At 60.7% G+C, this 55,974-nt stretch carries 48 protein-coding genes, 1 pseudogene and 1 riboswitch (1 of these 50 cut by a window edge); of the genes and pseudogenes, 14 read left to right on the top strand and 35 right to left on the bottom strand.

What is annotated here, in order from left to right:
- The first annotated feature begins 487 nt into the window (after window positions 1-487).
- Complete coding sequence (locus MRS74_RS24035; RefSeq protein WP_256557925.1) at window positions 488-610, top strand: hypothetical protein; 123 nt, start codon at window positions 488-490, stop codon at window positions 608-610.
- A 181-nt stretch (window positions 611-791) separates the two neighbouring features.
- Here the strand turns inward: MRS74_RS24035 and MRS74_RS12895 are convergent, their stop codons facing one another.
- The 9 genes from MRS74_RS12895 to MRS74_RS12855 all read right to left on the bottom strand — a co-directional run bounded on the left by MRS74_RS12895 (window position 792) and on the right by MRS74_RS12855 (window position 11,855).
- Complete coding sequence (locus tag MRS74_RS12895; protein WP_254580704.1) at window positions 792-1,328, bottom strand: universal stress protein; 537 nt, start codon at window positions 1,326-1,328, stop codon at window positions 792-794.
- 69 nt (window positions 1,329-1,397) lie between these two features.
- Window positions 1,398-2,741 (bottom strand): TRAP transporter large permease, encoded by a 1,344-nt coding sequence (locus tag MRS74_RS12890; RefSeq protein WP_254580703.1) that lies wholly within the window; start codon window positions 2,739-2,741, stop codon window positions 1,398-1,400.
- Between the two features lie 14 nt (window positions 2,742-2,755).
- Entirely contained in the window at window positions 2,756-3,310 is a 555-nt protein-coding gene (locus MRS74_RS12885; RefSeq protein WP_254580702.1) for a TRAP transporter small permease, read from the bottom strand.
- Window positions 3,311-3,499: 189 nt separating this feature from the next.
- Window positions 3,500-4,441, bottom strand: a complete 942-nt coding sequence (locus tag MRS74_RS12880; protein WP_254580701.1) for a TRAP transporter substrate-binding protein — start codon at window positions 4,439-4,441, stop codon at window positions 3,500-3,502.
- A gap of 619 nt (window positions 4,442-5,060) precedes the next feature.
- Window positions 5,061-5,363, bottom strand: a complete 303-nt coding sequence (locus tag MRS74_RS12875) for a hypothetical protein (RefSeq protein ID WP_254580700.1) — start codon at window positions 5,361-5,363, stop codon at window positions 5,061-5,063.
- Window positions 5,364-5,388: 25 nt separating this feature from the next.
- Window positions 5,389-6,360: a hypothetical protein gene (locus MRS74_RS12870; RefSeq protein WP_254580699.1), complete on the bottom strand. Its 972-nt coding sequence runs from the start codon at window positions 6,358-6,360 to the stop codon at window positions 5,389-5,391.
- A 347-nt stretch (window positions 6,361-6,707) separates the two neighbouring features.
- Window positions 6,708-6,782, bottom strand: a riboswitch (cyclic di-GMP riboswitch).
- 367 nt (window positions 6,783-7,149) lie between these two features.
- Window positions 7,150-8,964 carry a cobaltochelatase CobT-related protein gene (locus MRS74_RS12865; protein ID WP_254580698.1) on the bottom strand — a complete coding sequence of 605 codons (1,815 nt, stop codon included), beginning with the start codon at window positions 8,962-8,964 and terminating at the stop codon, window positions 7,150-7,152.
- Window positions 8,965-8,971: 7 nt separating this feature from the next.
- Window positions 8,972-9,952 (bottom strand): AAA family ATPase, encoded by a 981-nt coding sequence (locus tag MRS74_RS12860; RefSeq protein ID WP_254580697.1) that lies wholly within the window; start codon window positions 9,950-9,952, stop codon window positions 8,972-8,974.
- A 136-nt stretch (window positions 9,953-10,088) separates the two neighbouring features.
- Window positions 10,089-11,855, bottom strand: a complete 1,767-nt coding sequence (locus MRS74_RS12855; protein WP_254580696.1) for a SulP family inorganic anion transporter — start codon at window positions 11,853-11,855, stop codon at window positions 10,089-10,091.
- Between the two features lie 531 nt (window positions 11,856-12,386).
- Between MRS74_RS12855 and MRS74_RS12850 the strand changes: the two genes are divergently transcribed.
- The 5 genes from MRS74_RS12850 (at window position 12,387) to MRS74_RS12830 (ending at window position 19,399) form a co-directional block, all read left to right on the top strand.
- Window positions 12,387-15,335, top strand: coding sequence for a molybdopterin oxidoreductase family protein (locus MRS74_RS12850; protein WP_254580695.1), 2,949 nt, complete (start codon window positions 12,387-12,389; stop codon window positions 15,333-15,335).
- Window positions 15,336-15,347: 12 nt separating this feature from the next.
- The gene (locus MRS74_RS12845) at window positions 15,348-16,043 is read left to right on the top strand and encodes a 4Fe-4S dicluster domain-containing protein (RefSeq protein WP_306421998.1); all 696 of its coding nucleotides are present in this window, start codon (window positions 15,348-15,350) and stop codon (window positions 16,041-16,043) included.
- Window positions 16,044-16,099: 56 nt separating this feature from the next.
- Entirely contained in the window at window positions 16,100-17,029 is a 930-nt protein-coding gene (locus tag MRS74_RS12840; protein WP_254580694.1) for a dimethyl sulfoxide reductase anchor subunit family protein, read from the top strand.
- 118 nt (window positions 17,030-17,147) lie between these two features.
- Window positions 17,148-18,515: an NAD-dependent succinate-semialdehyde dehydrogenase gene (locus MRS74_RS12835; protein ID WP_254580693.1), complete on the top strand. Its 1,368-nt coding sequence runs from the start codon at window positions 17,148-17,150 to the stop codon at window positions 18,513-18,515.
- Window positions 18,516-18,640: 125 nt separating this feature from the next.
- Window positions 18,641-19,399, top strand: a complete 759-nt coding sequence (locus MRS74_RS12830) for a sulfite exporter TauE/SafE family protein (RefSeq protein WP_254580692.1) — start codon at window positions 18,641-18,643, stop codon at window positions 19,397-19,399.
- Window positions 19,400-19,489: 90 nt separating this feature from the next.
- On the opposite strand, the gene MRS74_RS12825 is transcribed toward MRS74_RS12830, so the two are convergent.
- The 5 genes from MRS74_RS12825 to MRS74_RS12805 all read right to left on the bottom strand — a co-directional run bounded on the left by MRS74_RS12825 (window position 19,490) and on the right by MRS74_RS12805 (window position 23,942).
- Entirely contained in the window at window positions 19,490-19,969 is a 480-nt protein-coding gene (locus MRS74_RS12825; RefSeq protein ID WP_254580691.1) for a YbhB/YbcL family Raf kinase inhibitor-like protein, read from the bottom strand.
- Between the two features lie 15 nt (window positions 19,970-19,984).
- The gene (locus tag MRS74_RS12820; RefSeq protein WP_254580690.1) at window positions 19,985-21,223 is read right to left on the bottom strand and encodes an ABC transporter substrate-binding protein; all 1,239 of its coding nucleotides are present in this window, start codon (window positions 21,221-21,223) and stop codon (window positions 19,985-19,987) included.
- Between the two features lie 286 nt (window positions 21,224-21,509).
- Window positions 21,510-21,908 carry a DUF3461 family protein gene (locus tag MRS74_RS12815; RefSeq protein WP_254580689.1) on the bottom strand — a complete coding sequence of 133 codons (399 nt, stop codon included), beginning with the start codon at window positions 21,906-21,908 and terminating at the stop codon, window positions 21,510-21,512.
- Between the two features lie 510 nt (window positions 21,909-22,418).
- Window positions 22,419-22,736, bottom strand: a complete 318-nt coding sequence (locus MRS74_RS12810) for an HPF/RaiA family ribosome-associated protein (protein ID WP_254580688.1) — start codon at window positions 22,734-22,736, stop codon at window positions 22,419-22,421.
- Between the two features lie 36 nt (window positions 22,737-22,772).
- Window positions 22,773-23,942 (bottom strand): baeRF3 domain-containing protein, encoded by a 1,170-nt coding sequence (locus MRS74_RS12805; RefSeq protein WP_254580687.1) that lies wholly within the window; start codon window positions 23,940-23,942, stop codon window positions 22,773-22,775.
- 176 nt (window positions 23,943-24,118) lie between these two features.
- Here MRS74_RS12805 and MRS74_RS12800 point away from each other — a divergent pair, with 176 nt between their 5' ends.
- Entirely contained in the window at window positions 24,119-24,328 is a 210-nt protein-coding gene (locus MRS74_RS12800; RefSeq protein ID WP_254580686.1) for a Na+/H+ antiporter NhaA, read from the top strand.
- 28 nt (window positions 24,329-24,356) lie between these two features.
- Here the strand turns inward: MRS74_RS12800 and MRS74_RS12795 are convergent, their stop codons facing one another.
- The 11 genes and pseudogenes from MRS74_RS12795 to MRS74_RS12745 all read right to left on the bottom strand — a co-directional run bounded on the left by MRS74_RS12795 (window position 24,357) and on the right by MRS74_RS12745 (window position 38,525).
- Window positions 24,357-25,694 carry a DUF2254 domain-containing protein gene (locus MRS74_RS12795; RefSeq protein ID WP_254580685.1) on the bottom strand — a complete coding sequence of 446 codons (1,338 nt, stop codon included), beginning with the start codon at window positions 25,692-25,694 and terminating at the stop codon, window positions 24,357-24,359.
- Between the two features lie 6 nt (window positions 25,695-25,700).
- Window positions 25,701-28,097: a membrane-bound PQQ-dependent dehydrogenase, glucose/quinate/shikimate family gene (locus MRS74_RS12790; RefSeq protein ID WP_254580684.1), complete on the bottom strand. Its 2,397-nt coding sequence runs from the start codon at window positions 28,095-28,097 to the stop codon at window positions 25,701-25,703.
- 328 nt (window positions 28,098-28,425) lie between these two features.
- Window positions 28,426-28,596, bottom strand: a pseudogene (locus MRS74_RS12785) (RNA-binding protein); the annotation flags it as partial.
- A 440-nt stretch (window positions 28,597-29,036) separates the two neighbouring features.
- Window positions 29,037-29,912: a YihY/virulence factor BrkB family protein gene (locus MRS74_RS12780; protein WP_254580683.1), complete on the bottom strand. Its 876-nt coding sequence runs from the start codon at window positions 29,910-29,912 to the stop codon at window positions 29,037-29,039.
- A 293-nt stretch (window positions 29,913-30,205) separates the two neighbouring features.
- Complete coding sequence (locus MRS74_RS12775; RefSeq protein ID WP_254580682.1) at window positions 30,206-30,508, bottom strand: fatty acid desaturase family protein; 303 nt, start codon at window positions 30,506-30,508, stop codon at window positions 30,206-30,208.
- 914 nt (window positions 30,509-31,422) lie between these two features.
- Window positions 31,423-32,070: a polyphosphate kinase 2 family protein gene (locus MRS74_RS12770; protein WP_254580681.1), complete on the bottom strand. Its 648-nt coding sequence runs from the start codon at window positions 32,068-32,070 to the stop codon at window positions 31,423-31,425.
- 457 nt (window positions 32,071-32,527) lie between these two features.
- Entirely contained in the window at window positions 32,528-33,922 is a 1,395-nt protein-coding gene (locus MRS74_RS12765) for a mechanosensitive ion channel family protein (RefSeq protein ID WP_254580680.1), read from the bottom strand.
- 649 nt (window positions 33,923-34,571) lie between these two features.
- Window positions 34,572-35,159, bottom strand: coding sequence for a TlpA family protein disulfide reductase (locus MRS74_RS12760; protein ID WP_254580679.1), 588 nt, complete (start codon window positions 35,157-35,159; stop codon window positions 34,572-34,574).
- A gap of 179 nt (window positions 35,160-35,338) precedes the next feature.
- The gene (locus MRS74_RS12755) at window positions 35,339-36,331 is read right to left on the bottom strand and encodes a class I SAM-dependent methyltransferase (protein WP_254580678.1); all 993 of its coding nucleotides are present in this window, start codon (window positions 36,329-36,331) and stop codon (window positions 35,339-35,341) included.
- A gap of 623 nt (window positions 36,332-36,954) precedes the next feature.
- Window positions 36,955-37,686, bottom strand: a complete 732-nt coding sequence (locus MRS74_RS12750) for an adenylate/guanylate cyclase domain-containing protein (RefSeq protein WP_254580677.1) — start codon at window positions 37,684-37,686, stop codon at window positions 36,955-36,957.
- A gap of 479 nt (window positions 37,687-38,165) precedes the next feature.
- The gene (locus MRS74_RS12745; protein WP_254580676.1) at window positions 38,166-38,525 is read right to left on the bottom strand and encodes a DUF3461 family protein; all 360 of its coding nucleotides are present in this window, start codon (window positions 38,523-38,525) and stop codon (window positions 38,166-38,168) included.
- Window positions 38,526-38,817: 292 nt separating this feature from the next.
- On the opposite strand from MRS74_RS12745, the gene MRS74_RS12740 reads away from it, so the two are divergent.
- Entirely contained in the window at window positions 38,818-39,081 is a 264-nt protein-coding gene (locus MRS74_RS12740; protein ID WP_254580675.1) for a hypothetical protein, read from the top strand.
- 100 nt (window positions 39,082-39,181) lie between these two features.
- Here MRS74_RS12740 and MRS74_RS12735 read toward each other — a convergent pair whose 3' ends face one another.
- A complete protein-coding gene (locus MRS74_RS12735; protein WP_254580674.1) occupies window positions 39,182-39,577 on the bottom strand; it encodes a DUF3461 family protein in 396 nt (131 codons plus the stop codon).
- Between the two features lie 202 nt (window positions 39,578-39,779).
- Complete coding sequence (locus MRS74_RS12730) at window positions 39,780-40,145, bottom strand: glutaredoxin family protein (RefSeq protein WP_254580673.1); 366 nt, start codon at window positions 40,143-40,145, stop codon at window positions 39,780-39,782.
- A gap of 237 nt (window positions 40,146-40,382) precedes the next feature.
- Here MRS74_RS12730 and MRS74_RS12725 point away from each other — a divergent pair, with 237 nt between their 5' ends.
- The 5 genes from MRS74_RS12725 to MRS74_RS12705 all read left to right on the top strand — a co-directional run bounded on the left by MRS74_RS12725 (window position 40,383) and on the right by MRS74_RS12705 (window position 49,210).
- Window positions 40,383-41,714, top strand: coding sequence for a vWA domain-containing protein (locus MRS74_RS12725; RefSeq protein ID WP_254580672.1), 1,332 nt, complete (start codon window positions 40,383-40,385; stop codon window positions 41,712-41,714).
- 24 nt (window positions 41,715-41,738) lie between these two features.
- Window positions 41,739-43,448 carry a sensor histidine kinase gene (locus MRS74_RS12720; protein WP_254580671.1) on the top strand — a complete coding sequence of 570 codons (1,710 nt, stop codon included), beginning with the start codon at window positions 41,739-41,741 and terminating at the stop codon, window positions 43,446-43,448.
- On the top strand, window positions 43,445-44,134 hold the full coding sequence (locus MRS74_RS12715) for a response regulator transcription factor (protein WP_254580670.1): 690 nt from the start codon (window positions 43,445-43,447) through the stop codon (window positions 44,132-44,134). The genes MRS74_RS12720 and MRS74_RS12715 overlap by 4 nt, the downstream gene beginning before the upstream one ends.
- A gap of 164 nt (window positions 44,135-44,298) precedes the next feature.
- The gene (locus MRS74_RS12710) at window positions 44,299-45,228 is read left to right on the top strand and encodes a ChaN family lipoprotein (protein WP_254580669.1); all 930 of its coding nucleotides are present in this window, start codon (window positions 44,299-44,301) and stop codon (window positions 45,226-45,228) included.
- 568 nt (window positions 45,229-45,796) lie between these two features.
- The gene (locus MRS74_RS12705; RefSeq protein ID WP_254580668.1) at window positions 45,797-49,210 is read left to right on the top strand and encodes an adenylate/guanylate cyclase domain-containing protein; all 3,414 of its coding nucleotides are present in this window, start codon (window positions 45,797-45,799) and stop codon (window positions 49,208-49,210) included.
- Between the two features lie 3 nt (window positions 49,211-49,213).
- On the opposite strand, the gene MRS74_RS12700 is transcribed toward MRS74_RS12705, so the two are convergent.
- The 7 genes from MRS74_RS12700 to MRS74_RS12670 all read right to left on the bottom strand — a co-directional run bounded on the left by MRS74_RS12700 (window position 49,214) and on the right by MRS74_RS12670 (window position 54,759).
- Window positions 49,214-50,236, bottom strand: a complete 1,023-nt coding sequence (locus MRS74_RS12700; RefSeq protein WP_254580667.1) for a YeiH family protein — start codon at window positions 50,234-50,236, stop codon at window positions 49,214-49,216.
- Between the two features lie 439 nt (window positions 50,237-50,675).
- Complete coding sequence (locus tag MRS74_RS12695; protein ID WP_254580666.1) at window positions 50,676-50,945, bottom strand: MoaD/ThiS family protein; 270 nt, start codon at window positions 50,943-50,945, stop codon at window positions 50,676-50,678.
- Between the two features lie 78 nt (window positions 50,946-51,023).
- Complete coding sequence (locus MRS74_RS12690) at window positions 51,024-51,275, bottom strand: hypothetical protein (protein WP_254580665.1); 252 nt, start codon at window positions 51,273-51,275, stop codon at window positions 51,024-51,026.
- Between the two features lie 277 nt (window positions 51,276-51,552).
- Window positions 51,553-51,690 carry a hypothetical protein gene (locus MRS74_RS12685; RefSeq protein ID WP_254580664.1) on the bottom strand — a complete coding sequence of 46 codons (138 nt, stop codon included), beginning with the start codon at window positions 51,688-51,690 and terminating at the stop codon, window positions 51,553-51,555.
- Window positions 51,691-51,854: 164 nt separating this feature from the next.
- On the bottom strand, window positions 51,855-52,859 hold the full coding sequence (locus tag MRS74_RS12680) for a nucleoside hydrolase (RefSeq protein ID WP_254580663.1): 1,005 nt from the start codon (window positions 52,857-52,859) through the stop codon (window positions 51,855-51,857).
- Window position 52,860: 1 nt separating this feature from the next.
- A complete protein-coding gene (rbsK, locus tag MRS74_RS12675) occupies window positions 52,861-53,841 on the bottom strand; it encodes a ribokinase (protein WP_254580662.1) in 981 nt (326 codons plus the stop codon).
- A 192-nt stretch (window positions 53,842-54,033) separates the two neighbouring features.
- Window positions 54,034-54,759, bottom strand: a complete 726-nt coding sequence (locus MRS74_RS12670; protein ID WP_254580661.1) for a sulfite exporter TauE/SafE family protein — start codon at window positions 54,757-54,759, stop codon at window positions 54,034-54,036.
- Window positions 54,760-54,891: 132 nt separating this feature from the next.
- Here MRS74_RS12670 and MRS74_RS12665 point away from each other — a divergent pair, with 132 nt between their 5' ends.
- Window positions 54,892-55,773, top strand: coding sequence for a LysR family transcriptional regulator (locus tag MRS74_RS12665; RefSeq protein ID WP_254580660.1), 882 nt, complete (start codon window positions 54,892-54,894; stop codon window positions 55,771-55,773).
- Between the two features lie 15 nt (window positions 55,774-55,788).
- On the opposite strand, the gene MRS74_RS12660 is transcribed toward MRS74_RS12665, so the two are convergent.
- Window positions 55,789-55,974: the 3' portion of a GreA/GreB family elongation factor gene (locus tag MRS74_RS12660; protein WP_254580659.1), read on the bottom strand. It continues 315 nt past the right edge of the window; 186 of the gene's 501 nt are visible here — the last part of the coding sequence; its start codon lies beyond the right edge, outside the window; it ends in the stop codon at window positions 55,789-55,791.

The raw sequence follows: 55,974 nt of genomic DNA, 5'->3' as shown, positions 1-55,974 counted from the left end.
CGGAAACCCCGGTCTCGTTGAGGCCGGGGTTTTTCCGTTATGGATCGATGCGGGTGATAACCCTCACATGGGGAAGGTACAGCGCGCCGCTTGCGGCCGCCCTGCCATGTGATAGTAGGGCGATATCGGAAAACGATGAAGCGCAGCTTCGGCCCGATATCGCGACCGCGGCGTGCATCGCCCGTTGGACGGCTCGCCTGCGAGGCGCAAAGGATGCCATCCGTTTACACTGTGCCGGCCGAACGCATTCGCTGCGAGGGCGCAGCTCCTACGGATAAAGCTGCACTGTAGCACCTGATCCCATCCGCTCTTTATCCGCCGCGGCGCCTAGTAGCGTATGCGGACGGCTAAACCCAACTCAAAAGATAAACCGGAGCCCTGCCGACAGCATCCGCATCGAGATCCTGCGCGCGGGTGGCAACCTGGTCGTGAGCTGGCCCGTGGCGCAGGCCGATCGCTGCCTACCCTGATTGCAGGAGCTGCTGCGATGATCCGCATTGATGAGGCCTGGCTGGCCACGGGGCCGCTGGATATGCGGGCCGGGCCCGATACCGCCCTGGCGCGGGTCTTTGCGGTGTGTGGCTCGGCGAAGCCGCTGCGTCTATCTTGATGACATGGGTGTCTGGCTGGCAGTGCGTCTTTTGCATCAGGGCACTGCACGGCACGTTCACGCGGCCCGAGTGGGCAATGTTAGAGGGGCTATTGAGGCGAGCTATCAAGAAGCTTTATTGTTCGGATATCAGGGATATACCCGGAGCTTTTGGCCCCGGGTATATAAGTTAGAAGATGTTTTAGGAGCGCTTCCTGGCGGCGGCCTTTTCCTTGGCGGCCTCTTCCTTGTCAGGCAGTGGCACGACCAGGGTGGGTATTTTGGAATGGCGCAGCACGCTTTTTGCCACACTGCCGAGGAAGGTATGCATGATGCGGCCTTTCTCATGGGCACCCATTACTATCAGGTCGCACTGCAGTTCCCGTGACTTCTTGAGGATATTTTCTGCCGGATAGTTTTCCACAATATCGACGGAGACTATTTTTGAGCGAAATTCTTTTTCTTCCGGCGCCAGTACATTCCAGAAATAATCCTGGCGTTCATTCAGCCGCTCGCGGGCATGCTGGATGCGGTGATGCAGAAAATCATCCCGGCTTTTGTCATTAAGCACGTAGGTCTGTAACGCGAAGTGGGCATCGTCCGAGAGCTTTTCAATTACATGCAGCACGTGAATATCCGCGCCCGTGGATTTGGCCAGATAAACCGCGTACTTGAACGCAAAGGAGGCGTTTTTCGACAGGTCGGTACAGTAAAGGATTGTTTTAAATTCTGGCAGCATGGTATTTACCTCAAGTTCTTCAATATGCCGCGTAACGGGCCCTTGCCTGGCTCGGGCCCGATTCAGTGACTAATACCCCAGCAGCCTGGGCAGGAAGAGCGTCAGATCGGGGAAGAAGGCGATGATGAACACGCCCACAATGGATGCAAACGCAAAGGGCAGAGCCCGCAGGGAAATCTCTTCGATCGAGGTGCCGGATATGCCGGAGGCGATAAACAGGTTTTCACCCAGCGGTGGCGTCTGAAAGCCAATTCCCAGGCAGCAGACCACAACAATACCGAAGTGGATCGGGTCTATCCCCAGGCTGTAGGCGATGGGCAGCAGTACCGGCGTCAGTATCATAATGGCGGCGAGGGTTTCCATGAACATGCCGACAAACAGCAGGAAGGCGATGATCATGGTCCAGATCAGATAGAGGTTGTCGGTAATGCTGAGCATGGACTCGGCCACGATGGCGGGAATCTGGTTTTCAACCAGCAAGCGCCCGAACACAGTGGCGGTGAACAGAATCAGCAGCACACGCCCGCTCAGCCAGGTGGTAGTTTCCAGGGAGTGGTAAATACTTTCGAGCTTGAGCTCCTTGTGGATGAACACTCCTACGAACAGGGTATAGAAGATGGCGACGATGGCGGATTCGGTCGGGGTAAAGAAGCCGGTATAAATACCTCCCAGAATTACCAGGGGAGCGAGTATTGACCAGAAACCCTCTTTGAATGCCTTTATGATCTGGTGGGATGACCAGCCGTCGCTGGTACCATGGTAACCGCGTTTTTTGCAGCTCACATAGTTCATTATCAGCAAGGTGATGGCAATAATCAGCCCGGGTGCAAAGCCTGCAATAAAGAGTTTGGGAATCGATACTGTCTGAAACTCGCCAAATCTGGCAATGGCTTCAGGTGGCGCGACCATGCCGATGGCTGAAATGCCGAATATCACCATGGGAATCGACGGAGGAATAATAATCCCCAGGCTACCAGCCGATGCCGTAATGGCCGACGCATAACCCTTGTCGTAGCCGCGCTTGATCATGGCCGGGATCATCAGCATGCCCACTGCTGCGGTGGTTGCGGGGCCGGAACCGGAAATGGCACCAAAGAACATGCATGCCAGTACCGCGGCGGCTGAAATGCCACCGGTCACGGGGCCGGCAAAGCTTTCCGCCAGATGCACCAGACGGCGCGAAATACCGGCGGCTTCCATCAGGGCGCCGGCGAGAATAAAGGCGGGCAGCGCCATGAGCGGGAAGGAGCCGACGGAGGTAAAGGCGATCTGAACAAACTTGATCGGGTTTTCGTCCAGATAGAGAAATGACACCAGTGCCGATACGCCCAGTGCGACGGTAATAGGTGCGCCCATCAGCAGCAGACCGATGAAGCTGCCAAACAATATGATGACGATGGATGATTCAACCATTACAAACTCCTGACCTAGACGGACTTGGTATTCTGATTGTCTGAGTCCATCAGCTTTTCGACTTCGAGCGACTCGGGATCTCGAATATCAATGCCTTTGATCAGCTTGTAATAATTAACCTGCAGAATGCGAATAGTCATCAGGGAAAATGCGATAGGCAGAATCAGGTATATATATTTCATCGGTACGCCGAGCGTCTGAGATTTCCAGAAAAGATTCATCTTGTGGAATACAAAGTCATAGCTCAGGTACACGAAATAGCAGTTAAAGCAGACCCAGATCAGGTCAGAAATGGCTTCCATGATGACACCTACCTTGGGAGGCAGGAGCTTGAACTGGAAGGTGACACGGTTGTGGGCCGACAGCTTGGCGGCATAGCTGGCGCCAAAGAATACGAACCAGACAAACATGTAGGTCGAAAGCTCTTCAGTCCATGAAAGCGAATGCTGGAACAACTCCCGTGAAATGATCTGCAGAAAAAGCAGTATGACGAATACGGAGAGGAGAGTTCGGCAGATGTAACTCTCGATATTACCGAGAATTCTGAATAGAACCGTGGCTTTTGCCATAGTGAGTTCTCCTGGAAATGCGGACAGGCCTGCCCGACGGGCAGCGTCTTGCATTTAACGTGCTGATATAAAGCCAGAAGGCTGTCGGAAGAGGGCTGATCAAGGTGCTCGGCCCCGCCTATCCAGACAGCCTTCTGGTGGAAACCGATGCACTGTGCGGCCACCGCAGGGGCGGCCGCTGACAAGGGATCAGATTTCGTCGCGGCCCAGCGATTTCAGTACGTTGTTCAGGACGTCCTTGCCGCCGATGCTGTCGACATACTTCGGCCAGACCTTGCTTGTGGCAAGGTCGATCCACTCTTTCTCGTTATCGGCGGGGTCCGCGATGACCATGCCTTTCTCGGTCAGCTCCGTCTTGATCTTGCTTTCCTGCTCACGCAGGAACTGAGCGCTGTGGGCCGTGGCAGCCTTGCCGGCTTCCAGGATGGCAGCCTGGTCTTCGGCGGACTGATCCTGAAACACGGATTCGCTGACGATCAGAGGTTCAATAGAGAACAGGTAGCGCAGGTTGGTGACGTACTTCTGCACTTCATCAAACTTCATCGCATACACGGTGATGTACGGGTTGTCCTGGCCATCCACAACGCCCTGCTGCAGCGCGGTGAAGGTTTCGGACCAGGCCATAGGTGTGGCGTTGATACCCCAGGCCTTGTAGGTATCGATCATGATTTCGTTTTTGGGCACACGCACGACAACGTCTTTCAGGTCCGCCGGGGTGGTGACCGGGTGCTTGGAGTTGGTCAGCACGCGAAAGCCGGAATAGGCCCAGCCGATGATACGTACGCCGGCATCACGCAGGGTGTTCTCGACCAGCTGCTCACCGACTGCGCCCTGGGTCAGGCTAATGGCATCGTCCAGGCTCTGGATCATGTATGGCAGGGTGAGGGCGCCGACGCTGGGGGAGAAGGGGGTTACGTTGTTGATGGCCAGGATGGAGAAATCCAGGGTGCCTATTGCTGCGTCGTTCACCGTGTCCTGTTCGCTGCCGAGCTGCCCATTCATGAACAGTTTGGCGTCATGCTTGCCGCCGGTTTTTTCCATCAGTACTTCATTGAATTTCTTGCCGAGCTCATGCTGGGTGCCGCCTGCGGCATCACCGACCGCAACCTTGAAGGTTTTGGCCTGTGCCATTGTGCTCACAACTGCGGAAACAGCGAGGCAGAGTGACAGGGATAGAACTTTCGTAGCCTTACTTGTGAATTTCATTTGTAGCTCCGATTCTGGGTCCATCAACGAGTTCTGGGTTGTTATTATTCTGGTCAGCACTGCCGGACACGAGGTCTGGCAATGCCTTTCAGGGCATCAGTCCGTGCCCCGAACGCTCACCCTGCTGGCAGTCTGTCGGACTTAACACTGATCTACTGCGGAAAAGCCGAATTGGATTATTTTGTGTACTCTTTTTTGTTAAATAGAACCACTATTTGCCTCTAAAGAGCTCAAAAACTAATTCAAATCGTTCTTTCCCTCGCTACGACCGGCCAAGCCCGACAGGCTGCTAGGGTAGGCGGTCGTTTTATATTCAACTTTGCCAGTGGGAATGTTTAGGGCCACTTCATATCCATGGCTGGGGCCAAGGGAAAAGGCGCTGAATCGGCCAGCATCAAGGCAGATGAACTGTGGTGGGAGCAGTCATGTACAGGCTGTTTTTCAGACGGATACGGCGAGCAGGATGAAGAGAGGATAAAAGGGCTGGCGCCAGCCCTTTTGGGGGTGTTTTGAAATGCAGGCGGCAGGCCGCCTGCGTCTGGTTCTAGTTGCCGCTGGCCAGCTGCGTCGCGTTGATCAGCATCGACTGGCCTACGGTCACATAGTCCGGGTCGACCATCGGTGAATCAGGCTCCGCGGTTGCCAGCTGGTCTTCTTCGTACTCGCATACGCTGATCGATTGTTCGATCAGGGCATCCGCCGCGTCCAACGCATTGGCTTCAACCGCGATGGTCGCCGCGCCTAGCGCCAGTTCTGCATCGGCCAGATCGGCGTCGCAGTGATTCGCCTGGGCGCCACCGGCCATCAGCATGGCAAGGGCAGCGCAAACAGCAATAGTGCTCTTCATGACATGTCTCCTGAGCATCTCGGTGCTAGTTAGTGTTCGCGCACAGGGCGTAGACGGATGCATCGGCACCGGTGCTCCCGCTCGAACGGGTCAAGGAGGCGGTCCAGCTTGTATCCGTCATGGGGTAAGTATTTTTTACCTCCCAGACAGAGTTGCGATTATCTACTCCACCACCAAGGACTTTTTTGGCTCCTGTGCAGATCGCGGTGCAAGTGATGCTGCTTGCCGATCCGCCGCCGCCTGCCGTTGTGCACAGCAGAGAAGTGCGTTCCCAGCTACTGAGCCCCGGTACTCCCTGAATACCCTGGTCACCGGTATCGCCTTTCACGCCCTGGATACCCTGAATACCCTGGTCACCGGTATCGCCTTTCACGCCCTGGATACCCTGAATGCCCTGGTCACCGGTATCGCCTTTCACGCCCTGGATACCCTGAATGCCCTGGTCACCGGTATCGCCTTTCATGCCCTGGATACCCTGAATGCCCTGGTCTCCGGTATCGCCTTTCATGCCCGGGATACCCTGAATGCCCTGGTCTCCGGTGTCGCCTTTCACGCCCTGGATACCCTGAATGCCCTGGTCACCGGTGTCGCCTTTCATGCCCGGGATACCCTGGATGCCCTGGTCACCGGTGTCGCCTTTCATGCCCTGGATACCCTGAATGCCCTGGTCTCCGGTGTCGCCTTTCATGCCCGGGATACCCTGGATGCCCTGGTCACCGGTGTCGCCTTTCATGCCCTGGATACCCTGAATGCCCTGGTCTCCGGTATCACCTTTCACGCCTTGGATACCCTGGTCTCCTTTGTCTCCTTTGTCTCCTTGCGGACCAGGCACCGCCGCCCGTTGTTCCAAATCCCATACCCTTGTTTCGACGGCGCCGAGTCCTCCCTTCAGGTTGAGTACCACGTGGTCAATAGTGTGATCTGCCAGCGCGGCACCGCCCGGGAAGCCGAGAGTGGCGGCGGCCATTGCGATGCTGAGTAATGACAACTTTTTCATTTGGTAACACCCCTTGTTTCCAATTCGTGGATCAACCCTTTCGATTGGGTTTGTATCCAGCTATCCCGTATTCCCGGGCGGAAATGATGAAATGGGTCGGGCGTGCCGCCGATCCGGTTTGATTGTCTGAACCAGTATCCACAGCGAACGGCGTCCATCGTTCTCGATGGCTCGCTAATGGCGTTTTGAATGGCGTTTTGAATGGGGTGAGGATGGCTGAAGGGTGTGTCCTTGTTACCGATACCGCCTGCTGTTCTTGTCGCCAGCCAACCCAGTGCTTTTGAATACCATCCCTGGTTGGATCTCAAGCAACTCCAATCAATACCCGTACTGCTTCCGGTTTATCTCCAGGCAACCCGGCCATCTCGGTGAGATCCGTGGCTTTCCGGCCCCGCATCGCTGCGGGTGTGGCTTGATAATGGGAATCGTGTCCGGCCGGTCTCGGGGTTAACAACGGTAAACTCCGAGACGTTCACAACGAATATAGTCGTATCACTGGGTTAACAGTATGGGGCGTGCTTAGAATATTTTTGAAAATTCGTCGCTGAAAGGCGACTATTTTGGAATAAGTCTGTAAATCAATTTCTTAGTTTACCGATTTTACCGATCTTGGCCTTTTAAACTGTTTCAGCCATGAAACCGGGAGGGGTTACCCTGGACTCGGTGGTTCGCAGGTCGGCGCGCGGCCCCAGGACGAAGCCCAATAGCGGTTAATGCGCCAAGCCGAAAGCGCCAAGTGGGCCTCTGTTGGAGCTCGCTGGGCGAGCGAAGATTCGGTGCACCCGCCGATCAGCGGAGAGGCCCTCGGGCGATCAGCTGCAGCACTTCATCGAAGACGGCGTTATCCAGGCGATGCTCCATATCCAGCGCCAGGTTATGGCGATAGTAGGGGCTTAGGTCCAGCCCGACACCCAGCGCATAGAGCTCCATGTCGCCGCGGGCTTCAATCTGGCTCACCACCTGGCGCAGATGCACATCCAGCAGGTCGTCACTGTTGGAATGCAGGGTGGCACTGTCCATCGGGCAGCCGTCGGAAATCACTATAATGATGCGTCTTTCCTCGCGCCTTGCCTGCATGCGGCCCAGGGTCCAGAGCAGGGCTTCGCCATCGACACCTTCGCGGAACAGGTCCGGCTTTAGCAGTGCCGCCATGGATGCGCGGGCGCGCCGCCAGGGGGTGTCCGCATCCTTGTAAACGATATGATTCAGCTCGTTCAGCCGGCCGGGATTGGCCGGCTTGCCACGCCCAAGCCACTGCTTCATGGGCCGGCCACCGTTCCAGTGTCCGGTGGTGAAGCCCAGTACCTCGGTGCTGGCGCCGGCCTGCTCCAGGGCCCTGGAAAATACATCGACCAGCATGGCGATGGATTCGATATGGGCCTTCATGGAGCCGGAGTTGTCGATCAGGAAGGTGACCAGAGAGTTGCTGTGGGGTTGGTGGCGCTCCTGGCGAAACAGTTGCCGGTAGCCGGGAGATGTGACCAGGCGGGACAGGCGGCGGGCATCGAGGCGACCCTCCTCCAGGCCGAATTCCCAGCCGTCACGCTCAGGCGCCGACAGAATGCGCGCCAGCTTGCGGGCCAGGCGCGGCACATTCAGCCCCTGGGCGCGGATGCGGCTGTCCAGTTTTTCACGCAGCTCCGTCAGCTGTTCGGCCCTTACCAGCTTGCCCGCCTGCAGCACACGATCGTACTGGGTGGTAAATACGCGATAGTTATCGCCATCATCGGTGTGCTCGCGCTCGCTGGCGGCGGCGGACTGGCCGCCCAGTTCAGCGTCATCGCCTTCGAGCTCCAGCAGCAGGCTGAAGTTCTGGTGGCTGTTCTCGCTGATTTCGGAGGCATCGCGCTCTTCATTCAACGCCAATTCCTGGTTCAGCGCATCGATCATGTTCTGAATCACAGTGGCGATGGCCAGGGCATGCTCGGCAAAGGCCTGCTGATCCTGGCGGGTGCGGCGCAACAGGCCAAAGTGCGCGCCTATCTGGCGCCCCAGGGAGACGCGGGGAGCTTCAATCAGCATTTCGGATTCTTCGCTCACCGGGTTGCCGCTGAGCAGTGCCCAGGTCATCTGGGTAAGGGTATAGAGCATGAGACCGATATGATTTTCGGTCTGTCTGGAGGCGTGGAACTGCGCGCTCCAGGCGCTGAATCTGTGGGTCAGGTTGGCGCGCACGCCGGGGTGATGATCCTCGACCAGGGATTCGACCCGCAGCTGCTCCAGCATTTCGAACACCAGCCGGGCGATGGGCGCGGCGGGTTTGAGGCGGTCATGCAGGCGGCGGTCGTTATGCCGCAGCCGCAGGGCGATGCCATCGGCGGCGCCGCGGAAGGAGGCGAAGTCGTCCCGCTCCAGATTGGTAAGCAGATGGGGCACGCGCACCGGATAGGCCCGACCGTCGATTTGCAGTCGCCGGCCGCGAAAGCGCAGGTTGCAGATGCCTGTTTGCGCGCGCATGGCAGCGCCGCTCAGCTCTTCCATCTGCTGTTGTTTGCGCTCAAGTCTGGGGGCGTCGCTGCTCTTCTCCGCAGCCTGGGGCGCCAGTTGCGGTGGCTGCTCCGGGTTCCAGGCGGTGAGCGGTTTGTTGAAGCCGCTTTGAGTCATGGCTACCTCAGCTGGGTGCGTGCAGCAGATAGGATTCCGCCAGTTCCTGATTGAAGCAGCGCTGGAAGTACTCGGCGACAATGGGCCGCTCGGCTTCATCACACTTGTTCAGGAACGACAGTCGGAACGAGCGGGCGAGGTCGTGGAAGATATCGTTGTTTTCGGCCCAGGAGATAACTGTGCGGGGTGACATCAGGGTCGAGACATCGCCGCTGGCAAAGCCCTGACGGGTCAGCTCGGCCACAGCCACCATGGCGGCGACCTGCCTGTGTCCTGCTGCTGTGGCGAAGGAGGGGACCCGCGCCTGTACTATGGCGATTTCATCCTCAGGCGGCAGGTAGTTGAGGGAGGCTACAATGTTCCAGCGGTCGATCTGCGCCTGGTTGAGCACCTGGGTGCCGTGGTACAGGCCGTTGAGGTTGCCAAGGCCGACTGTGTTGGCGGTGGCGAACAGGCGGAAATAGGGGTGCGGATGTATCACTTCGTTCTGATCCAGCAGGGTAAACTTGCCGTCGCGCTCCAGGATGCGCTGGATCACGAACATCACATCGGGTCGTCCGGCGTCGAACTCGTCGAAAATCAGCGCCACCGGGCGGCGCAGTGCCCAGGGGACTATGCCTTCCTGAAACTCGGTTACCTGCTTGCCATCGCGCAGGCGGATGGTGTCCTTGCCCACCAGGTCCAGGCGGCTGATGTGGCCGTCCAGGTTAACCCTTACGCAGGGCCAGTTCAGGCGTGCCGCCACCTGCTCGATATGGGTGGATTTGCCGGTGCCGTGCAGCCCCTGGATCATGACGCGTCTGTCCTGGGTGAAGCCTGCCAGTATAGCGAGAGTCACATCTTCGTTGAATTTGTAGGCCGGATCTATTTCCGGCACATGGTCGTCACGCTCGGTGAAAGCGGGCACGCGCAGGTCTGAGTTGATACCAAAGCGCTCCCGCACAGAAACCATAGTGTCGGGTTGTTCAATGAGCATCGTCTCGGTCATCAGTTCTGCCTCAGGTTAAACACTGCAAAGCTCCGGCGTTGCGATGCCGCAGCTGGGTGCTGGATAAAAGCAGTGTAAAGGAGGCCGCGCAGGCACGGAGGAACCAGATAGTACCTGCCGATGTGGCCAATGGCGGCTATTGCGCTGAGGGGGTGTCGCGGCGGCACTCACTGAAAATGCGCGTGGTGCAGCTGTCGCAGGTGGGGCGATCGAGACGATCATAGATGTGAGTGATGGCGATGCCCTTGCTGATGAAAATGTTCTCTGCCCCCAGTTCCTCAATGTGGCCGTTCTTGTCGAGGTATTGGGACACCCGGCCTTTCAGATTGCTCAGATAAAGCGTGCCGCCTGCGGCACGGCGGCGCCGGGCTTCGTGCACCAGCAGCTCGGCGCCGGCGATATCGATAAAGTTCATGCCGTTGCCCACGATCAGCAGGTTATTCTCCGGCAGGTCCTGCAGGTATTGCTTGACGTAGTTCACGGCGCCGAAAAATAGCGAACCCTCGATGCGGATAATGCGCAGCTGCGGACACTCGGGCAGGTCGCGGCCTTCGTTGCTGACGAAGAAGGGCGTGGGCGATGTCGGGTCCGGCAGCACCTGGACGATTTTCGGCTTGGAGGTGGTTTTGAGGTAGAACACCAGCGACAGCATGACGCCGATATAGATCGCAAACTCCATTGCCATGATCAGGGTGGCGAGGAAGGTGATGATCAGTACTGAGGCTTCCGAGCGCCCGGCCTTGAGAATGCCGCAGATATGCTGAAAGTCGATCAGATTCCAGGACACCACCAGCAGAATGCCTGCCATGCCGGGGATGGGCACATAGGCGGTGAGATCCGACAGCAGCAGCACAATGATGGCCAGCGCAATGGCGGCAAACACGGCCGCCATCGGCGTACGTGCCCCCGAGATGTAATTGACCCCGGTGCGGGTGAAGGAGCCGGATGAGGCATAACAGGAGAAAAAGGAACCGACGATATTCGACAGCGCCTGGCCCATAAACTCCTGATTGCCGCTGATATTCTGATGCGAGCGGCTGGCCACTGAACGGGCGATGGATACCGCCTCAATCAGCCCCAGCAGGCCGATGGCAAGCGCGCCGGAGCCCAGCTGGTGCAGCAGTGCCGGCGAAAAGTCCGGCAGGCTCAACGGTGGCAGTGTCGCGGGGATCGGGCCCACCAGGGCAATGTCGTGCTCGGCGGCGCCGAGTACCGCGGCCAGCAGACTGCCGATGACCATCGCGAGCAGCATGTTGGGCCATCTGGGCAGCAGTTTCTTGATGATCAGACAGCTGAACAGGGTGCACAGGGCCACGGCCAGGGAGTAAGGGTTGGTATCCGGCAGGTGCTCCAGTACACCGACCCAGGTGGAAATAAAGGTGCCATCGCTCTGCGCGCTGATCCCCAGCAGATTTTTCATCTGGCTGGAGGCGATGACCACCGCGGCACCGGCGGTAAAGCCGATGACCACCGAATGGGAAACAAAATTCACCAGCACGCCCATGCGCGCCAGCGCCAGCCCCAGTTGGAAGAGCCCGGCCAGCAGTGTCAGCGTCAGGGCCAGCTGAATGAATTCGGCGGAACCAGGCTCGGCCAGCGGGCTGATGGTGGTGAACACGACGATGGACAGTGCCGCCGTGGGGCCCGAAATCAGATGGAAGGATGAGCCAAACAGCGCTGCAATAATGGCCGGCACTATGGCGGCATATAGGCCGTACTGGGGCGGCATGCCGGCGATGAGGGCGTAGGCCACGCCCTGGGGCAGCACTATGACCGCATTGGTGAGACCGGCAAAAAAGTCACAGCGCAGGCTTTCGCGATTCAGCAGGCGGCCCCAGAGCAAAAACGGCAACAGCCGTGTCCAGAGTGTCTGGCTGGGTCTGGTTTTGAGTGCGCGTGCCATGAAAGCCCCTGTGTCGGAACGGCCGAATAATCCGAGTCGCCGTACAGTTTGATGACTGACTCAAGCTTAGTGGCTTAAAAGGCAGCCTGTCGTGCTTTTCCGCACGGCTGCATGGACGCAGGAGGTAGAGCGAAGCAGGATGCATGAGCCGAGTAGATCAATGGTAAGCCCGACAGGCTGCCAGTCCATAGAGCCAGATAAACCGCCTTTGTCATGCCATGCGCGGTTGTATCGGTCTGGGCCCAGAGCCGCGTCCCGGCTCAGACTCAGCCCTGTCGCTGCCAGCTGGCACTATACATCCTTGCTGATTGGCGTTTGTGGCCTGGCCGTGCAATCTTCTACACTATTTAAATATAACCAGTTAATCCTCGCATATTCCTTTAAGTTATATGTTGGCGTCATGGTCGTTATGCCTTCTCGCTGCAGTGCCGCGTTTGCCGGGGCTGTGAAGGATAACCAGGGTGTGGTCGCATGTATTTTCAAGCGCGAAGATTCCAGGTTGCGGCACCGATACCGGGTTGGTAAATAATAATGAATTCAGTAAAAACTGATGTGCCCTGCAGCCTTGATGCGCAACTGCTGATCGATTCGGTTGAACTGCCTGAGTTCGAGGCGCACGACAAGCAGCAGACCAAATACACCACCTGTTACATGTGTGCCTGTCGCTGCGGCATCAAGGTAACGGTGGAAGACAACCAGGTTCGTTTCATTCAGGGCAACCCCAATCACCCGATCAACAAGGGCGTGCTCTGTGCCAAGGGTAACTCCGGCATCATGAAGCAGAATTCCCCCGCCAAGCTGAGTGCCCCCATGCTGCGCAAACCCGGCACCGAGCGCGGCGCCGGCGAGTTTGAAATCATCTCCTGGGCCAGGGCGCTGGATATCCTCGAAAAGCGCCTCGCCCAGATCCGCGCCACAGACCCGAAAAAACTGGCCTACTTTACCGGCCGTGATCAGATGCAGGCCCTTACCGGCATGTGGGCGAGCCAGTTCGGCACCCTCAACTGGGCGGCCCACGGCGGTTTCTGCTCGGTCAACATGGCCGCCGGCGGTCTCTACACCATGGGTCATGCCTTCTGGGAGTTTGGCGACCCGGACTGGGACAACACCAAGTATTTCGTGATGTGGGGCGTGGCGGAAGATCACAGCTCCAACCCCATCAAAATTGGCCTGAAAAAGCTCAAGGAACGCGGCGCCAAGTTTGTTTCCGTCAATCCGGTACGCACCGGCTACCAGGCCATCGCCGACGAGTGGATCTCCATTCGCCCGGGCACCGACGGCCTGCTGGCGCTGTCGATGGTGCATGTGCTGCTCAGGCATCAGCTGGTGGATGAAGAATTCCTGATTCGCTATACCAACTCGCCGCAGCTGGTGGTGAACACGCCGGGGGTGAAAGGCGACGGCCTGTTTTACCGCCGCGCCGGTGAAATCCAGATCTGGGATCAGACGACCGACAGCTTCGCCGACGCCAGGCGTACCGATGTCGCGCCGGCCCTGTTTGGCGAGTTCAAGGCGCCGGATGGCACGCCGCTGCGCACCGCCATGAGCATTCTGCTGCACAAGTATCTCGACGACGCATACGCCCCCGAAAACGCGGCCAAGGAATGTGGCGTGGACGCCGAGACCATCGAGCGCCTGGCGCTGGAGATGGCCCAGGTGGCGTTCAGGGAAACCATTACCCTCGATATCGAGTGGACCGACTGGGCGGGCCGCAAGCAGGACAAGTTCATCGGCCGCCCGGTGTCGATGCATGCCATGCGCGGTATCTCAGCCCATTCCAACGGTTTCCAGACCTGCCGCGCCATTCATCTGCTGCAGATCCTGCTGGGCACCATCGACTGCCCCGGTGGCCATCTGGCCAAGCCACCGTTCCCCAAGCATGTGCCGCCGGGTATCAAGCCGGCGAAGGAATGTGCGCCCAATACGCCGTTGAAATCACCGCCGCTGGGTTTCCCGACCTGCCCGGAAGATCTGGTTATCGATGCCGCCGGCAATCCGCTGCGCATCGATAAGGCCTACAGCTGGGATGCGCCTATCTCCTGCCATGGCCTGATGCATATGGTGATCAGCAACGCGGCCAAGGGTGATCCCTACAAGATCGACACCCTGATGCTGTTCATGGCCAACATGGCCTGGAATTCCAGCATGAATAGCGCCCAGACGCTGGAGATGCTCTGCGCCAGGGAAGACGATGGCGAGTACAAGATTCCGTTTATCGTCTGCTCCGATGCCTTCCATTCCGAGATGGTGGCCTACTCCGACCTGATACTGCCGGATACCACCTATCTGGAGCGCTACGATACGATTTCGATGCTTGACCGGCCGATCTCCGAGCCCCATGCCGCCTGTGACTCGGTGCGCATTCCGGTGATCCAGCCCGACCGCGATGTGCTGTCCTGGCAGGAAGTGATGATCGAGATGGCGGGCCGGCTGAAATTCCCCGCCTTCACCACCCCCGAGGGTGAACGTCGCTACGAAGGCTACAAGGATTTCATCGTCAATTTCCAGAAGCAGCCCGGTATCGGTTTCCTGGCGGGCTACCGAGGCGCGGATGGCAGCAAGTCGCTGCGCGGTGAGCCGAATCCGCGCCAGTGGGAAGCCTATGAAGAAAATGAAGGTTTCTTCGAGTTCCAGCTGGAGCCTAATCAGCGCTACATGCGCCATGCCAACCGCGACTACATGGAGCTGGCGAAGGAGGCCGGCTGGGTGGGTTCCACCGATCAGATCCTGATCGAGCTGTATTCGGAAAAACTGCAGACTTTCCGCCTGGCGGGCCAGGGATTGTACGACGGTCCCATGCCCACCGAAGAGCACCACAAGGAACGGCTGGTCAAATACTTCGATCCGCTGCCGTTCTTCTACATGCCGCTGGAAGAGCAGCGTATCGATCGTGATGAATATCCGTTCCATGCGGTGAATCAGCGCCCCATGTTCATGTACCACAGCTGGGACAGCCAGAACGCCTGGCTGCGCCAGATCATGTCGCAGAACTATCTGTTCATGAACCGGGTGGCGGGGGAGAAAGCCGGTATCAAGGAGCTGTCCTGGGTCTGGGTCGAGTCCCATAACGGCAAGATCCGGGCACAGGTGAAATTGATGGAAGGCTGCAACGAACAGACCGTCTGGACCTGGAACGCCATCGCCAAGAAGGGCGGCGCCTGGGGTCTGTCGAAGGACGCCAACGAGGCGACCGATGCCTTCCTGATGAACCATCTGATTTCCGAACTGCTGCCAGCAAAGGGCGACCAGCAAGACCGGATTACCAATTCAGACCCGGTTACGGGGCAGGCCGCCTGGTACGACCTGCGCGTCAAGATCACACCGGCGGCAGACGGTGAAACCGGCACTTGGCCGCTGTTCTCGTCCCATGAGCCGCTGCCGGGGGCTCAGGCGTCGCCGCAGATGCTCAGCTACAGCAGTCACAAGAACGTCAACCTCAAGCGTCCGATGCTCGATATCCTGACGCGTGGCGAGAAGTAGGAGGAACGCAAGATGGCAAAACTCGGACTCGTCGTCGATCTCGATACCTGCGTGGGTTGTCATGGCTGCGCCACCGCCTGCAAGCAGTGGAACACCTCCGGCACCATAGGCCCGCTGTCGGACAAGGACCCTTACGGGCGTGACCCTTCGGGCACCTGGCTTAACCGGGTACGCACCTACGAAGTGGGCGACACACCCAACAGCAAGACCGTCCACATGCCGATGTCCTGCATGCACTGCGAAGATGCCGCCTGCGTCACCGTCTGTCCCACCGGCGCTTCCTACAAGCGCAAGGAAGACGGCATAGTGCTGGTGGATCAGGACAAGTGCATGGGCTGCAATCTCTGCTCCTGGGCCTGCCCCTATGGCGCTCGCGAGCTGGATCCGCAGGCAGGCACCATGAAGAAGTGCACCCTCTGTGTGGACCGCATCTACGACGAAAAACTGCCGCAAGCCGAGCGTCAGCCCGCCTGTGTGCTCACCTGTCCGACCAGCTCGCGGGTGTTCGGTGACTTCGACGATCCGAACTCCGACGTCAGCCGGCTGACGCGCGAGCGCGGCGGTCAGCAGCTGATGCCGGAACTGGGCTACAACCCGGTGAATACCTATCTGCCACCGCGCAACAAGAAGGTGGTGGAAAGCTACCAGATCAAGCCCTCTCTGGGGGCAACCCTGAAGCAGTGGGTTAACAAGGTCATCACGCGCTAACCGATCGTTATTCATAGTAAAGGGCCCGGCAGCGGGCCCGGACTGGAGTTGTTGCCATGCATCCGGCATTTTCTGTACTGATCTTTACCGTCACCTCCGGGGCCGGCTACGGCCTGTTCGCCCTGATGGTACTGGCACAGCTGGCGGGGCTGAATGCCCTGCAGGACAGCACCCTGCTGCTGTCCGGTGCTGTGCTGGCACTGCTGATGATCACCATCGGGCTGCTGTCATCCACGCTGCATCTGGCGAACCCTAAAAACGCCTGGCGTTCCTTTGCGCGTTTTCGCACCTCCTGGCTGTCCCGCGAGGCGGTCTTCGCCGTGCTCTTCTATCCGGTGGCGCTGCTGTATCTGTTTGGCATCTACGCTCAGGGCAGTGAGCTGAGCAGCCTGTACAGCGCTTGCGGGGTCGTGGCGGCGCTGTTGGCCATGGTCACGCTATTTTGCACCAGCATGATCTATGCGAGCCTGAAAACCATCCGCCAGTGGTGCACGGCGCTGACGCCGCTGAACTATCTGTCCATGGGGCTGATGTCCGGTGCGCTCTGCCTGGCAACGCTGCAGGCGCTGCTGCAGGATGGACTGTCGCCGGTCCTGCGCAGCGCAGGCCTGGGCCTGATAGCCCTGGGTGCGGTGGTCAAGCTGATCTACCTGTTCTGGATCGGCAAGCCTGCCGGTGCCACCATCAAGACCGCCACCGGTTTTACCCAGGCCAGTGTGCGGCTGCTGGATGCCGGTCACAGTGCCGGTACTTTCCTGACCAATGAGTTTGGCTATACCGTGGCGGCCAACAAGCTGCTGCGCCTGAGATTTGCCATGGTGGCGCTGGCCTTTGTCGTGCCCTTTCTGCTGCTGATGCAGGGTCATGCTGCGGCAACCGTGCTGGCAGCGCTGCTGGCGCTGGCGGGTCTGCTGGTGGAGCGCTGGCTGTTTTTTGCCGAAGCCCGCCATGTTGTGCGCTTGTATCACGGCGACCAGCGAACCTGAGACAGTACGACTTTTTCGTTAATTCTGAGCAGCCGCGCCGGGTACCGGTGCTGCTGCTTTTGCGGGTAAAGGCTTTGCGAAGCGCCCGTCTCAACCTGATACACAAGGATGCTTTGAAATGATGTTTGAATCACGTAACCCGGCCACCGCTGAACTGATTGAAGTCTTTGACCTGCTCAGCGGTGCCCAGCTCGAGACGCGACTGGGAAAGGCCCAGGCGGCGAGCCTTGCATGGCGTGCCACTGACAACGACCAGCGTGGGGCGCTGCTGTGCCGCATCGCGGCGGTGCTGAGAGCGCAGCGCGAGTCCCTGGCGCGCACCATTTCGCTGGAAATGGGCAAGCTGCTGCCCGAAGCCCTGGCGGAAGTCGACAAGTGTGCCCAGTGCTGTGAACACTACGCCGAGCACGCCGCGGCCATGCTGCAGGATGAACTGATCCCGACCCATGCGCGCCGCTCGCTGGTGAGCTTCGAGCCGCTGGGCACCATCCTGGCCGTGATGCCGTGGAACTTCCCCTTGTGGCAGGTGTTTCGCTTCCTGGCGCCCACGCTGATGGCCGGCAATACCGCACTGCTCAAGCACGCGCCCAATGTGTCCCGCTGTGCACTGCTGGTGGAAGACATAGTGCGCGAAGCCGGCGCGCCCGAGGGGCTGTTCAGCACCCTGCTGATTTCGGTCGAGCAAACCGCCGCAGTGATTGCCGATGACCGAGTGCAGGGTGTTGCCTTCACGGGCAGCGAAGCCACCGGCCGCAAGATCGCCGCCATGGCGGGGCAGAGCCTGAAAAAGGTGGTGCTGGAGCTGGGCGGCTCCGATCCCTTTATCGTGCTGGAAGATGCGGATCTGGAGCGGGCGGTGGAGTTCGCCATGAAGCTGCGCTTTGGCAATGCCGGCCAGATCTGCATCGCCGCCAAGCGCTTTATCCTGACGCCACGCATTGCCGACGAGTTTGTCGAGCGCCTGCTGGCCCGGGTGGCGCAGTTGCAGACCGGTGACCCGTTGCAGGCCGGCACTACCCTGGCGCCCATGGCGCGGGAAGATCTGCGCAGCGGCCTGCAGCGCCAGGTGGACGCGGCCCTTGCCGGTGGCGCCCGGCTGCTCGCCGGCGGCGCTGTGCAGGACGGCCCCGGCTGGTTCTATCAGCCGTCGGTGCTGGACAACGTGAAGCCCGGTAACATGGCATTCGACGAAGAGCTGTTTGGCCCGGTGGCGTCCATTGTGCGGGCGGCGGATGCGGAAGATGCCATTCGTCTGGCCAACGCCACGCGCTTTGGTCTGGGGGCGAGCATCTGGACTGCCGACAACGAGCGCGGCGAAGCCATTGCGCGGCGCCTTGAAGCCGGAGCCTGCTTCGTCAATGCGCCCGTGGCCAGCGATGTGCGCATGCCGTTCGGCGGTACCAAGGCGTCTGGCCTGGGGCGCGAGCTGGCCAGCTACGGTATTCGCGAGTTCTGCAACATCAAGTCGCTGTGGATCGCCGACTGATTACTGCGCATTCGTGCCGGCGGTAGAATGAACGCCCCGCCTGCGCAGCCGAGTCTTTGTTGCTGCACGGTTGCTGGCTAATGGTTTTCACCCGCGCTATCGCCGAGGGAATGGGAGGATGCTGAATGATCGTCTTTGGGGGCTCTGAACTGCTGTTGCTGCTCTGCCTCACGCTGGGAAGCTATATCCAGGCCACAACCGGCTTTGCGTTCGGACTGATCGTGATGGCCAGTGTCACGGCGCTGGGGCTTGCCCCCATCGATGTGACGGCGCTGCTGGTCAGCGCCCTCAGCCTGGTCAATTCGGCCACCACCCTCAAGGGGGGACTCTGGCGCCATATCAACGGCCGGGCACTGAGCTGGGTGCTGCTCGCCTGCATTCCGGCCACCTTCATTGGCCTCTGGCTGCTGAACCACAGCAGCGACGACCAGCGTGGCCTGCTGCAGGGCACTCTGGGCCTGTGCCTGATCGGCAGCAGCCTGATGATGATGTACCGGGTCAAGCAGCTGGAGCAACCCTCGTCGGGCGGCGCCTTTGCCATCAGCGGCGTGCTGGCCGGGCTGATGGGCGGACTTTTTTCCACCTTCGGGCCCCCGGTGACCTTCATGATGTACCGCCAGCCCGACTCCATGGCGGCGATCCGGGCAACGCTGCTGTGCCTGTTTAGCGTCACCGCGGTGCTGCGCCTGAGCGCCGTGCTCTGGGTTGAGCCGCTGGATCCTTCGCTGATCGGGCTCTTCGTACTCGGCGCCCCCGCCGTGATGCTCGCGGCGATTGCGGCGCGCCGGTTTCCGCCGCCGCTGTCGAACAATGCGCTGCGCCGCCTGGCATTCGGGCTGCTGCTGTTTTCCGGGCTGGGGCTCAGCATCCGGGGCTTCATGTAATGCAGCGCCCGCCACGGCAACGGTTTGTTGCTGTGGGACAAAAGGCGATGCTGCCGCACAGCAATACCGCACATTAGCACCACGAATCCTTCAACTTCCTTTTTTATAGGTGCCCATCAGTTGCGCCTCGGCCAGCAGATGCCCCTGCATGGCTGCGACAACTTTCGCCTTGTCCGGCTTATCGCCGAGGTCGCCCAGCACGGTATCCAGCGCATAGAGCTTGTGGAAGTAGCGGTGGCGCCCGATGGGCGGACAGGGGCCGCCGTAGCCGGTACGCTGCCAGTCGTTAAAGCCTTCGCCAGTGCCGGGCGGCAGATCGGAGGCCTCGGTAGCCTCGGGCAGTCCGTAGCTGTCTGGTGGCAGGTTGTAGAGCACCCAGTGCACCCAGGTCATTTTCGGCGCGGCGGGGTCCGGCGCGTCGGGATCGTCGACAATGAGCACCAGGCTTTTGGCTTCGGCCGGCACCCCGGCCCACTGTAGCGGCGGCGCTATATCGCGTCCTTCGCAGGTAAAGACTTTCGGAATTTCGTCTCCTTCCTTGAAAACGGGTGAGCTGATGGTCAATGACATCTAAAAACCCTCCTTTTAGAGCCCGAGCCATTCGGGTCGGCGTGGAATATCCACTGAAAAGACGCGCTCCATGCGGATGACACCCTGTGCGACCAGTTCGGCGACATCTGCCTCGGTCGGGCCCTTGATATGGCTGCGATAGATCAGCACCCGTGTCACGCCGCGATGATCTTCGGGCGTCCAGGTGGCTGGTGAACACACGCCTTCAAGCCCCACCGGTACCCAGTCCTTGTGCTGGTATATTCCCTGGCGGATATTGGCACCGCTGATGCCACCGTTCCTGTCGGCCCACTCCATGGCTTCCTTGATAAGGAACATCGAACAGACGCCGCGGATGTAGTGCACCGGTCGGTACGTCTGGCCGCTGGGGTCCGACATCTTGGAGACTTCCTGCACCGTATACATGCCAGGGACATCATCGCCCCACTTGGCGGCGCCCATGACCCAGACCACACCGTCGGCCGCGGCGCCGGCGGTCTTCATCACATTCTCATCAAAGCCCCAGATATTCACCATGAACTGCGTTTCGACCTGTAGCCCCCTGCAGGTGCTTAGCAAAACGGATACGGACGCAGTGGTATTGGCGAGGTAGGCATAATCAGCCCCCTGGGTCTTGAGCTGACCGCACTGGGCGCTGAAGTCGCCCGGATTCATGGGCATAGCAATGACCGGCAGCACCTCGAAGCCGAGTTCCGTGGCGTAGGCCTGACAGGCTTTCTTCGGGGCATTGGGGTAGGGATGGTTTTCGCCCATATGGACAAACCGGGGTACACGACTGTTGCCGCGGGCTTTCCAGTCTTCGCTGGCCCATTGAACCAGACCCCGGCAGGCGTCCGAGTAGGACGGGCCATAGAAAAAATTGTAGGGGGCAGCCCGGCCTCCGGCGCCACGGCCGGTCGGATCCGTCAGGGAAGCGGCGTAGGAGGCCGAGAAATAGGGTATTTCGTCCTCGGTAACAGCGCTGACCAGGGCTTCGGTGGAGGGCGTGCTCCAGCCATGAATGGCCAGTACCTTCTGTATCTCGACGGCGCCGTTGACGGCTTCCACAGCGCTGGGGAACTCGGCCAGGATGTTGTCGCCGGGGGCATCAACGATCCGCCCCATATGGCGTTCGATCACCCGGCCAATGGCCTGCTGGTATTGTTTGAGCGTGTCGACAGTTGCCTGTTCATCTTCGCCCATCAGGCGGGAGTAACCGACGACATCGGCACTCAGAATGGCGGTAAGTTTGCGCTGACCCTGGGGCGGGCTCATGGGGCTGTCTCGTTGCGGCGGTATTGTGTCGGCATCGCGGCAGGCCGATGCCACTCAGTGACCTGAACACCTTCAGCTAACAGTTTAGATGCTTCTGAGCCGTAGCACGTCCGGAATGCTGGTTGCTACTGATTTAATTCTTACGATTTAATATCTTATTGTAGGGTGCGGCACGTTAACTTGCAGGGTGCGGCTGTGCCCTTTGAACCTTGCACCTTCACCCTTGCCCCGGTTCTCCACAAGCCCGCAGCTGCGCGGCGGTTGTCGTAATTCGCTGCACTCATTGTTAACCTACCAGAGTCACCCCGGAGCCACGGACAGCTCCCCGCAGGGTGCCAAATTTAACCGTAGGAGTCGCGCCCCGCGACGAATGGCTGTTGCTCCGGAGAACCTTGCCATCGTTCCAAAAGCTTCGCAGCGGGGCGCAGCTCCCACGAGCACCATGGCGCAGTTCGTCGATCTTTGAGTTCACCACGGTTTCGAGGTGATTCAGATCTTCCAGAAAGCGGGCTTTCACATCTTCAGGCGGCAGGGTGGCAGGCTGGGTGGTCAGCTTGTTCAGCTCAATCACGGCGTTCTGCAGCGTCGGGCTGCTGTCGGTTAGGCTGTCCCACTTTTTGCCGCTGCGAAACTGCATCGGGATGGACTTGCGCGGCCAGGCCAAAGAGGAAATCGAGCTTGGCATCGGTCTCGCACAAGGCCACCATTCCGGAAAAGTATTCAAATGTCACCGGTGTCAAAACAACGCTTTGCGCGCCACAGATGAACGCTGCCAATCCAACTATGAGTGTGGTCCGCTCGTTTAGCGCGCTCTGTGCGCGACCGGACGCAGGCTTGCGAATCCGGCCTCGATTGACCTCTAGTGTGCTGCTTCGCCCTAATGGGTGCTCCCTGCGGGCGAGCCGCCAGGAGGCCGTCCGCGGTGTTGCATTTCCTCGACATAGGCCCACTATGGCTTCGAAAATGCGCCGTGCGGTCAACCTCCTGGCGACTCGCTAAAAGCGCCTTTAAGAGCGAAGCAGTACACTAGCCCCACCGAGCTTTCGTACTGCCCGATGGCCGACGCAGCGGATGCCTTTATCGTGCGCACCACGGACTTGAGGTCGCCCCGCGCCGACAATCAACACTGTCACTCGACAGAGCTGTCACTCCAATTCTTGGGGTCCGTCCCGGACAAGCGCAGGCCGGACGTCTTCTAGCGATGGTCGTGCAACCGCCCGAGCGTGCTGTCCAGCAGACGCGCCAGCTTTTGCGCGGCGCCATGGACCGCCTGCTCCAGCGTCGCGGCGTGGTCCGTCACCGCCACCGGCTGCCGGCCTTCGAGACGAGCCTCCAGCATGCAGCGCTGGTCGTGCTGCCCGCTCTTGCCGCCGTTCTCGTCACTCAGATGAACTTCTACCCGGGTGACATCTTCGCTGAAGCGCTCCAGTGCCTGCTCGACCGTGGCGGCCACCTGCGCAGCAAGCGCCTCGGTGCCGTCGATGTGGACGTCGGTGTTGAGTTGGATCTTCATGGGCTTCTCCTGTGGCGTCTTGGGACGCACGCGGTGTCAGTGACGAAAGCTCGCCGCCACGCCGGTACGAGAAGGCATGCGCTCGGCCGACAGAACGTGGACCTCGCCACCCAGCTTTTCGACCAGCGCGCCCAGGTCGTCGAGCACGTCATCCACGCGCGGGTTGTCGAGTTCGGCAGGATCGATGCGCCCGGTCGCCCCGTCGATCCTTCCGGCCACCTGGCGCTCGGCCTCGATCAGCAGCGTCGCCACGCGGCCGGCCACTGCGGCATGGGCGACCTGCGACAGGTCCTCGCTGCCCAGCCCCTTGGCCGCAGCGGACAAATAGACATCGCGCCATGCGGCCTGCTGCGCCGCCTGCTGCGGCGCTGCCACGTCCCAGGCGCGCTGCTGCAACTCGTCTTGCGTCAGGCCCTGGGGGTCGACCATCAGGCCGCTGGCCATCAGGAACGGGTTGTGGCTGACCTGGCGGAACAGGTGGTGGTGTTCGGGCAAGGCCGCCAGCATCAAGGGCAGGCCTGATGGGCGCGAGTGGTGTTCCAGCACGGCACGGTCCACCGCACGGAAGAAGCGTTCGGCGTCGCCGTCGATCTGGTCTTTCCGGCCGCCCTGGCCATGGTGCATGGCCATGTGGCCGCCGCCGGTGCCGCCATACGACGATACGGTGGTGTGCGGCTCGGTGCGTTCGTCGCCCAGTGCCTCGGTCATCGTCCGCGGCACGTCGGCCGCCAGCGCCACGGCATCGAGCGCGTTGCGATCACCGTCGAAGAGCTGCACCTGATGCAGGCTCAGGGCCAGCACCTGGTAGCGCCCGACCGACTGCAGCCATCGGCGCAGCGGCTTGGTGTGGAAGCTGTCGGCCACCACGGCCAATTCGGTCACCGGTCTCTGCAGCAGGAACACGCGGAACAGGCCCGGTGCGCCCAGCACGGCCAGGCCGTCCAGCGTGTGGTTCCAGAAGTCGTGGTCCTGCGCCACGGCCTCAAACGGCTCGACCAGGGCCTGGACGGCATCGGCCGCGTGTTGCTGTCGCAGCGATGTCTCCATCGCCTTCACCAGATGGCGGAACCGGATCGGGTCTTGCTGGTTGTCTGGATGGCGTCGATGGGTCGGCTGGTAGAGCGACAGGCAGGGCCGCCCCTGGAACGACGCAAGTTCGGCCAGGCTGGCGGGGGTGAGTGTGTCGAGGGGGAGTGTGGTCTTCATGTTGCTTCCTCTTTTGATGCCTCTGGCCCGGCGGGCGGGGACGGGTTCGACTCCGCATGGACTGGTTAAAGCGGTAGCACACCGGCAATGTCTGCAGCGACATCGGCGTGCCACATGGTTCTTGACCAGGCCCGCAACCAGAAAGTCGTCCAGGGCAGGCGTACAGTCTGACCGGCTTGAGTGACCTCGTCTGTGCGGCAGCGCACGGTGCAGCAGGCACGATCGGCTTCACCATGGCGCTGTTCATCGGCGGCTTGGCGTTTGCCGGCACGCACTTCGAGCGCGAAGCCCAACTGGCCATCTTGATCGGTTCGTTGCTGGCCGCGGCGGTCGGTATCGCCATTGTGCTGACGTTGAAGGCGACGCAAACGCCCGTCCCGCAGTGAGTGGTTGACTGCGAGACGCATCCTTGCGTCAGTCGAGCAGCTCGCACAGCGCCTGTGTCGCCGCCGTGAAGCGCGCTTCGACGGCGAACAGATCGTCCGCTTCCGGCACAGCTTCTCGCGCCCCTCTGATGATCATGCCGGCGTGGCGCTGGAGGCAGGCCGCGTCCTGCGCGCGTTGCACGTGGCCCGCGATCTGGGCGATGGCATCGAGCATGCGGATCGCCACGGCGGGGTTCGAACGAGCGCTTTGCCTGATCTGGTTGAAGGCCGTGTCCGCGATCCCTGCAAATGTGGATCCCAGTGCCACCAGCCGCAGCCGCCCGTGAGAGTCGAATCGGTGGGATGAGGGCATGTCGCGTCGGGCCAGGCGGCACAGGGCCGAGCCCAGTCGGTCCACGCAGGCGATCGCCGTGAACGGGTCATTGATGCCCGGTGACAGCGCTCGCACGGCGATCTCGACCAACTGGTGGAAGGAAAACTCGATATCCTGGGCGGCGGTGCGCTGGTTGCCAAGCACGAAGGCGGCGTTTATCTTGTCCACCAGAGTTTCAGTGACCCGATCCCCGGGCCAGACCATCACTATCGCCCGGCCTTTGATGAGATAGTGCCCGGGCCGGCGCTCCAGCCGCAGCAGCAGATCTTCCTCGCTGGCCAAGGCCATCAGGGTGTCGGCATCGATGAGCTGGAGATAGCCGTTATCGAGGGCCCCCACAGGACGGGCCTCGCGCGCGAACGCCTCTGGCAGCTCGGGTTCACCGGGCGCACTCGAGGCTTCGGATCCAGGCTTGCCCAGGTGGCCGGGAAACAGCCTGTCGATCCCGTCATCCAGTTCCTTGCCGACCCGTGCCACGACCTCATCCGCCTGGATCGAGACCGAGACGTGATGGATGAAGTAGATCAGTACCCCAATGCTGACGACGGCCAGCAGAACGCCGATGCTGACAGAGAGATGAGGCACGAAGGCCCCCTCGTCGGCGCGCCGGATGGTGCGCAGCACGAGCAGGCAGTACACGAACGTGGCCACGAAGGTGCCCAGCACCACCTGATTGGTGGTGTCGCGCATGAAATTGCGCAGCAGGCGGGGGCCCAGCTGGGACGAAGCGAGCGACAGCGCCACCAGCGTCATCGAGAACACGGTCCCTGCGATGGCGATCATCGACCCGGCCACGGTGCCCAGCAGCAGGCTTGCACCCGCGGCACCACCGGAATAGCTCCAGCCAAGGCTCTGCAGCCAGTCGCCAGCGACGGCTTTGTCGAGCTCGACGGCAGAGACGGCCAGTGCGGCGGCCAGGGACGCCATGGCCCCTGGAACGAACCAGAAACTGGATCGAAGGCGATCCCAGTATTTAAGCAGCAGTGCTTTCAAGAAACCTCACTTCAACTCGTAGGCCAAGACCGTATCGCCCGGCGTTGTGCCGAAAGAGCCATGGCCGCCCGCCGCGACGACCACCATCTGCCGGCCATGGATGCGGTAGGTCATTGGGGTCGCCTGGCCGCCTGCCGGCAGCCGACTTTGCCAGAGCTTGCGCCCAGTCGTCACGTCGTAGGCGCGCAGGTAGTTGTCCAACGTTCCGCTGTAGAACACCACACCGCCGGCCGTGATCAAGGGCCCGCCCAGGCTGGCCACCCCCATCGGGAAAGGAATCGGAAGCACGCCCGGCATCTGATCGCGCACGGTGCCGTGGCGGTGCATCCACGCGCGCTCGCCGGTGCGCAGATTAACCCCGGCGATCGCCCCCCAGGGCGGCGCCTGACACGGCAGGCCGATCGGCGACAGGAACGGGCCGATCTTCACGGCGTAGGCCGCACCGTGGTTCTCGTTCCAGTGCTCGCTGGCACCGGCGCTGACGACATTCGCAGTGGCATCGGGGCGCGGAATCAACTCGAACGTAAAGGCCAGGAACGCCGGTGTGCCAACCATGATCTGCCGCACCGGATCAACGGCCACGCCGCCCCAGTTGAAGACGCCCAGGTTGCCCGGATAGACCAGCGTGCGCTGCGTCGATGGCGGCGTATAGGGCCCGTCATAGCCCAGCCGGCGCAGCTGGATGCGGCAGATGAGCTGGTCCAGCGGTGTTGCGCCCCACATGTCCTTGCCGGTCAGGGCGGGTGGCATGAAGCTCAGCGACGAATGGGGTTGTGTCGGCGCGGCGAACTCGCCGGGCACCGTGCTGGCCGGGGCCGACAACTCGCGCACCGGCAGGATCGGCTGGCCGCTGCGGCGGTCCAGCACGTACAGGTCGCCCTGTTTGGTGGGCATGACGAGTGCCGGCACCACCTTGCCGTCGATCGTCAGGTCGATCAATGACGGCTGCGCCGGCACGTCGCGGTCCCAGAGGTCGTGGTGCACCGTCTGGAACACCCAGCGCAGTTTTCCGCTCGTCACGTCGAGTGCGATGAGGGCGCTGGAGAACCGCTCGACTTCAGCGTTGCGGCCCGCGCCCAGTTGGTCGGGCGACCGGTTGCCCAGTCCGATGTAAACCAGCCCGAGCTGCGCATCGACGCTGGACGGCGCCCAGTTGTTCGGCGCACCGGCGGTATAGGTCTGGCCCGGCAGCAGCGGCGCGGTGGCATCCGGACGGCCTGGATCAAAGTTCCACACCAGCCGCCCGCTGCGCGCGTCGAACGCCCGTATCACGCCGGACGGGTTGTGCACCGACGCGTTGTCGTTGATCGAGCCACCGACGATCACTACACCGGCCGCCACCACGGGTGGCGAGGTCTGCATGTAGGCACCGGCGCGGAGGTTCGGCATGCCGGCGCTGAGGTCGACCACGCCTTTGTCACCAAAATCGAGGCAGGGCTCGCCGGTCTGCGCATCCAGCGCATAGAGCCGGGCGTCGATGGTGGGCAGGAATATCCGGCGGGCGCAGGTCTGCGACTGAACTGCGGCCGGCGCGCTGGCAAGCGCCGCGGATGCCGCGCCCGTGCCATCGAAAAACGCCAGGCCTCGGCAGGTTAGATGCTGGCTGCTGTGGTCCACTTCGATGTGCGGATCGAAGCGCCAGCGCACCTGCCCGGTTGCAGCGTCCAGGGCGATGGCCTGTTGCCGCACGCTGCACAGGTACAGCAGATCGTCGACCTTCAAGGGCGTGACCTCGAAAGTGCGCTCGACCGGGTCACTCGGGCGCGGAGTCTCGCCAGTGTGGAAGGCCCACGCGAGGCCCAGTCGGCTTGCCGTGGCAGGCGTGATGTCGGCCAGCGACGAGTAGCGCTGGCCCAGCCCGGTGCCGCCATAGGCTGGCCAGTCCTCGCCAGCGGCCCCAGGCGGATCCGTAAGGCCTGGCGCTGCGATCTGCGAGACCGCTGCATCGGGCAGCAGGCCCGCGACATCGAAGGGGTCGCGCGTGATCGAAATTGCCGCCAATGCGACCACCAACAGCATGGCCCCTGCCAGCCAGCCGCGAGGACCGCGCCACGACGATCGCGCAGGGGCCCCCACCATGCCAGTTTCGCACAGAGTCCGGTCGATCCAGGGGGCCAGCAGCCACAGGCCGACGACGGCAAGCAGGGCGCCCCGGGGAACCAGCGCCCAGCGATCGAGCCCCACCTCCCACAGCGACCAGACTGCCATCGCCGCCAGCAGTGCGGCATACACACCCAATGCGATGCGGCGGCGGCGAACCAGCAAGGCGCCGCACGCCACCAAGGCGGTACCCGCGAGGCCATACGCCCAGCTACCGCCCAGCGCTGCAAGCCACATTCCCCCTGCGCCGAGGACGGTGCCGAGGAGGATGAGGATCCATGCGGTGATAAATGTCAGAACCATTTCGCGTTGCTCATCGTTGGGTGAGTCCGGCAGAACCGGCAATGGCGTCGTCTCGCTGGACCAGGGTTCGCAACAGCCCAGGCAGCCACGAACAAGTTGAAGTATAAGTAGGATAAGCGCCGTTTTCATGAAGTCACGGATCGTTCATCGACATCGGGCCGCCCATAGTCCTCACGACCAACCGCAGTATTACCTTCGCTGCTGAAAGAACGCTCCTTTCCCACTCTTGATACCCATCTTTCCAGCTCCTTCCTAACCCGTAGGCAAGCCGATACCCGCGCCGCTCCCGCCCAGGGGTGCAGCCACGTGCATTGAGTGCCTATCTACTTCAGTCGAACAGGCTTGTTAGCGGAGGCGCCAGGCTCTCGGGTAGTGCGTTGAATATCACCAAAGCGACCTTTTCCTTCAGGTGAGCGAGGACCCTCCTGATTACCACCGGGTCTTCAATGCAGACTATGACGGTGCCGCCGCATTCACGACAGGTCTCGATGTCGATATCGTCTAAAGCGCCTACTGTTGGTGAATACAGGCTTCAGAGGTTGTGCCCGGGCCATCGATGTCCGACGTTCAGTGAGTGTTTGATCCTGTCCGTCATCAGACACTTTGGATTTGATGCCTTTGCCTCGCCGCGCGGAGCCGCCACATCGGCCGCTGATGCGCCTCGCGCAGGCGATTCGGCCCGTGCTCTTCCAGGCGCGCCGCCGAGCGCTTCGCGCACATGCGCCCGACGCGCTGGAGCCAAACAGAAGCGGCCAGCGGGACATCCACTGTTGGCCGCCGGCGGTGTCCACTTGAATCAAGGCCACCACGACCGCAAGGCTGCCCGCCACCATTAGCGAGGGTAGAACCAAAAGTTGCCCCGCAGGTTGCTCCAGAACTGTTTGAGCTTGTTCTTAAATTAACATTCACCTTTGTTGGCCAGTTAAAGTGCGAAGTTTCTCACCCACCGGTTGGTTGCAACGAACCCTCGGCTTTCGCCCGGACCTCCGCCAGCGCCGCACAAAAACAGACGCCGAGCACGCAGACGCAGCTTGAGAGATAAATCCACAGCAGAAACGCCATGATGCCGCCCAAGGCGCCGTAGAGGGCGTTGAAGCTCGTGAAGTGGATCTCGTAAAGCAGAAACAGCCATTCGCCAAGCCAGATCAAAAGCGTCGCGGCCAGCGCGCCGAGCCAGACTTCGGAAAACCGGGTGGCCCGGCTGGGGGCCAGCCGGTAAATCATGATCAGCCCGTAGAACAAAACCAGCCACGGAATGAGCTGGAAAATTATGGCGAACATCCAACCGGGAAATCCGAGCTGGGTCGCGAACCATTCCCGGAACATCCGCGCCATCCCGGGCAGCAAAATGCCAATCAACACGGCGCTCACCGTGATGCCGAGCAGGGCAAGGCTTTTCAACGGCAACCGCCACCAATTGTAAGTCGGCGAATGCCAGAGGCGGTTTGTGGTCCGAATCAGCACGCTAAGGAATTGCAGCGAGCTCCAAAACAACAACGGAATCGCAGCCAGGCTGATCTGGCCCCGCGCCGCCAGCATGCCGCCAATGGACCCCACGGCAGAGTGTTCCTGTTCACCGGTCAGCGGCACGTAATGTTTGACCCACTGCACAACCGCCTGCGTCGCCACGTCGCGCTCGACGAACAGCGATCCGGCGGTCACCAGCAGGATGACCAGAGGCAGGAATGACAGCAGCAGGTAATAGGCAAAGGCGGCGGCGCCCTCGTCGCCATCCGCTTCCACCCAGCGTGCGTAAGCGCGGCAGAGAACCCGCCACGCGGTGGACTGCTTAACGATGAGCAAGAACTTTCGCATCGGTTTGAACTTATGTGTCCAGCCGCCAGCCAACAAAGCAGACGGCTGGAGGCGAATGGGGTTGATTTTCAGCGGGGTCCCGACCTTGATGATCCACTGCCACCGGGTTCAGTTTCACAGACTTGGTTTCCTTGATCCCAGAACACCGAAGCCGACCAGCTTGTGCTGTTGTTCATCCCAGAGCCGGAAGGTGAACGATTTGTGGCTGGCGAAAAACGAGACGGGCGGCACGGTTTGACACAGCGGCTCCGCCTTGTGACATCGCTCCAGATTATAGTTGGGAATCCGGGAGCTTAAATGATGAAATTGATGAAACCCAAAATATCATTCGCACAGGGTGATTTGAATAACGAACCGTGCCCACAGCCATGGTGGATGATAAACAGTCGCACCATGAATCCTCCCGCCAAAATGCTCAGCGGCACCACCAGCCAATACGACACCGCCGCGCAGACATACATCAAATACCAGAGCGCCGTATAAGGAACGAACGTGTTGACAGGCTGCCAGACGGCGCGCCACCAGGAAGGTTGCTGGTATCTGACGACAATTTTCTTCCAAGCCGCCGTGTCGCCTGGACATTCAACGGTCGTCATGCCGCTTTCGCTCCTTGCTTGTGGCTGAAATCCAGCACACCCCAGCCGCAGAGTACCAGGGTCATGGTCACCCAGGGAACATATTGAAGCCATGCCGAATAGGTTATGGCGTTATCATGCCCGGCGCTAATCAACGTGGAAGAGACCAGCGCCATGACGTCTTGGAAACGGCCAAAAAAACGGCGCCACCAAAATCCACAAACCGGTCAGTTTGTATCGGCGAGCGGCGATCACCGCAACCACGAGGACGACCGCCTGGATGAGCAGCCTGAATCCAGCCGGCACGAGATAACTTGCAGCTAACGTATGCATGATAACAACAAGCTAGGGAACCTATGAATAAGTCCCAATGAGTCTCTGGCTTTCAGCGCGATCCGGAATCGAGGCGCAGTTTCGAAAGCATGCCGGGGCCTGTCGAGAAGCTGCAACAAAGAGTCCGGGTCGCGCCGAAAGCCCCGTAGGGCGGGCCCTGAAGCATACATCTGCGTTGTTGCAGCGCTTGACAAGGACTAAGGCCAAGGTGCCCTTTAGGGTATTGCCTGCACACTGCGCCTAGCAGCTGCACGCTTCAGGACCCGCAGAGGACAACTGGGACTTGTTCATAGGTTCCCTAGGTGAGTCAGCGCGCAGACGCAATGGGGTGTTTCCCCCTAGGGTAAACCCCTGCAGTGGAATATTTGGCCTTTGATGATCTCCTGGGCGAGCGATGCGAGAGGGGTGCCCTGGACCACAAACTCTCGTCCGCAAATTACTCCGGAGCCGTCTGATCTTATTCATGGTTCAACCTTCCATCAGTGGCATTCGGCCACAAAGTTCTTTGCGGATGGCCTGCAATTCCTTGAGGCGCTCCTTATCGACTGTCGGATAACTCATCCTGAGTTCCTTCATGGTATCGAGGATGATCTGCGAAACGATCAGCCGGGCGTTCTTCTTGTCGTCGGAACGACATGCCAGGGCGCATGAGCAGTGCTGGTCGCGTTCAGACACGCTTCATACGCTTTCATGCAATCATCCCGGCGCTTCCTCTCGCGCACGTCTGCGAGGTTGAACTTCCAGTGCTTGTCCGGCTCATCGATTAGCCCGGCGGGCAGCCCCTGGCTGCGCAGAATTTCCGGATGCACGCGAACGATCAGCACTTCTTCGTAATAGGACCGATTGAAAATGCCGATTCGTCTGCGTTCTGGCAGGCGGCAGGTGGTGCGCCAGAGAAAATCGTGTTCCAGTTCTTCGGCGCTCGGCTGTTTGAAACTGAACACTTCGCAGCCTTGCGGATTGACCCCGGACATGAGGTGCCGTATGGCCCCGTCCTTGCCAGCCGCGTCCATCGCCTGAAAGATGAGCAGGATCGCATAGCGGTTGGACGCGTAGTGCATGCGTTGCAGTTCGCTTAGCTCCTCAACGCTCTCATCGAGCCGTTTGTGATAGTGTTTCTTCGACTTGAAGAAAGGCTTGGCCTTCGTCCGGCGCTCGCTGAGTTTGAACTCTTCTCCAGGCGACACTTGGAAGTCTTGAGAATTGATTTTTATATTGTTCCTTTCGGTCAGCAAAGCCGCTGTAAACATTCCGGACTATTTTTTGGTTTCTACGTCGGCAGTCTCTAGCAGCCTGTCGCACTTAACACTGATCTACTCGGCTCGGGCATCCTGCTTCGCCCTACCTCCTGCATCCATGCAGTCGTGCGGAAACGCCGATTCTTTACAGTAAAGAGGGGTCATTTTTGTTTACTCTTTATAGGGCCACTATTCACAAGCTACATCCCTGTAGCTTGCCCGGTGGGCAGCTCACGCTGTGTAAATCGGCTATCCTGCCGATTTATCGCCTTAAAAGAGCCCCAAAACTGACTCAAAACGGCTATTCCCTCGCTACGACCGGTCAAGTCCGACCTCGCGATCCTCCGATTCCTGGATAGCCCGAACGTCCTAACGCGCCAGTTCCTCGTAACGTTTATGCACTCGCTCGACGAGCTGCGGCGATAAATCCAGTGCTTCCAGAACACAGGAAACGCGCGGATCCAGCACGCTATTTCTTGAGCAGGTTTTCCTGGGTTTCCGGCAGGTTGCCTTTGGATTGTTGTTCCCGCATCTCTACAGTTTCATTTGACAAGTTGCCTTCACTGGGCGTCGTATCGCTATTCTCGTCTGCGGCGGGAGCCCGCCCAGCGTCGCTTTCGGATTCACGCCTAACTTGTGTGGAATTCGTCATCTGGACAACGGGAACGCCCTTGGGGAAAATCACTTCGCGCGCGGAATCCGGAAGTTCGATGCCGGCCTTGAGTAGCGCGTTCTTGGTCTGGCGCAGCAAGGCCGAATTGATTTTGTTCGGCGAGTAAGTGTTGCTATCGAACCAGTAATAGACGCGCAAACCCACCGTTGCCGGGCCCAACTCCTCCACTAGAACTAGCGACTCTGGCGTATCGAGGACGGCAGGATGCTCCTGCAACACTTTTGCGATTAGGGTCTGCGTCTTGACGGCCGAGGAATCGTAACCGATGCCGACCGTGAACTCGGCGCGGCGGCTCGGAATGCTGCTGTAATTCTTGATGATGCTCTTGTAGACGGTAGAATTGGGGATCTGCACCTGATTGCCGTCAAGCGTGAGCAGAACGGTGCTGCGGAAATTCAGGTTCTGCACCACACCTGTGTGCCCGCCGACATCGATCAGGTCGCCGCTGTGGAAGGGGTTGCGCATGCTTAGCAGGATGCTCGCCAGAAAATTCTCGGTAATGTCGCGCAGTCCGAAGCCGATGATAACGCCGATCAGCCCGGTGCCACCAAGCACCGTGAGGGCCAGCCGCGTCAAGCCTGAAAATTGCAGCACGAAATAGATGCCCAGCAGGAAGACTGGAACTGCAAATGCCCGCGCCACAACCGACAGCAGCAGCGGTGACTCGATGCGGCCTGCGAATATCAGCCGAACCGCCAGCGCTACCAGTCCGGCGGTCAGCCATGTGGCCAGGATGACGAGGCCGGCGAGCGCCACCAGCGGCCAGACCCTGAGCATCTGCCGGTAGAAACCTGTGAATTCTTCGCCTGCGCGCACAAAGGTAGAGCCGACATCGGCACCGGCCTCGATCCGGTTGACGACGGCGACTGTACCTTGCATGTTTTCGGCGAGAGTTCCGGCCCAGGCCCGATGTTCCTGAGTACCAGTCGTGCCGTCGAGAAAGACTACCCCGTCATTCACTGAGACGTGCGCCACATCGAACCATCCGGTCGATTTCAGGATGCGTTGCAAGCGGCTCGCAATCTTTGCATCACTTGCTTCGGGAACGACAGTCACGGGCTGCCGCGGCGCAGCCGGGGTGACATCTTGCGCCAAGGTAGGCGCCGTACAGGCGAACAGCAGTATGACGAGTCCTGCGGCGCGCAGCAGCATCGTGGGCAATTCAATTTCGGGTCGTTGGCTTCCTGGCATTCGTATTTGCTCCTGTGAGCGGCGCCTGTCCAATCCGCCTCATCACCGATAGTGCGGTTTTGCACATACCACCTTGCAGGGCCACCGCCGTCCTTGCGTAGGTTCAACCTTGCGCCTTTCGTCGTAGGGGCTTGGCCGATCGTTGCGAGGGAAAGACCGCTTTGTTCAGCACATTCATGTGCTTCACCCCTTCGGGGCTTGCACGTTCAATCGCTCCCTGCGATTGAATGAGGTAGTTTTTGCGCTCTTTCGAGGCGATAAATCGGCAGGATAGCCGATTTACACAACGATAGCTGCCCGCAGGGCAAGCTACAGGGATGTAGCTTGTGCATGGTGGTTTTATAAAGAGTACATAAAATGACCCCTCTTTACCGAAGAGAGGGATGTTTGCGTACGACTGCATGGATGCAGGAGGTAGGGCGAAGCAGGATGCCCGAGCCGAGTAGATCAATGTTAAGTCCGACGGGCTGCTAGGAATGATGCTTCTTTTAACTCCTGCACTTCGGTGGCGAAATAACTCAGCAGATATTTCCGGAGCAGTGAGTGCTTCGTCATATCCGGTGTGCCACGGTAATCCTCGCCTCTGTTATACACCAGGTAGCGGAGCAGAGACGTCGTCTGCACCAGATTGCGTGCGCTGCTGAATAACTCATTGCAACTGTGAAGACCAAGCCGCTGGTGGAATCCCCAGTGATTGAACAGCTGACTTGACCTGGCTGATGCGCTGCTCGGTCGGAGCGCCACTGACGCGGGCGATGATCTGCCCTTCGGAATCCAGAACAATCACGTAAGCACTCGCGCTTCCCGTCGGAATATTGAGCGCCGTTTCAAGGCTCGTTTCATCAAGGATCCAGGTCTGGTCGTAGTAGCGAGCCGGAATCTTTTCCTTGGCGCGCCCTATGGCGTCGGCCTCGCTCATGAAGAACGGCAGATCGACAGCCAGCACGTCGCGGATGCGGATTGACTCCGGATCCAGGTTCTCCCGCAGCGCATTGGCCCACTTTCGCGTGTCTCCGGCGGCAGCTTTGCTGGGTGTGACGATCAGGATCGTCGGCTGGCCGATGAGCTTGGCGTCGGTGATCTTCTCGCCGCTCAGCGCGGTTGCCTCGAACGAAGGAATTGGACTGTTCGGAGCCGCACCCACCCACGATGCGGTCAACAGGGCGCAAGCCGCGGCAACGACGAAGTAGGTACAAATATCACCTACAAACAACCAACGATCTTTCATCTCAGCCATGGCTTAATTTCCTCATAGGCAATCCAGCCTCAGTGCCACGAGCACACCAGCGCGATAAAGGTCGCGAACCCTTGTTACGGTATATTCAGGGAGATACGCATCACTGCGCGGTTCATATTTCAATGCAAATAACTACCATAATCGGATCAACATTCAGTGCAATTTAACAGGGTCGCCCATTAGAGCTGCTTCGTCCCCATATCCATATGCTCACCATAGGCGTCGCTGCTGCTCACGCTGACATTTGGAAGCTCCAGAACCACCCGATACGCATCCATTTCATGGCTGACAAAAGCATGCGCCGAGCCCCAGAGATACAGCCGAAACCGGCGATAAAGCATTTCGTCCCAACGGCTCACTATTTCATCGCGAGCGCCTTCCAGGCGCTCGGCCCATATCTTGCATGTGAGGAAGTAGTTATGCCGGTCGTTATGCACCTCCAACACATCCAGTTCGCTCTTAGCCACTTCTGCCAAGAAAGCGTGCAGGCAGAAATAAGCATGGTCGCCCGGAAAGATATAGCGGGATACAAAGGTCGGCTTGGAATACTTTTCCCGGTACGCGCTGGCATCAAGGTACACGCGCCCTCCTGGTTTCAGCAAGCGTTGAAGATGCCGTAGAACGGCCGGATAGTCGGGCAGGTGTTCCATCACCCCGAGGATTACTATGGCATCGTAAGGGCCCGGCGATGTGTGTTCCCAAAAGTCTTGATTCAGCACCTTGCATGGGAGTTGCAGCCGCTCAATCAAGTCTGCCAGAAAAGCTTCGGACTGTTCTGAAATAGTCAGCGATGTGACGTGAATTCCGCGTCGTCCTGCATGCTCGGTGAAACTGCCCCAGCCGCCGCCGACATCCAGGACGTGATCCCCCGGTTTTAGCCGGCAAACGTCGATGGCAAAATCGAGCTTGCGGTGTTGGGCCGCTTCCAGTGACTCGTCGTCGTGCTCGAATACCGCTTGCGAATAGCAGCGGCTAGGATCCAGGAATTTGAGATAGAACTCGTTGCTGAAATCATAGTGGCCGGCAATCGCCCGCCGGTCGGTCTGCTCCCGACCTACGAACAGTGGCGCAATCCGCGACCACAGAGCGTGCAGCGGATGATGGTCGCGCAACAGCCCGCGGAGACTGGCGAATCCCAGCATGTCTCCCGCGACATCCAGGTTGCCTGCCATGTAAGCTTCGCAAATTCTCACCTCATCCAGGTCTCTGAGGGCAGCCAGCCCGTGACGATTCTTGACCAGGATCTGGATTGCGGGCTCGCCTTTCCCTAAACGATAGGTGTGGCCACCCCACAACTAGATTTCGACGGGTAGTTTTATCTTGTCGGCTACCCGCTTTTGAATCAGCCTGAAGATTCTGTCATAAGGCCTTGTCAATGCAGTATCAACAAATTGTCCCATCAATTGTCCCTCACCCAAAGAATCAGCGTTTCATCCACACCTTCATGCCTGATGTACTTTCGTCAGCGCGTCGCTTCGAGCCAGGATTTTGCAAAAGATTGCGCACCCTCGCGCTGAACGGCACGTCTGCAGCCGTGAACACACTGAGAAGAATGCCTGCCCCGACAGGACATATCTGTGCGTTACCGTACACAGACGGATGGTACGGGCACATCGATGCCGAGAAGGCCCGTATGGTGCAATAAATCGAACGGGTACGGTATTGCCCTTCCCGAAAACGCATACGCTCGGCTGGTGTTTGCAGTTCTGAGGTAATCCTTGAACTCACGTTGCACGTAGCCCGGCAATTCCCTGCCCTGCACCGCCAAATGGGCGTGAATGCCGAGTAGTGTTACTCAACGGTCTGGTAGATAAGGGTCTGCTCGGGCCGGTGGCGCTGGTAACTGCCAGCCGGCCACTCCCCCACGGCACTCCTTGCCGCAGCGGTGAGAGGCATGATCCGCGTCCTTGCGATATTGTATATTTATAGGGTCTACCCATGGATGACCATCCCACAAAGCGCGGGTTATCCCCCAGCGCGCAGGCAGCGGCATGTCGCTGCCTGCGCGCACCCGGTAGACGCTGACCGGCATGGCGATATTCTTGACGCGCTGCTCGCCGAGAAAGTCGTAGCCGAAGTGCACCTTGCCCTCGACGGCATCGTAGACAGGACTCGAAATGCAGATCCCGCCGGGTTCCGCGAGGGCTTCCATGCGGGCGGCAATATTGACGCCATCCCCAAAGATAATGCCACTGTCGTCTTCGATAACGTCGCCCAGGTTGACGCCGATGCGAAACTCCATGCGCCGTTCGGAGGGCAGCTCAAGATTACGGCCTTCCAGTACCTTCTGTATCTCGACGGCACCGTTGACGGCCTCCACTGCGCTGGGGAACTCGGCCAGGATGTTGTCGCCGGGGGCATCAACGATCCGCCCCATATGGCGCTCGATCACCCGGCCAATGGCCTGCTGGTATTGTTTGAGCGTGTCGACAGTTGCCTGTTCATCTTCGCCCATCAGGTGAGAGTAACCGACGACATCGGCACTCAGAATGGCGGTAAGTTTGCGCTGACCCTGGGACGGGCTCATGGGGCTGTCTCGTTGCGGCGGTTGTCGGTATTCGCTGCACTCATTGTCAACCTACCAGAGTCACTCCGGAGCCACAGACAGCTCCCCGCAGGGTGCCAAATTTAACCGTAGGAGTCGCGCCCCGCGACGAATGGCTGTTGCTCCGGAGAACCTTGCCATCGTTCCAAAAGCTTCGCAGCGGGGCGCAGCTCCCACGAGCACCATGGCGGGCGCAGGGCGCCCGCGTGCGGCTTTTTGCCTTTTGACCCTTGCCTCTTGACCCTTGAACCTGCTCCTCACAGCCCCGCCGCTGCGCTTCTTTACCCATCTACCGTCATATTAAAAAGCAAGAGCTAGATCCGTAACCCGGATGTGGCCTCAAGTCCGCGATAACCGCGCCTAGGGCGGAGCATAATGAGATAACAGGCCTGATGTCAGGTTTGGCGTCAGGCCTGGATCCTGGCAGGGCACAGCAGAGGCAGACTGGGGTTTGGGATGCGTTACCACTGCTGCAGATTAAAGCGCAGCTCTGCGAGTTTGGCACTGACGACCTTTTCGAGGTGATTCAACTCGCCCAGCAGCTGTTCCCGTGTGGGAGCCGGCTGGCCCTGGCGGGTCAGCTGCTGCAGTTCGTCCAGTGCGCTGAGCAATTCGGTGGCGGCGCTATGGCTGCCTGTGGAGCTCTGTTTGGCGGCCAAACGCTGGAAATCATATTTCATGCTGTGGGGCTGACTGTCGTCCCCGGTGCTGTGGAAGTAGACCTTGAGTTCATCGCTGTGGCTGCCTTGCTTGAGCGTATAGCGCGCAATGGACTCAACTTCGGTAATTCCCATGGCAGAGAGTGTCGGGTACTTGTGCATGAGATCTCCAGGTTGTCGGCAACGGGTGGCGGCGGTGGGACGGGCGGCGGTTCCTGTATCGGAGAGCCGTGATGCATCGCCTGACAGGGTAGGGGCTTTGGCGGTATTGCTCTAGCGCCAGTCGTATCTGAGCGATGATGCCAGTCGGGTGGGCGAGAAGGAGTGCTTGGTTCCACCAAAGCATCATGGCTGGATCTAGTCACCGGGCGCCTTGCTGGTCATGATGAATTCATGCGCCCTGGGTGGCGCCTCTGTTTATAAAAACACAGTTAAGAAGACCGAAGGTGACGAGATGGCTGCAGCAAGCGTGGAAATCGAACTCAGCGAACAGGCGGCGAAGCTTTTTGCGGACTACGAGCGTTATACCAATGTAACGGCCGAGGTTTACATCAAGGAGCTGGTGGACAAGACCCTGCCCACGCTGCAGGCCATGGTGTCGGCATTTGAAGAGTGCCAGGACAATCCGGCTGCGGTGATGGAAGTCTTCGGTCGCAAGATGGGCGAGATGATGCTGGAGCAAAAGCAGGCACAGCAAGCGGCCAGTCAGTCGCAGTAAGTCGCGTCAGGTTACAGGGGAGGATAGTGCCGCGCATTCGGATGACACTGCAGGCAGAAAGACGTGGCAGTGGCCATCGGGCCACCGCCGGCAAAGCGCATTACTTCATGCTTTCGATCTGGCGGCGCAGTTCGTTGATCTTTGAGTTCACCACGGTTTCGAGGTGATTCAGATCTTCCAGAAAGCGGGCTTTCACATCTTCAGGCGGCTGGGTGGCAGGCTGGGTGGTCAGCTTGTTCAGCTCAATCACGGCATTCTGCAGCGTCGGGCTGCTGTCGGTCAGGCTGTCCCACTTTTCACCGCTGCGAAACTGCATCGGGATGGACTTGCGCGGGCGGGCAAAGGTGAATTTCTTGCTGCGTGACAGCAGCGAAGTCTTGGGGCGCTTATAGTAGATTTTCAATACATCCACATCGCTTTCGCGGCGCAGGCTGTACTTGGTGATGTCTTCGAAGGAGCTGATGCCCATCTCTTCGAGCGTCGGGTAGTCTGACATTAATCTGATCTCGCCAATAACAATGGATAAAGGGTCGTCTGGCTATTGCAGGATAACCGCAAAAGCCAGTATCAGCACATTTGGGTTTCTGTGCCGTCTGTAATCGAGATTGTTGTTATTGTCGAAGCCGGCTGATTATAGAGCCTGCGATCTGCCCGCATAGATCCAGCGTGGGCTCCCGGTGGGAGCCAGCCGGGCTGCTTTAAACGGCCGCGACCGAATCCAGGTAGCGCACTATATCCGACGACTCGTACATCCACTGCACATCGCCGTTATCGCTTTCAATGCGCAGGCAGGGTACTTTCAGCTGCCCGCCCTGTTCCTGCAGTTCCTGGCGGTAGTCCGCCTGCCTTTTGGCATCCCGCGTTTCGATCTTCAGTGACCGGCGGCGCATGGCGCGGCGTACCTTGACGCAGAACGGGCAGGCGGCGTACTGGTAAAGCGACAGCCGTGCGGTCTGCTGATCGAGCACCGCCTGTTGTTCGGGCGGGCGCTTGACGCCCCGTGGGCGGGTCAGAAAATCGAGCAGAAGAATGATGCGTCCAAGAACCCAGCGGATGATCGCCATCGTGTATTACCTTCAAAAAAAGCTGATTCTGTAAGTGCGGCGCTTTATATCACAGATAGCGGTGTGCGGTCGAATTTTGATCAGTTCCAGGGACAGAACCCTGCCGTCTTACAATCTTTTTACAACACCCATACGTTTGTCTGACCGCCCGAGAGCGCGGGCGCCCTAGAGTGCAACACAGGCAGTGACCAGTGCACCACAACGGGCACTCTATACACTCAACCGGGGAGACGGATCATGGACACAGGATTCACACATCACTGGCTTCGGCCCTTTCTGCTGCTTCTATTCTGGCTGCCGCTGGCAGCCCAGGCGCGGGATGTCGGCCTTAATCTGAGTCTGGCCACCCCCGTGATGGACGCCGACAGCACTCAGACAGCCTTTATCAAGATAGCCCTGCAGGGATTCGAGCAGGAAAGCCTGGCACAGCGCTCGCCGGTGAATGTCGCCATAGTGCTCGACAAGTCCGGCTCCATGAGCGGCGAGAAAATCGCCAATGCGCGGGAGGCGGCCATTATGGCGATTGCGAGCCTGGATGCGCGGGATATCGTCTCGGTGATCAGTTATGACTCCCGCGTCCAGGTGGTGGTACCGGCCACCCGGGTGCAGGATCGCCAGTCGATTTATCGCGCCATTCGCCGGCTGCAGGCCGGTGGCAATACGGCGCTCTTTGCCGGTGTCAGCAAGGGCGCACAGGAAGTGCGCAAGTTTCTCGAGCGCCAGCAGGTGAGCCGGGTCATATTGCTGTCCGACGGTCTGGCCAATGTCGGGCCCCAGTCGCCCCATGAACTGGGCCGCCTGGGTCAGTCCCTGGCCAAGGAAGGTATCAGTGTCACCACCATCGGCCTGGGGCTGGGTTACAACGAAGACCTGATGACCCAGCTGGCGGGTTTTAGCGACGGTAACCATGCCTTTGTCGAGAATGCCGCGGATCTGGAGCGTATCTTTCAATATGAATTCGGCGATGTGATGTCCGTGGTGGCGCAGGATCTGAGCATCGAGATTCGCTGCCTCAATGGTGTGCGGCCGTTGCGCCTGATCGGGCGCGAGGCCGAGGTAATCGGTGACCGGGTGCGCACCCGCCTGAGTTCGCTCTACAGCGAGCAGGAAAAGTTCGTTATTCTCGAGGTCGAAGTCCCGGCCCACGCGGCCGGCAGTACTCTGGATCTGGCCGAGGTGCAGCTGGATTACAACAATCTGGCGCTGCGGGAAAAACGCCAGCTCAGTGGCCTGGTACAGGCGGCCTTCAGCGACTCGGAGCAGGAAGTGCAGCAGGCGGTCGACAAACCTGCGCTGGAGTCTGCGGTGGAGCAGGTGGCCAATGAATACAGCCGCCAGGCGCTGGAGCGGCGTGACCAGGGTGATATAGAAGGGGCCAGGAGCATTCTGCAGAAAAGCGCCACGCTACTGGGCGCCCAGGCCGATACGCTGAGCTCGCCCAAGCTGGAGGCTCAGGAGGCGGAAGCCCTGAAGGATGCCGATGAAATATCCTCCGAAGACGACTGGAACCGCAAGCGCAAGGAGCTGCGTGAGCGCCAGTACAAGCGCTCCACCCAGCAAACCTATTAACGGAATAGGGAGGCCTCTGAGCCTGTGAAGTATCGCGCCCCGCTACTGCTCATTCTGCTGGTGCTCCTGCCCGTGCTGCTGCTGGGCTGGCTGGGCCTGCGCCTGCAGCACAACGAGCAGCAGCTGCTGGGGTTGCAGCTGCAGACGCTGATCGAGCAACAGCTGCAGTCGGTGGATCAGCAGTTGCAGACCCATTTTCGTCAGCTCGAAGGCGTGCTGGCGCAGCAGGCACAGCGCCTGCGGCGCCAGACTGACCCCGACTACAGCAGCGAGGCCCTGCGTGCCTTTGTAAAGAATTCGGTCTACGTGGAACAGCTGTTTGTGCTGGGCGGCACCGATGGCAGCGAGCGCCTGTTTCCACCGCGCTTCGAGCCGTTGAGTCAGGCGGAGCAGCGCTTTGTCGAACAGATGCAGCCGTTGTGGCGCTCGCCCGACCTGTTTCGCCCGGCCGCTGCCGATCCGGTTGACCCGCTGCAGCAGGCCCCGGTACGGGCGGCGGGCGATGCCTCCAGTTATCTGGCCAGTGGCCAGCTGCGGGCGCCTTCGGCCCCGGCCGAGCTGGCGCTGGATCTGGCGGACGCAGACCGCACAATGGCCAAGGCCGAAACCGCTTCCACCGCGCCCTCGGGCTGGATCGCCTGGCACGCCAACACCGGTTTGATGCAGGTGTACTGGTGGCGCGATGACCGGGGCCGCACCCTGGGGTTTGTGCTGAACAGCGCGCGCCTGCTGTCCGATTTGATCAACCGGTTGCCGGATGGCGAGCAGGGTGACCAGCAGCTGGGCAACGCCGAAATCCGCCTGCTGGACAGCCGTGGCAGCACCCTCTACAGCTGGGGTGGCTACCGGGCCGAAGGCAATGCCCTGCGCCTGCTCTGGCTGAACCACCCGCTGGGCAGCTGGCGGCTTGAGTATCATGCCCCGGCCGGCACCCAGGCCGGAGCTCAGGGTGCGCTCGCGCTGTTGGCGCCCTTGCTGCTACTGGCACTGGGACTGGGCTTGCTGGGCTATCTGCTGTATCGCGAGCACGGTCGGGAACTGCGGCTGGCGCGCCAGCGGGTCAACTTCGTCAATCAGGTGTCCCACGAGCTGAAAACACCGCTCACCAATGTACGGCTCTACGCCGAGATGCTGCAGGAGCGCCTTGGTGATGATGATCAGGACCCGGGCGTGCGGCGCTATCTGGATGTGATCACCGGCGAGAGCCAGCGCCTGTCCCGCCTGATCGACAACGTGCTGAGCTTTTCCAGGCTGCAGCGCCAGCAGCTGCAGTTGCGGTTTGAATCCGCGGACGTGGATGAACAGATTAACCGCATCCTGCAGACCTTCGCACCCCTGCTCAGGCAACGCGGCATAAGAGTGGAATTCAGTGCCGGTATTGGCGCCACCCTGCGCTACGATGCCGGTACCCTGGAGCAGATCCTCAACAATCTGCTGAGCAACTGTGAAAAATACGCCGCCGACAGTGGCGCCCTGCAGGTGCAATCCTGGCGGGAGGGTTCGCTCATCTGTATCCGGGTACAGGACCAAGGCCCGGGAATAGACCCCGGCGAGCAGCAGCGTATCTTTGAACCCTTCTATCGCAGCAGCAACAAACTCACCGACGGCGTGGCCGGCACCGGTATTGGTCTGGGCCTGGCGCGGGATCTGGCCCGTGCCCACGGCGGTGACCTGAGCCTTGAGTCGTGCGGGCAGGGTGCCTGTTTCCTGATTCGGCTGGAGCTACAAGCATGAAAATACTGATTGCCGAGGATGACCTTAATATTCGTCTGGGTTTGAAGGATCTGCTGGAGGTCGAGGGCTACAACTGCCTGGAGGCCGCCGATGGCGACCAGGCCTGGGCGCTGTTCGAGCGACACAGGCCCGATCTTGTGTTGCTCGATATCATGATGCCGGGGCAGGACGGCTACAGCCTGTGCCGGCGCATTCGCCAGCAGGATCAGCAGCTGCCGGTGATCTTCATCAGCGCCAAGTCGGAGGAGATTGACCAGGTACTGGGGCTGGAGCTCGGTGCCGATGACTATATCAAGAAGCCCTTCGGCAGCCGCGAAGTGGTGGCCCGTATCCGCGCCGTGACGCGTCGGTGCCTGGCGCGGGGCCTGTCACCCACGCGGGTGGATGACAGCTTCCAGATGGGGGATCTGCGGGTGCTGCCGGCGCAGTTGCGCGCCGAACGCGACGGCCATCGCATTGATCTGAGCCTCAGGGACATGCGCATCCTGCAACTGCTGCATCGCAATCCGGGCCGGGTACTGAGCCGCGACGAGCTGTTCGATGAATGCTGGGGGCGCCATTATCTGCCCAGCAGCCGTACCCTGGACCAGCACATCTCCAAGCTGCGCAAGGCCGTGGAACTCGACGCCAAAGACCCGCGCATCATCGTCACGGTGCACGGGGTGGGCTATCGCTTTGATGGCTGAAGGCCGTTGCCTGCCCTGTCGATACGCGCCCTGCGCGCCAGATCCGTTACCGCGTTTTTTCATCCTTGCGCTTCACCCCCCTGATTCATTTGCTCTTGGCGGTGTCCTTGTGTTGAGATCATCCTTGCGCCCATCGGTACCCATACGCAACAGGAGCTTGCACGATGCCCATGACCCGAACCGCTATCGCCGCCGCGCTGAGCCTGTGCCTCTGGCTGCCAGGGACTGCTCCCTCGCACGCGGCCGAAGGGGCCGAGCTACGACGCCACCCGGGTGAAATACTCGACCTGAGCACCATGGAAACGCTGTCGCCCGAGGATCTCTACGTCGCGCTCGAGCACAAGAAAATCATCCTCATTGGCGAACAGCACGACAACCCCGAGCACCACGCCGTCGAAACGCTGTTGCTGGAAGATCTGGTGACACCGGGAACCGCCGTGGTATTCGAGATGCTGGGGCCCGATCTGCCACTTGACAAGCTCGGTATCACCACGTCCAGAAGCGAACTGGCAGCGGCGCTCAAGCCGGTGACGCAGCGCTGGGACTGGAACAGCTACGGCCCGCTGTTTCATCTGGTGCTGCAGCTGGGCGGATCGCTGGCCAGCGGCAATCTGGGCCAGGACCAGATAGACGCGCTGTATCAGGGGGAAGACGCCGGCCTGCCTGCGCAGGAAATACAGTCCCGTGCCGCGGTGACCGGGCAGGTCCGCAAGCACATCGGTAATGAGATCAGCGCACAGCATTGCGAACCGGTGCCGGCAGAGCGGCTCGATCCGATGGTCGAGATTCAGCTGGCCCGGGATGCCCGCATGGCCTCACAGCTCCAACAGCATGCCGGGGGCCGGCCGGCATTGCTGCTGGCAGGCGGTTACCATGTACGCAAGGATCTGGGGGTGCCCCGCCATCTGGACCCTGACGACAGCGCGGTGGTGATGCTGGCGATGGTGACGGATAGAGGCGAAATCGTCGGCGGCGACGAATTGCTGTCGAACCAGGTGGCGGACTACCTCTGGTTCACCTCGGCGACCCAGGAGACGGATTATTGCGGCGATACCGGCGCCAGCGCCAGCCACGCATTGCCAATGTCCAACTGACGGCGTCGGCCCTGACGTTCGGTGACGTCCAGCAGCTGGTAACCGAACGGGGTTCTGACCGGTCCCTGGATCCGGTCAGTGGAGTACTGAACAGCACCTTTTCGGATTATTGCAGCCTCTGGCGGCAGGCTGAAGCTGCCCAGCCTGCCACCGCGGGCGCTGGCAGAATGCACGACAACGCCGGAGCCTTTTGCGCGGCTGTCCTCTGTGCGGGCGGGACGGGAACTGCATTGCGATCGGACTGGAGTCGACGTTCATCAGCCGGCAGCTCCATTACCGCAGCATCCTGCTTCGCCATCAGGATCAGGCCGTTGCCCCGGTTGCCGACGGCGCTGACTATCGCTTTGATGGCTAAGGGGTGAGGGCCCGGGTGCCTGGTCGCGCAACAGACAACCACTGGCGTCGGGCTCGGCTATCCTTTTAACATCGGTTCGGTTGGTGGCTCCAGGCGGTGTGTCGGGTACCGGTCAGAACCGCCTACCGCGACCCCCTGGCTAGGAAAGTAGTCGCGGCACCGCTGGCAGCGGACGCCGACTTGTGAACGCTAGGCCGAGGACGTGAAAGCCCCATGCGCTGTACTGATTGTGGGCAAGACAATGCATCAGGTGCCCGATTTTGCGAGCATTGCGGCACGCGAATGGCTCGCTGCTGTCCGCAGTGCGGTCAGGAGGTGAGTTCCGCCGCCCGCTTCTGCAATGCCTGCGGCACCTCGCTGGACGATGCGCCAGCGGCTGCGGCCACCCGCGTCGCCCCGGCCGTGCCAGCGCCTATCCAGTACACTCCGCCCCACCTGGCCGAACGTATCCTGGCCGAGCAAAGCGCCCGGCAGGCCCGCGGCAACAGCAGCGGCGAGCGCAAGACCATCACCGTGCTGTTTGCGGACATGGCCGGGTCCACGGCGCTGATCCAGGATCTGGATCCTGAAGAGGCGCGTCATCTGATCGATCCGATCCTCGAGCTGATGATGGAAGCCGTGCACCATTACGAGGGTTATGTCGCCAAGTCCCTCGGTGACGGCATTCTGGCCCTGTTCGGCGCCCCCATTGCCCATGAGGATCACCCCAGACGCGCGCTTTATGCGGCGCTGCGCATGCAGGAAACGATTCGCCATCACAGTGACCGCGTTCGGCTTGAGCAGGGTATAGCGCTGCAGGTGCGTGTCGGCATCCATACCGGTGAAGTGGTGGTGCGGGAAATACGCACCGATGATCTGCATACGGATTATGATCCGGTGGGCAATACCATTCACATCGCCGCCCGCATGGAGGGGATCGCCACCCCCGGCACCATCCTGGTCAGTGAGCCCAGTTACCGGCTGACCGAGGGATATTTTGATTTCAAGGCGCTGGGGGATACCCGCGTCAAGGGACTGTCCGAGCCGCTGGCCGTGTATGAACTGCAGGGGCTCGGCGCCCTGCGTACCCGGCTGGAAGTGGCGGCGCACCGTGGCCTGGCACGCTTTGTCGGTCGCCAGGCCGAATTGGCACAGCTGCAGCAGGCACTGAACAAGGCCTGTGCCGGCCATGGGCAGATTGTCGGTGTGGTGGGGGAGCCGGGTGTCGGCAAGTCGCGGCTCTTTTACGAGTTCAAGCATCGCGGGCAGCAGCCATGCCGGGTACTGGAAACCTTTTCGGTCTCCCATGGCAAGGCGTTTGCCTACCTGCCGCTGATTGAATTACTGAAAAATTACATGCAGATCGGGCCTAAGGATGATGAGCGCCAGCGACGCGAGAAAATCATCGGTAAGGTGCTGACGCTGGACCGCAGCCTGGAGGGCAGCCTGCCCTATCTTTACTACCTGCTGGGCGTGGCCGGGCCGGATTCGGCGCTGGGACAGATGGATGGGCAGATTCGGCGCCAGCGCACCTTCGAGGCCATTCGACAGCTGCTGGTGCACGAGAGTCTCGATCAGCCACTGGTGCTTGTCTTCGAGGACCTGCAATGGCTTGACAGTGAAACCGAAGCCTTTCTGCGGGTGCTCAGCGACGGGGTGGCCGGGGCCCGCATGCTGTTGCTGGTGAACTATAGGCCCGAGTACCAGCACGACTGGGGCCAGAAAAGCTGCTACACCCAGCTGCGGCTGGATCCGCTGGGCCCGGCAGAGGCGGAGGAACTGCTGTTGGCCCTGCTGGGGGAGGATGCGTCGCTGGCGCCGCTCAAGCCCCTGGTCATGACCCAGACCGAGGGCAATCCCTTTTTTCTGGAAGAGGTGGTGCAGACCCTGGCCGAGGAACAGGTGCTCAGCGGGGAGCCGGGCGCCTATCGTCTGCAGCGGGCGCCCGCCGATCTGCACATACCCACTACGGTGCAGGGCGTGCTGAGTGCACGCATCGACCGCCTGGCTGCGGCGGAGAAAGCACTACTGCAAACCCTCGCGGTGATCGGCAAGGACTTCCCCTGGAGCCTGGTGCAGCAGGTGGTCGGGCCGCCGGAGGACGCCCTGAAGCGCGGGCTGTCCCGCTTGCAGGCCGGGGAATTTCTGTACGAGCGGCCGGCCTTCCCGGAAGTCGAGTACACCTTCAAGCATGGCCTCACCCAGGAGGTTGCCTATGGTTCGCTGCTGCTGGAACGTCGCAGCCGGCTGCATGAACGCACGGCCCGGGCCATTGAAACGCTCTTCAGTGACAGTCTGGATGACCACTGCAGTGAGCTGGCCCACCATTACAGTTGCAGCGGCAATGCCGGCAAGGCGGTGGAGTATCTGCTGCGGGCCGCAGAGCAGGCGATGCGCCGCTCAGCCGCTCAGGAGGCTCTGGCGCACCTCACCCGGGCGCAGGCTGTGCTGCCCAGGCTGGCGGATACCACGCCGCGAACGCGGTTTGAGCTCAAGCTGCAGATCACCCTGGGCCATGTCTGGATGGTCATCCGCGGGTTCGGCGCCACGGAGGTTGAAGCGAGCTTCACCCGGGCCCTGACCCTGAGCCGTGAACTGGGCGACAGCGGGCAGCTGTTTTCCGCCCTGGCGGCGCTGCGGCGGTTTTATACCCTGCGGGCCGATTTCGGTGCCGCCCAGAAGATGGCCGAACAGTTGCTGGCGATGGCAGAGGAGACTTCGGATCCGGCGCTGCTGGTACAGGCGCATGGTGCACTGGCGGGCACCTCGCTGTTTCGCGGGCGGCTGCACGAAGCGCAGGGACACTCTGAGCAGGTGCTGGCGCTCTATGATGCGCACGAACATGGCAACCATACGTATTTGTACGGCATTGAGCCGGGTATTCTGGGGCTGATTATCGGTTCCTGGGCGCTATGGTATCGCGGTTATCCCGACCAGGCGCTGCAACAGTGCCTGGACGCGCTGGAGCTGGCACAGCAGACGCCCAACCCTTATACCCTGGCGGATCCGATGATCTATAGGGCCGAGCTGCATCAGCTGCGCGGTGAAGTGGCACAGGCCCGGGAGTGGGCCGAGTCTGTCATCGTACTGGCGACCGAACAAAGTTTTCCCTATTGGCGCGCACGCGCCAGTATGCTGCGGGGCTGGACCCTGGCCGAGCAGGGCCAGCCGGCCGAAGGCATAGCGGCCATCCGCCAGGGCATGCTGGATTACCAGGCAACCGGTGGCGAGTTCCTCAAACCCTACTTTATGGCGCTGCTGGCCGAGTCTCTGGGCAAGTCGGGAGAGGAGGAAGCGGCGCTGGCGGTACTTGATGATGCCCTGGCCATCGTCGGGCAGACCGGGGAAAATTTTTATGCGCCCGAACTGTACCGGCTGCGGGGCCTGTTCAGTCTGCAGCAGCCCTCAGACGCCCAGGCCTGCTTCGGACAGGCCATCGCCCTGGCAGCTGAACAGGGAAGCCGTTCGCTGGAGCTGCGGGCGGCGACCGATCTGGCCCGGCTGCTACAGCAGCAGGGCAAGCAGAAGGAAGCCCACGAGTTGCTGGCCACCCGCTACAAGGTTTTTGATGAAGGTTTCGATACCCTTGATCTGCGGGCAGCCGGGGCGCTGCTCGAGCAGCTGAGCCAAAATCCAGCTGCAACCTGAGGCTTAGCTCAGGGTTATAAAGCCCAGTACCAGCAGCACGATAAAGATGGTTTCGCTGACCACCAGCAGCACCGGTTTGAGGCCCACGGTGAGGATTTCCTTCAGCGAGGTACGTACACCCAGGGCGGCAATGGCGGTGAGCAGCAGCCAGGAGGCGCTGTCTGCCAGCGGTTGCACGATCATCTGTGGGATCCAGCCCAGGCTGTTGAGCGTGAACAGCACCACGAAGCCGATCAGAAAACCCGGAACCCCGACACTGCCGCCGCCGACTTCACCGCGACTGGCCATGGAGCGGCGAATCACCACGCCGATGGTCAGTACGATAGGCACCAGCATGGCGACGCGCAGCAGCTTGACGAAGGTACTCAGATCACCGACCTCGGACGACACGCTGTAACCGGCGCCAACCACCTGGGCGACATCATGGATGGTACCGCCGAGGAAAAGCCCGGCTTCGGCCGGCGTCAGCCCCAGCTCATGGCTGATCATGGGGTAGAGCACCATGGCCAGGGTGCTCAGAGTGGTTACGCTGATCACGGTAAAGAGGGTGTCTTTTTTGGTCTGTTCGGTTTGCGGCAGCACGCTGCTGATGGCCATGGCGGCGGATGCGCCACAGATGGCGACGGAACCGCCGGTGAGGGTGCCAAAGCGGCTGCTGAAGCCCAGCAGGCGCGCCATGACGATGCCGAAACCGATGGTCAGCAGCACCGCCGAACAGACCATCAGCAGCGGCGGCCAGCCGAGGGTGAGTACATCGGAGAAGGTGATGCGCAGCCCCAGCAGCGCCACGCCCAGGCGTAACAGGGATTTGGCAGCCAGCTCGATGCCGGGTACCACGCGCGGTTCTTCGCTGAGGAAATTGAACGCCAGGCCCAGCAGCAGGCCCATCAGCATGGCCGGCGCGCCGTAGCGCTGGGACAGGAAGGTCGCGGCAATGCCGATGGTCACGGCGACACAGAGCCCGGGGAAGTAGCGTTGCTTGAGCTCACCGAGTCTGTCGATGGGGTGTGCGACCAGCTGTTTCATGGGCGAGTAACTCGAATTTTATTGGGTTTATGAGTGCTGAGCGCGGCCTGGTCGCCGGTTGCGGCACGCCGCACCGGGTCGCAGCGAGATGCCGCGTCACGGGGTTTGAATCCATTCTTATGGATCCAGCCGGCAACTGTTAGGGCCAGATAGCCGAAGATCTGATGCCAGTTCGCCGGCCGCGCAGACGTTGGCGGGAGCTGTCAGGGACTGAACTGCACCACATTGATGGGCGGCAGGTGGCTGGACAGGCAGTGCCAGTGATCGCCCTGATCTTCACTTATCCACAGGCCGCCGGTGGTCGAGCCGAAGGCCAGCCGATTGCCGCTGGCTGGCCGCTATCCGGTCAAAAATAAACAGCCCCTTGCGTGTGCCGACTCTGAGTTGCATCTTGCTGTCCCCGCAGTTGGGTGTTTGTCGTCAGGCGCGCAGGGCTCTGTCAGCCACCGGAAAGTGCCTGCAGTATATAAATTTCGGACTGGGGTCTGAGCCTGTCACTCAGGTGGCGGCGATCCTGAATCTGCTGGCCATCAATGAAGATAGCGATGTTTTTGCGCAGCCGCTGCTGGTCATCGAGGATATAACCCGCCAGGCGGGCATTGCCGGCAAAGGCTTGGCTGAGGGCTTCGCGCAGGGTGCCGGCACTGACGCTCAGCGAAGGGCAATCGAGATAGCGCTGCAGATGGGAAGTGAAACTGATGGTTGCCATGGCATGTTTGCAACAACAGGCTGAGAATCGTCTTTCGATAATAGTACAGCCAGCCTCAGACCGTGGCTGTCGGCCTGCTTAGTCATCAAGCCGGCTGAGGCTGCCGCAATCCTGGCAGTGCACGGCGTTGCGCACCGGAAACAGCGGGAAATCGAGTCCCAGAAACACCAGAAAGGCAAGCCGGCGACCCACCGCCTGGTAGCGGGTGTTGCAGCTGCCACAGCGGGGGCAGACCAGGGCTTCACAGCCTTCCTGGTCTTCCACATCCTGGCTGCGGTCCTGGGCCAGAATCTCCTGCGCCCGCCACAGTTGCTCGGGTTCGACCTGCACCCGCACACCGTGTAGGCACTGTTGATGTTTGCGGATGTGTTCTGTTGCCCTGCAAAACCCCTCAGACAATGAAGCGGACGCCGCTCAGGGTGGTTCCCTGTGCAAGTTCGCTGAAGCGGTATGAGGCGTTTTGCAGGGCAACCCTGATGGGCCGGGGCTGTTTTCGCACAATACGGCGTTGCTCGCCGCTTATTTGGAGCAACCAAACCACGCAACTCCCGCCTTGTCTTGTTCGAATACAGTCCCGGCAGGACATATCCGCAAGCGTCAACAGGGCCTAAGCCTTGCTGTAGAGCCACTGCATGCTGATGGTGAATTCATCGGCGACCCAGGCATTGATGCCCTCGGCTTCGAGCTGAGCGCGGGCGATCTGGGCCTGATAGGGGAAATCGAAATGGGCCACGGTCAGCAGCATGGGCGGGTGTCCGGTCAGTTGCAGGCGTGCCGGGCAAAGCCCAAGGCACGCCCTAAGCATAGCCAATCGAACAGCGTTTGATGGCAGGATCCGCTGCCGCAAACCGCGTGCTGTCGTTTCGCCCTAATGGGTGCTAAAAGCGCCTCTAAGAGCGAAGCAGTACACTAGCGGGCGGCAGCGGCCGTCGGCACGAAAGTATCCATGAACAGCTGCAGCAGGCGCGGGGCATCCACCGCCACGCACACGTTCTGCGACGGGTAGCCGTCCCAGGGACCGGGTGCATAGCTGCGGTCGTCTGGCTGCTGCACGGTCTGGCCGATGGCGATGCCGCTGTCGACGACGCGGACCGGGCCGCGGCGCACCTCGAACAGGGTTGGATCTATGACGTAGGCGACGGCGCTGGAATCGTGCACGTAGCAGCCCGGGATCTGTTCGCGGCTGCTATAGAAGTCGACGTAGAAGCGCGAGATATCCCACATGAACTGGCCGTGGCTACCGCCCCGGTCGCGCAATTGCCCGAACAGGTCGTTGCTCATCAGCACCTGGTGGGTGACGTCCAGACCGACCAGTGTGACCGGCCAGGGCGCGGTACAGACGATATCGGCCGCGTGCGGATCGCCGATAATGTTGGCTTCGGCCACCGGGGTCACATTGCCGCCCTGGCCGTTGACGCCAAAGGCGCCGCCCATGATCACGACCTCCCTGACCAGTTGCGCGATCTCCGGATCCTCCTTGACCGCCAGCGCCAGGTTGGTCAGGGGGCCGACGGCGACCAGGGTCACCTCGCCCGGATGCTGGCGCAGGGTATCGATGATCAGGCGGTAGGCGGGTCGGTCGTCCGCCTGGCGGGTCGGCTCGAAGCTGAGGCCGACGTTGCCCAGACCATCGTCGCCGTGGACAAAGGTCGGAGGCTCGGCCTTGTACTGCAGCAGCGGATGGCGCGCCCCCCGGGCGACCGGCACCTCGATGCCGAAACGTTCGCACAGGTACAGGGCGTTGCGGGTGGTGACATCGATATGGGCATTGCCATGCACCGTGGTGACACCGATCAGGTCGATGGCCGGATGGTGCTGCAGGAACAGCAGGGCCATGGCATCGTCGACACCGGGGTCGGTATCGAACAGGACCTTGGTTGGCGCGGTCCTGTTCTGGGTCTGGTCCGCTTGCATCTTATGTTTCCCGGTGGCTGCTGGGTTGGCTGGCGATTTCATCGCGATAGGGCATGGCGGTCTGGGCGCCAGTGCGCGTCACGGCAATGGCCGCGGCGGCCTGGCCGAGACGGATCGCCGCCTCCGGTGTCAAACCCTGCGCAATGGCCGCGCCGAATCCGCCGACAAAGGTATCACCGGCGCCGGTGGTGTCGATGGCCGCCACTTTTTGGGCTTTGAAATGGCGCAGCTCGTCACCCAAGGCCGCGACCGTGCCCTGGGCGCCCAGGGTAATCAGTACATTGCGACAGCCCCGCCTGCGCAGGTGCGCGACCGCGGCCCGTGCGTCGTCGGGCGTGTCAATGGCCTGGCCGGCCAGTGCGGCGGCCTCGATTTCATTGACGACCAGCCAGTCGACCAGGGCCAGCAGGGCATCGTCCAGCGGCAGGATCGGGGCGGCATTGAGCAGGGTGGTGCAGCCGTGGCGGCGAGCGGCCTGCAGGGCGAAGCGCACCGTATCCAGCGGCACCTCGAGCTGGCAGACCAGCAGCCTGGCGTCGCGCAACAGCGTATCTAAGGGTTCTATATCGGCCTGGGTTAGCGCGTGGTTGCTGCCGGGTACCACGATGATGCTGTTCTGGCTGCTATCGTCGACGGTAATGGCGGCGATGCCGGTCGGGCAGCCGTGCTCGATACGCACGCCGCGATGATCAATGCCTTCGCGGGCAAGGTTGGCCAGCAGCACAGGGCCGTAGTCGTCGTCGCCGACGCAGCCGATCATGGCCACCGAGGCGCCAAGCCGCGCCAGCGCGACCGCCTGGTTGGCGCCCTTGCCACCCTGGGTGATCGAGAAGCCGCTGCCAGTCAGTGTCTCGCCCGGTTGCGGCAGGCGCGGCGTGCGGGTGACCAGGTCCATGTTCAGGCTGCCAACCACGACCACATCACAGCTGGGGGGCGCTGCGTCGGGGGCCGGGTTCTCGTTTGAAACTTCCAATGCGTTCACCTTGAAAATGTAAAGCGTGCGGTCCGGCAGCGATCCGGCGCCAGTGTCTTCATTGACTATAGCGGTCCGCGGCGGTTGCGTCCCGGCCGCCGCGCAGCACCCGCCGGGCGCACTGCACATTACCCGGAGCCCGTGCAGCGAACAGCCTGGGGCGGCCCTGATTGTCGACCGTCTACTGTTCCGTCAGACCGTTCAGCTAAAGGCGAACAGCTTGATGGCGGCGAGGCTGGCCATGATGCGGATGAGCCATTTGAACTGCGCCAGTTTCAGCCGGCGCAGCAGCCAGTAACCGATGCTGGCGCCGAGGATGAGGGCCGGTAGACCATAGAGACTGAGCCTGAGGCTGTCCTGGGTGATCAGGCCCAGGGTCCAGAGCATCGGCAGTTTGGCGCCGTTGATGATCATGAAGCCCCAGGCGCGGGTGCTGACATAGGCATCCTTGGACAACCGCTGTTCCAGCAGATAAAGGCTGAACAGCGGACCGGCGGCATTGGCGACCATGCTGATAAAGCCCGCGGCAAGGCCGGTGATGTTGGCCGCCAGCGGATGGCGCATGATGCCGGCGGGTCTGTGATCCAGCCAGAGCCCCAGCGCAATCATGGCCAGAATAAGCCCGCCGAGCATGGGTGTGAAGACGCTGGTATCCAGGTTGCCCAGCAGCCAGGTGCCCAGCACAACGCCGATCAGGGCCGGCGGTAGCAGCGCCACCAGCACCGCCCAGCTGATATCGCGTCTGTACATCGCGATGGCCATCAGGTCGGTGGCAACATACATGGGCACCAGTATGGCCAGGGCTTCGGGGCCGGTCACGGCAATCATCAGTACCGGCAGGATGAGCAGCCCCATGCCGCCGACGGAAAACTTGGAGAAACCGGTGATGAGGCCCGCGGCCAGTACGCATAACAGTGTCAGATCCAATGCAGGATGCTCCTTCGGCTTGGAAATCGCTTCAATATGGGGCTAGAGTAGACCGGTTTATGAACGTATGATAACGATATGTTTAGCTCATAATGATCGTTTTTATCATTCATTAACCGGAGCTTCGGCGGCATGACCAATGAGCAGCTAAGGGCGTTTATTGCCGTGGTGGAGCGGGGCAGTTTTCGCGCCGCCGCAGGCCAGGTGTTCAAGACCCAGTCCACGGTGAGTGCCGCGGTGCGGGCGCTGGAAGATGAGTTCGAGCTGCAGCTGTTCAACCGTGACAGCTACAGACCCGCGCTGACGCCTGCGGGCAAGTCGTTCTACCGTGAAGCCCACAAGCTGCTGGGGCAGGTGCAGCGTCTGGAAACCCTGGGGCATCACCTGGCCCAGGACGCAGCGCCGTCGCTGGCGCTGTCTCTCAGTGCCATGTGCGCCTATCCACTGTGGCTGCAAACCGTAAAGGAGTTCTGTGGGCGCTATCCGCAGATGCATCTGAGCATCAATACCCAGCACCTGTCGGGAATAGTGGAATCCCTGCTGCAGGAAAAGGCAGATCTGGCCCTGGGACCCCATACGGGCCTGGATGAGCGCTTTGAATTTGTCCGTGTCGGCGACATCGACATGCTGACAGTGGCGGCGCCCGGGTATTTCGACACGGCAGGCAACCGGGTACTGCCCCAAAGCGAACTGCGCGGCCGCCCGCATATTCTGCTCAGCGATACCGGCTCCCAGGCGCCCTTTGACCACGTCCATGTGATTCCGGGCGGGCAGCGCTGGTATGTAGGGGATTATCAAATGAAAAAAGCCCTGCTGGTGGCGGGCATGGGCTGGGCGCGCATGCCGGAGCAGATGATGCAGACCCAGCTGGAGACCGGGCAGCTGGTCGCACTGGAGGTGGAAAACTTTAGTTCCCGCAGCCGGGTGCCGATTTACCTGATCCGGCTGCGGGACATGCCTCTGAGCGAGCTGGCCCAGGGGTTCTGGCAGGAGATGACCGCCGCACGGGGCTGAACTGCCGCGGGCATTTCAATCCAGGGGGCGGCTGTCGATGGCGGTGATCTCTATCTCAAGGTCACCGGCCGGACGCTGCCAGCGCAGGCAATCGCCAAGGCTGCGACCCAGCAGGGTCCTGGCCAGCGGTGACGTCCAGCTGAGCAGGCCCCGGGCTATATCGGCTTCGTCTTCGCCAACAATGCGAAACCGGTGTTCGTT

Origin of the sequence: Marinobacterium sedimentorum (assembly GCF_024267675.1) — a bacterium.
Lineage (GTDB): Bacteria > Pseudomonadota > Gammaproteobacteria > Pseudomonadales > Balneatricaceae > Marinobacterium_A > Marinobacterium_A sedimentorum.
Note: the sequence above shows the minus strand (reverse complement) of the source record. Positions and strands in the feature narration are given on the sequence as shown.

Coding starts and splice junctions, on each gene's coding strand:
- MRS74_RS12740 (WP_254580675.1), top strand. CDS start 38,818: ATGGCTGCAGCAAGCGTGGAAATCGAACTCAGCGAACAGGCGGCGAAG.
- MRS74_RS12755 (WP_254580678.1), bottom strand. CDS start 36,331: ATGGCAGGCAACCTGGATGTCGCGGGAGACATGCTGGGATTCGCCAGT.
- MRS74_RS12820 (WP_254580690.1), bottom strand. CDS start 21,223: ATGAGCCCGCCCCAGGGTCAGCGCAAACTTACCGCCATTCTGAGTGCC.
- MRS74_RS12860 (WP_254580697.1), bottom strand. CDS start 9,952: ATGACCGAGACGATGCTCATTGAACAACCCGACACTATGGTTTCTGTG.
- MRS74_RS12715 (WP_254580670.1), top strand. CDS start 43,445: ATGAAAATACTGATTGCCGAGGATGACCTTAATATTCGTCTGGGTTTG.
- MRS74_RS12665 (WP_254580660.1), top strand. CDS start 54,892: ATGACCAATGAGCAGCTAAGGGCGTTTATTGCCGTGGTGGAGCGGGGC.
- MRS74_RS12735 (WP_254580674.1), bottom strand. CDS start 39,577: ATGTCAGACTACCCGACGCTCGAAGAGATGGGCATCAGCTCCTTCGAA.
- MRS74_RS12775 (WP_254580682.1), bottom strand. CDS start 30,508: ATGACGACCGTTGAATGTCCAGGCGACACGGCGGCTTGGAAGAAAATT.
- MRS74_RS12815 (WP_254580689.1), bottom strand. CDS start 21,908: ATGCCAAGCTCGATTTCCTCTTTGGCCTGGCCGCGCAAGTCCATCCCG.
- MRS74_RS12750 (WP_254580677.1), bottom strand. CDS start 37,686: ATGAGCCCGTCCCAGGGTCAGCGCAAACTTACCGCCATTCTGAGTGCC.
- MRS74_RS12880 (WP_254580701.1), bottom strand. CDS start 4,441: ATGGCACAGGCCAAAACCTTCAAGGTTGCGGTCGGTGATGCCGCAGGC.
- MRS74_RS12685 (WP_254580664.1), bottom strand. CDS start 51,690: ATGCTGCTGACCGTGGCCCATTTCGATTTCCCCTATCAGGCCCAGATC.
- MRS74_RS12840 (WP_254580694.1), top strand. CDS start 16,100: ATGCATCCGGCATTTTCTGTACTGATCTTTACCGTCACCTCCGGGGCC.
- MRS74_RS12745 (WP_254580676.1), bottom strand. CDS start 38,525: ATGCACAAGTACCCGACACTCTCTGCCATGGGAATTACCGAAGTTGAG.
- MRS74_RS12760 (WP_254580679.1), bottom strand. CDS start 35,159: ATGGCTGAGATGAAAGATCGTTGGTTGTTTGTAGGTGATATTTGTACC.
- MRS74_RS12705 (WP_254580668.1), top strand. CDS start 45,797: ATGCGCTGTACTGATTGTGGGCAAGACAATGCATCAGGTGCCCGATTT.
- MRS74_RS12865 (WP_254580698.1), bottom strand. CDS start 8,964: ATGACTCAAAGCGGCTTCAACAAACCGCTCACCGCCTGGAACCCGGAG.
- MRS74_RS12810 (WP_254580688.1), bottom strand. CDS start 22,736: ATGAAGATCCAACTCAACACCGACGTCCACATCGACGGCACCGAGGCG.
- MRS74_RS12700 (WP_254580667.1), bottom strand. CDS start 50,236: ATGAAACAGCTGGTCGCACACCCCATCGACAGACTCGGTGAGCTCAAG.
- MRS74_RS12770 (WP_254580681.1), bottom strand. CDS start 32,070: ATGTTTACAGCGGCTTTGCTGACCGAAAGGAACAATATAAAAATCAAT.
- MRS74_RS12790 (WP_254580684.1), bottom strand. CDS start 28,097: ATGGTTCTGACATTTATCACCGCATGGATCCTCATCCTCCTCGGCACC.
- MRS74_RS12895 (WP_254580704.1), bottom strand. CDS start 1,328: ATGCTGCCAGAATTTAAAACAATCCTTTACTGTACCGACCTGTCGAAA.
- MRS74_RS12730 (WP_254580673.1), bottom strand. CDS start 40,145: ATGGCGATCATCCGCTGGGTTCTTGGACGCATCATTCTTCTGCTCGAT.
- MRS74_RS12870 (WP_254580699.1), bottom strand. CDS start 6,360: ATGAAAAAGTTGTCATTACTCAGCATCGCAATGGCCGCCGCCACTCTC.
- MRS74_RS12830 (WP_254580692.1), top strand. CDS start 18,641: ATGATCGTCTTTGGGGGCTCTGAACTGCTGTTGCTGCTCTGCCTCACG.
- MRS74_RS12835 (WP_254580693.1), top strand. CDS start 17,148: ATGATGTTTGAATCACGTAACCCGGCCACCGCTGAACTGATTGAAGTC.
- MRS74_RS12850 (WP_254580695.1), top strand. CDS start 12,387: ATGAATTCAGTAAAAACTGATGTGCCCTGCAGCCTTGATGCGCAACTG.
- MRS74_RS12825 (WP_254580691.1), bottom strand. CDS start 19,969: ATGTCATTGACCATCAGCTCACCCGTTTTCAAGGAAGGAGACGAAATT.
- MRS74_RS12725 (WP_254580672.1), top strand. CDS start 40,383: ATGGACACAGGATTCACACATCACTGGCTTCGGCCCTTTCTGCTGCTT.
- MRS74_RS12765 (WP_254580680.1), bottom strand. CDS start 33,922: ATGCCAGGAAGCCAACGACCCGAAATTGAATTGCCCACGATGCTGCTG.
- MRS74_RS12875 (WP_254580700.1), bottom strand. CDS start 5,363: ATGAAGAGCACTATTGCTGTTTGCGCTGCCCTTGCCATGCTGATGGCC.
- MRS74_RS12855 (WP_254580696.1), bottom strand. CDS start 11,855: ATGGCACGCGCACTCAAAACCAGACCCAGCCAGACACTCTGGACACGG.
- MRS74_RS12845 (WP_306421998.1), top strand. CDS start 15,348: ATGGCAAAACTCGGACTCGTCGTCGATCTCGATACCTGCGTGGGTTGT.
- MRS74_RS24035 (WP_256557925.1), top strand. CDS start 488: ATGATCCGCATTGATGAGGCCTGGCTGGCCACGGGGCCGCTGGATATG.
- MRS74_RS12780 (WP_254580683.1), bottom strand. CDS start 29,912: ATGCGAAAGTTCTTGCTCATCGTTAAGCAGTCCACCGCGTGGCGGGTT.
- MRS74_RS12695 (WP_254580666.1), bottom strand. CDS start 50,945: ATGGCAACCATCAGTTTCACTTCCCATCTGCAGCGCTATCTCGATTGC.
- MRS74_RS12680 (WP_254580663.1), bottom strand. CDS start 52,859: ATGCAAGCGGACCAGACCCAGAACAGGACCGCGCCAACCAAGGTCCTG.
- MRS74_RS12710 (WP_254580669.1), top strand. CDS start 44,299: ATGCCCATGACCCGAACCGCTATCGCCGCCGCGCTGAGCCTGTGCCTC.
- MRS74_RS12885 (WP_254580702.1), bottom strand. CDS start 3,310: ATGGCAAAAGCCACGGTTCTATTCAGAATTCTCGGTAATATCGAGAGT.
- MRS74_RS12890 (WP_254580703.1), bottom strand. CDS start 2,741: ATGGTTGAATCATCCATCGTCATCATATTGTTTGGCAGCTTCATCGGT.
- MRS74_RS12805 (WP_254580687.1), bottom strand. CDS start 23,942: ATGAAGACCACACTCCCCCTCGACACACTCACCCCCGCCAGCCTGGCC.